This window comes from Pseudomonas sp. MBLB4123, assembly GCF_051904775.1.
In the GTDB taxonomy this organism is placed as follows: domain Bacteria; phylum Pseudomonadota; class Gammaproteobacteria; order Pseudomonadales; family Pseudomonadaceae; genus Aquipseudomonas; species Aquipseudomonas benzenivorans_B.
Map to the genome: position 1 here is coordinate 3,213,007 of NZ_CP196711.1, position 56,561 is coordinate 3,269,567.

48 protein-coding genes and 3 pseudogenes (2 of these 51 only partly in view) are annotated in these 56,561 nt (G+C 66.3%); 35 read left to right on the plus strand and 16 right to left on the minus strand.

The window, feature by feature from the left end; all coding sequences use genetic code 11:
• The 4 genes from ACSX1C_RS14875 to ACSX1C_RS14890 all read right to left on the minus strand — a co-directional run.
• A protein-coding gene (locus ACSX1C_RS14875) for a cyclodeaminase (RefSeq protein ID WP_439886771.1) crosses the window boundary here: on the minus strand, positions 1 to 449 show its 5' end (the start). Its footprint begins 496 nt before the window's first position; the window shows 449 of its 945 coding nt (coding positions 1–449); the start codon lies at positions 447 to 449; its stop codon lies off the left edge, out of view.
• Positions 436 to 1,431, minus strand: a complete 996-nt coding sequence (eutB, locus tag ACSX1C_RS14880) for a hydroxyectoine utilization dehydratase EutB (RefSeq protein ID WP_439886772.1) — start codon at positions 1,429 to 1,431, stop codon at positions 436 to 438. The genes ACSX1C_RS14875 and eutB overlap by 14 nt, the downstream gene beginning before the upstream one ends.
• Before the next feature lie 69 nt (positions 1,432 to 1,500).
• Positions 1,501 to 2,907 (minus strand): aspartate aminotransferase family protein, encoded by a 1,407-nt coding sequence (locus ACSX1C_RS14885; RefSeq protein ID WP_439886773.1) that lies wholly within the window; start codon positions 2,905 to 2,907, stop codon positions 1,501 to 1,503.
• A gap of 54 nt (positions 2,908 to 2,961) precedes the next feature.
• Positions 2,962 to 4,434: an NAD-dependent succinate-semialdehyde dehydrogenase gene (locus ACSX1C_RS14890; protein WP_439886774.1), complete on the minus strand. Its 1,473-nt coding sequence runs from the start codon at positions 4,432 to 4,434 to the stop codon at positions 2,962 to 2,964.
• A gap of 424 nt (positions 4,435 to 4,858) precedes the next feature.
• On the opposite strand from ACSX1C_RS14890, the gene ACSX1C_RS14895 reads away from it, so the two are divergent.
• The gene (locus ACSX1C_RS14895) at positions 4,859 to 6,001 is read left to right on the plus strand and encodes a BCCT family transporter (RefSeq protein WP_439886775.1); all 1,143 of its coding nucleotides are present in this window, start codon (positions 4,859 to 4,861) and stop codon (positions 5,999 to 6,001) included.
• Positions 6,002 to 6,037: 36 nt separating this feature from the next.
• Here ACSX1C_RS14895 and ACSX1C_RS14900 read toward each other — a convergent pair whose 3' ends face one another.
• The 4 genes from ACSX1C_RS14900 to doeA form a co-directional block, all read right to left on the minus strand.
• Positions 6,038 to 6,517, minus strand: a complete 480-nt coding sequence (locus tag ACSX1C_RS14900; RefSeq protein WP_439886776.1) for an Lrp/AsnC family transcriptional regulator — start codon at positions 6,515 to 6,517, stop codon at positions 6,038 to 6,040.
• An 89-nt stretch (positions 6,518 to 6,606) separates the two neighbouring features.
• On the minus strand, positions 6,607 to 7,647 hold the full coding sequence (locus ACSX1C_RS14905; protein ID WP_439886777.1) for a TRAP transporter substrate-binding protein: 1,041 nt from the start codon (positions 7,645 to 7,647) through the stop codon (positions 6,607 to 6,609).
• A gap of 56 nt (positions 7,648 to 7,703) precedes the next feature.
• Entirely contained in the window at positions 7,704 to 8,714 is a 1,011-nt protein-coding gene (doeB, locus tag ACSX1C_RS14910; RefSeq protein ID WP_439889425.1) for a N(2)-acetyl-L-2,4-diaminobutanoate deacetylase DoeB, read from the minus strand.
• A 64-nt stretch (positions 8,715 to 8,778) separates the two neighbouring features.
• A complete protein-coding gene (doeA, locus tag ACSX1C_RS14915; protein WP_439886778.1) occupies positions 8,779 to 9,966 on the minus strand; it encodes an ectoine hydrolase DoeA in 1,188 nt (395 codons plus the stop codon).
• Positions 9,967 to 10,233: 267 nt separating this feature from the next.
• Between doeA and ACSX1C_RS14920 the strand changes: the two genes are divergently transcribed.
• From ACSX1C_RS14920 to ACSX1C_RS14930, 3 genes are all read left to right on the plus strand, one after another.
• The gene (locus tag ACSX1C_RS14920; RefSeq protein ID WP_439886779.1) at positions 10,234 to 11,634 is read left to right on the plus strand and encodes a PLP-dependent aminotransferase family protein; all 1,401 of its coding nucleotides are present in this window, start codon (positions 10,234 to 10,236) and stop codon (positions 11,632 to 11,634) included.
• Positions 11,635 to 11,780: 146 nt separating this feature from the next.
• Complete coding sequence (locus ACSX1C_RS14925) at positions 11,781 to 12,317, plus strand: TRAP transporter small permease (protein WP_439886780.1); 537 nt, start codon at positions 11,781 to 11,783, stop codon at positions 12,315 to 12,317.
• Positions 12,318 to 12,334: 17 nt separating this feature from the next.
• Positions 12,335 to 13,612, plus strand: coding sequence for a TRAP transporter large permease (locus ACSX1C_RS14930; protein WP_439889426.1), 1,278 nt, complete (start codon positions 12,335 to 12,337; stop codon positions 13,610 to 13,612).
• A gap of 60 nt (positions 13,613 to 13,672) precedes the next feature.
• Here the strand turns inward: ACSX1C_RS14930 and ACSX1C_RS14935 are convergent, their stop codons facing one another.
• The 7 genes from ACSX1C_RS14935 to ACSX1C_RS14965 form a co-directional block, all read right to left on the minus strand.
• Positions 13,673 to 14,569 carry a peptidoglycan DD-metalloendopeptidase family protein gene (locus ACSX1C_RS14935; RefSeq protein WP_439886781.1) on the minus strand — a complete coding sequence of 299 codons (897 nt, stop codon included), beginning with the start codon at positions 14,567 to 14,569 and terminating at the stop codon, positions 13,673 to 13,675.
• A gap of 131 nt (positions 14,570 to 14,700) precedes the next feature.
• Complete coding sequence (locus ACSX1C_RS14940) at positions 14,701 to 15,600, minus strand: response regulator (protein WP_439886782.1); 900 nt, start codon at positions 15,598 to 15,600, stop codon at positions 14,701 to 14,703.
• A 101-nt stretch (positions 15,601 to 15,701) separates the two neighbouring features.
• Positions 15,702 to 16,433, minus strand: coding sequence for a phosphate signaling complex protein PhoU (phoU, locus tag ACSX1C_RS14945; RefSeq protein ID WP_318644469.1), 732 nt, complete (start codon positions 16,431 to 16,433; stop codon positions 15,702 to 15,704).
• 142 nt (positions 16,434 to 16,575) lie between these two features.
• Positions 16,576 to 17,403: a phosphate ABC transporter ATP-binding protein PstB gene (gene pstB / locus ACSX1C_RS14950; RefSeq protein ID WP_439886783.1), complete on the minus strand. Its 828-nt coding sequence runs from the start codon at positions 17,401 to 17,403 to the stop codon at positions 16,576 to 16,578.
• A 69-nt stretch (positions 17,404 to 17,472) separates the two neighbouring features.
• Positions 17,473 to 19,155 (minus strand): phosphate ABC transporter permease PstA, encoded by a 1,683-nt coding sequence (gene pstA / locus ACSX1C_RS14955; protein ID WP_439886784.1) that lies wholly within the window; start codon positions 19,153 to 19,155, stop codon positions 17,473 to 17,475.
• Positions 19,156 to 19,170: 15 nt separating this feature from the next.
• Positions 19,171 to 21,456 carry an ABC transporter permease subunit gene (locus ACSX1C_RS14960; protein WP_439886785.1) on the minus strand — a complete coding sequence of 762 codons (2,286 nt, stop codon included), beginning with the start codon at positions 21,454 to 21,456 and terminating at the stop codon, positions 19,171 to 19,173.
• 181 nt (positions 21,457 to 21,637) lie between these two features.
• Positions 21,638 to 22,606, minus strand: a complete 969-nt coding sequence (locus ACSX1C_RS14965) for a PstS family phosphate ABC transporter substrate-binding protein (protein ID WP_439886786.1) — start codon at positions 22,604 to 22,606, stop codon at positions 21,638 to 21,640.
• A gap of 252 nt (positions 22,607 to 22,858) precedes the next feature.
• On the opposite strand from ACSX1C_RS14965, the gene ACSX1C_RS14970 reads away from it, so the two are divergent.
• The 3 genes from ACSX1C_RS14970 (at position 22,859) to arsH (ending at position 24,444) form a co-directional block, all read left to right on the plus strand.
• A complete protein-coding gene (locus tag ACSX1C_RS14970; RefSeq protein ID WP_208707788.1) occupies positions 22,859 to 23,260 on the plus strand; it encodes an acyl-CoA thioesterase in 402 nt (133 codons plus the stop codon).
• A gap of 195 nt (positions 23,261 to 23,455) precedes the next feature.
• On the plus strand, positions 23,456 to 23,791 hold the full coding sequence (locus tag ACSX1C_RS14975; RefSeq protein WP_439886787.1) for an ArsR/SmtB family transcription factor: 336 nt from the start codon (positions 23,456 to 23,458) through the stop codon (positions 23,789 to 23,791).
• Positions 23,782 to 24,444, plus strand: coding sequence for an arsenical resistance protein ArsH (gene arsH, locus ACSX1C_RS14980; RefSeq protein ID WP_439886788.1), 663 nt, complete (start codon positions 23,782 to 23,784; stop codon positions 24,442 to 24,444). Before ACSX1C_RS14975 ends, arsH begins: the two co-directional genes overlap by 10 nt.
• A 57-nt stretch (positions 24,445 to 24,501) precedes the next feature.
• Here arsH and ACSX1C_RS14985 read toward each other — a convergent pair whose 3' ends face one another.
• A complete protein-coding gene (locus tag ACSX1C_RS14985) occupies positions 24,502 to 25,602 on the minus strand; it encodes a TRAP transporter substrate-binding protein (RefSeq protein ID WP_439886789.1) in 1,101 nt (366 codons plus the stop codon).
• A gap of 193 nt (positions 25,603 to 25,795) precedes the next feature.
• Here ACSX1C_RS14985 and ACSX1C_RS14990 point away from each other — a divergent pair, with 193 nt between their 5' ends.
• The 28 genes and pseudogenes from ACSX1C_RS14990 to ACSX1C_RS15125 form a co-directional block, all read left to right on the plus strand.
• On the plus strand, positions 25,796 to 26,338 hold the full coding sequence (locus ACSX1C_RS14990) for a TRAP transporter small permease subunit (RefSeq protein WP_439886790.1): 543 nt from the start codon (positions 25,796 to 25,798) through the stop codon (positions 26,336 to 26,338).
• Positions 26,331 to 27,707 (plus strand): TRAP transporter large permease, encoded by a 1,377-nt coding sequence (locus ACSX1C_RS14995; protein WP_439886791.1) that lies wholly within the window; start codon positions 26,331 to 26,333, stop codon positions 27,705 to 27,707. Before ACSX1C_RS14990 ends, ACSX1C_RS14995 begins: the two co-directional genes overlap by 8 nt.
• A 119-nt stretch (positions 27,708 to 27,826) precedes the next feature.
• The gene (locus ACSX1C_RS15000; protein WP_439886792.1) at positions 27,827 to 28,732 is read left to right on the plus strand and encodes a D-hexose-6-phosphate mutarotase; all 906 of its coding nucleotides are present in this window, start codon (positions 27,827 to 27,829) and stop codon (positions 28,730 to 28,732) included.
• Between the two features lie 464 nt (positions 28,733 to 29,196).
• Positions 29,197 to 30,759 (plus strand): type VI secretion system protein TssA, encoded by a 1,563-nt coding sequence (gene tssA, locus ACSX1C_RS15005; protein WP_439886793.1) that lies wholly within the window; start codon positions 29,197 to 29,199, stop codon positions 30,757 to 30,759.
• Positions 30,760 to 30,792: 33 nt separating this feature from the next.
• Positions 30,793 to 31,299, plus strand: coding sequence for a type VI secretion system contractile sheath small subunit (gene tssB, locus ACSX1C_RS15010; RefSeq protein ID WP_439886794.1), 507 nt, complete (start codon positions 30,793 to 30,795; stop codon positions 31,297 to 31,299).
• A gap of 25 nt (positions 31,300 to 31,324) precedes the next feature.
• Positions 31,325 to 32,800, plus strand: coding sequence for a type VI secretion system contractile sheath large subunit (tssC, locus tag ACSX1C_RS15015; protein ID WP_318644458.1), 1,476 nt, complete (start codon positions 31,325 to 31,327; stop codon positions 32,798 to 32,800).
• 6 nt (positions 32,801 to 32,806) lie between these two features.
• Positions 32,807 to 33,214, plus strand: coding sequence for a type VI secretion system baseplate subunit TssE (gene tssE, locus ACSX1C_RS15020; protein ID WP_439886795.1), 408 nt, complete (start codon positions 32,807 to 32,809; stop codon positions 33,212 to 33,214).
• Between the two features lie 10 nt (positions 33,215 to 33,224).
• Positions 33,225 to 33,494 (plus strand): annotated as a pseudogene (locus tag ACSX1C_RS15025) (PAAR domain-containing protein); the annotation flags it as partial.
• A 37-nt stretch (positions 33,495 to 33,531) separates the two neighbouring features.
• Positions 33,532 to 35,325 (plus strand): type VI secretion system baseplate subunit TssF, encoded by a 1,794-nt coding sequence (gene tssF / locus ACSX1C_RS15030; protein WP_439886796.1) that lies wholly within the window; start codon positions 33,532 to 33,534, stop codon positions 35,323 to 35,325.
• A pseudogene (gene tssG, locus ACSX1C_RS15035) lies at positions 35,289 to 36,287 on the plus strand (type VI secretion system baseplate subunit TssG); the annotation flags it as partial. The gene tssF and the pseudogene tssG, both read left to right, overlap by 37 nt.
• Positions 36,288 to 36,574: 287 nt before the next feature.
• A complete protein-coding gene (tssH, locus tag ACSX1C_RS15040; RefSeq protein ID WP_439886797.1) occupies positions 36,575 to 39,193 on the plus strand; it encodes a type VI secretion system ATPase TssH in 2,619 nt (872 codons plus the stop codon).
• Positions 39,194 to 39,203: 10 nt separating this feature from the next.
• Positions 39,204 to 40,715 carry a sigma-54 interaction domain-containing protein gene (locus ACSX1C_RS15045; protein ID WP_439889427.1) on the plus strand — a complete coding sequence of 504 codons (1,512 nt, stop codon included), beginning with the start codon at positions 39,204 to 39,206 and terminating at the stop codon, positions 40,713 to 40,715.
• 103 nt (positions 40,716 to 40,818) lie between these two features.
• Positions 40,819 to 41,277, plus strand: a pseudogene (locus tag ACSX1C_RS15050) (putative adhesin); the annotation flags it as partial.
• A gap of 165 nt (positions 41,278 to 41,442) precedes the next feature.
• Complete coding sequence (locus tag ACSX1C_RS15055) at positions 41,443 to 43,533, plus strand: type VI secretion system Vgr family protein (RefSeq protein WP_439889428.1); 2,091 nt, start codon at positions 41,443 to 41,445, stop codon at positions 43,531 to 43,533.
• Positions 43,530 to 44,384, plus strand: a complete 855-nt coding sequence (locus ACSX1C_RS15060) for a DUF4123 domain-containing protein (RefSeq protein ID WP_439886798.1) — start codon at positions 43,530 to 43,532, stop codon at positions 44,382 to 44,384. The genes ACSX1C_RS15055 and ACSX1C_RS15060 overlap by 4 nt, the downstream gene beginning before the upstream one ends.
• A 34-nt stretch (positions 44,385 to 44,418) precedes the next feature.
• Positions 44,419 to 45,048: a DUF2931 family protein gene (locus tag ACSX1C_RS15065; protein ID WP_439886799.1), complete on the plus strand. Its 630-nt coding sequence runs from the start codon at positions 44,419 to 44,421 to the stop codon at positions 45,046 to 45,048.
• Positions 45,049 to 45,059: 11 nt separating this feature from the next.
• Complete coding sequence (locus tag ACSX1C_RS15070; RefSeq protein WP_439886800.1) at positions 45,060 to 45,689, plus strand: DUF2931 family protein; 630 nt, start codon at positions 45,060 to 45,062, stop codon at positions 45,687 to 45,689.
• Positions 45,690 to 45,692: 3 nt separating this feature from the next.
• Positions 45,693 to 45,875: a hypothetical protein gene (locus tag ACSX1C_RS15075; RefSeq protein WP_439886801.1), complete on the plus strand. Its 183-nt coding sequence runs from the start codon at positions 45,693 to 45,695 to the stop codon at positions 45,873 to 45,875.
• A gap of 77 nt (positions 45,876 to 45,952) precedes the next feature.
• Complete coding sequence (locus ACSX1C_RS15080; protein WP_439886802.1) at positions 45,953 to 46,495, plus strand: DUF2931 family protein; 543 nt, start codon at positions 45,953 to 45,955, stop codon at positions 46,493 to 46,495.
• Complete coding sequence (locus tag ACSX1C_RS15085; protein WP_439886803.1) at positions 46,492 to 47,853, plus strand: T6SS phospholipase effector Tle1-like catalytic domain-containing protein; 1,362 nt, start codon at positions 46,492 to 46,494, stop codon at positions 47,851 to 47,853. Before ACSX1C_RS15080 ends, ACSX1C_RS15085 begins: the two co-directional genes overlap by 4 nt.
• Before the next feature lie 53 nt (positions 47,854 to 47,906).
• Entirely contained in the window at positions 47,907 to 48,041 is a 135-nt protein-coding gene (locus tag ACSX1C_RS15090; RefSeq protein ID WP_439886804.1) for a type VI secretion protein, read from the plus strand.
• 19 nt (positions 48,042 to 48,060) lie between these two features.
• The gene (tagH, locus tag ACSX1C_RS15095; protein ID WP_439886805.1) at positions 48,061 to 49,257 is read left to right on the plus strand and encodes a type VI secretion system-associated FHA domain protein TagH; all 1,197 of its coding nucleotides are present in this window, start codon (positions 48,061 to 48,063) and stop codon (positions 49,255 to 49,257) included.
• Positions 49,258 to 49,262: 5 nt separating this feature from the next.
• On the plus strand, positions 49,263 to 49,742 hold the full coding sequence (gene tssJ / locus ACSX1C_RS15100) for a type VI secretion system lipoprotein TssJ (protein ID WP_439886806.1): 480 nt from the start codon (positions 49,263 to 49,265) through the stop codon (positions 49,740 to 49,742).
• Between the two features lie 3 nt (positions 49,743 to 49,745).
• The gene (gene tssK / locus ACSX1C_RS15105) at positions 49,746 to 51,077 is read left to right on the plus strand and encodes a type VI secretion system baseplate subunit TssK (RefSeq protein ID WP_439886807.1); all 1,332 of its coding nucleotides are present in this window, start codon (positions 49,746 to 49,748) and stop codon (positions 51,075 to 51,077) included.
• A gap of 1 nt (position 51,078) precedes the next feature.
• Positions 51,079 to 51,960: a type IVB secretion system protein IcmH/DotU gene (icmH, locus tag ACSX1C_RS15110; RefSeq protein ID WP_439886808.1), complete on the plus strand. Its 882-nt coding sequence runs from the start codon at positions 51,079 to 51,081 to the stop codon at positions 51,958 to 51,960.
• Positions 51,957 to 55,496: a type VI secretion system membrane subunit TssM gene (gene tssM, locus ACSX1C_RS15115; protein ID WP_439886809.1), complete on the plus strand. Its 3,540-nt coding sequence runs from the start codon at positions 51,957 to 51,959 to the stop codon at positions 55,494 to 55,496. The genes icmH and tssM overlap by 4 nt, the downstream gene beginning before the upstream one ends.
• The gene (locus ACSX1C_RS15120; protein WP_439886810.1) at positions 55,496 to 56,230 is read left to right on the plus strand and encodes a PP2C family protein-serine/threonine phosphatase; all 735 of its coding nucleotides are present in this window, start codon (positions 55,496 to 55,498) and stop codon (positions 56,228 to 56,230) included. Before tssM ends, ACSX1C_RS15120 begins: the two co-directional genes overlap by 1 nt.
• A 10-nt stretch (positions 56,231 to 56,240) precedes the next feature.
• Positions 56,241 to 56,561, plus strand: the beginning of a protein-coding gene (locus ACSX1C_RS15125; protein WP_439886811.1) for a serine/threonine-protein kinase. It continues 684 nt past the right edge of the window; only the first 321 of its 1,005 coding nucleotides appear in the window; it begins with the start codon at positions 56,241 to 56,243; the stop codon falls past the right edge of the window.

The window sequence follows — 56,561 nt, forward strand, 5'->3', positions numbered from 1 at the left end:
AGGCGCAGCGCCGCGACCTGCAGCTCGGCCTGCAGGCCGGCGCCGATCACCGCGACGCGCCGGGCGTCCTCGCGGGCCAGGTGCTTGGCGGCGATGGCGCCGGCCAGGGCGGTGCGGATGTCGGTCAGGTAGCCCTCGTCGAACAGCACCGCCTCGACCAGCCCGGTCTTGGCCGAAAACAGCAGCATCAGGCCGTTGAGGCTGGGCAGGCCGAGCTTGGGGTTGTCGAAGAAGCCGGGACTGATCTTCACCGCGAAACGCGGCCAGCCGCGGATGTGCGCGGTCTTCACGTCGACCTCGCCGTTGCTCTCGGCGATGTTCATGCTGAGGATCGGCGGCATCGCCACCTCGTCGCGGCCGAGGGCGGCGAAACCGGCCTCGACGGCCTCCAGGGCGGCCGGGTCGAGCGTGACCCGCTCGGCGATCTGCTGGCGGTTATAGATTTTCATAGGGACGCTCTCCGGCCAGGCGGCAGGCCTCGGCAAAGGTGGCGGTGGACAGGTTCTGGCCGCTGACCACGAACGCCACGCGGCGCCCGCTCAGGTCCAGTTGGTGCTGCTCGACGGCGGCCACGCCGACCGCGGCGGCGCCCTCGACCAGGAGTTTCTCCTCGCGCAGGAAATGCAGCATGGCGCGGGCGATCTGCGCCTCGTCGACCTTGTAGCCGCGGTCCATATAGCGCTGGGTCATGGCGAAGCTCCAGGCGTTGTCCAGGCCGATGCCGCCACCCAGGCTGTCGGCCAGCGACGCCACCTCGGGCACCTGCAGCGGGTGGCCGGCGGCCAGGCTCTCGAGCATCGCCGCGCCCTGGTTCATGCTCACGCCTATGACCTCGGCTTGGGGGTTGATGCTCTTGACCGCCAGGCCCAGGCCGGCGATCAGGCCGCCGCCGGACAGGCCGGCGAACAGCATGTCGATGTCCGGCTGCTCCTCCATGATCTCCAGGCCGCAGGTGCCCTGGCCGGCGATCACCAGCGGATCGTCGAACGGCGAGACATAGGCCAGGCCCTGCTCGTCGCGCAGACGCCGCGCCTCGACGTCGGCCTCGTCCTGAGCCTGGCCGTGGATCACCAGCTCGGCGCCGCTCTGACGCAGGGCCTCGACCTTGTTGGCCGGCACCAGGCGCGAGATGCACACCCTGACCGGAATGCCCAGGTGCTGGCCGGCATAGGCCAGGGCGCGGCCGAAGTTGCCGGTGGACATGGTCACCACGCCGCGCCGGCGCTGCGCCGCATCCAGGCCGAGCAGGGCGTTGACCGCGCCGCGCAGCTTGAAGGCGCCGGTGGGCTGCAGGCAGTCGAGCTTGAGCCAGGCCTCGCAGTCCCAGCGCCGCGACAGCGATTCGGAACGCACCAGCGGGGTGCGCAGGGCCAGGCCGGCGATGCGCTGGCGGGCCCGGTAGATGTCTTGCAGGGTCAGTTGTTGGTTCATGTGCAGAGTCCAACCTGTGAACGCAAGCGGGGGCCACCGTCTCGATGCCCCCCGCGTTGACCTGGCGAGTTACTTGGCCTGCCAGGCGCCGCTGCTGATCAGCTTGTCGGTGACCTTGTTCACCGCCCGCTCGGCGCGGCCGACTATGTCGTCGACCTCGCCACGGGTGACCACCAGCGGCGGGGCGAAGCCGAGGATGTCGCCGTGGGGCATGGCCCGGGCGATCAGGCCCTCTTCCAGGCAGGCCGCGGAAATCTGCGCGCCGACCTTGAGGTTGGGGTCGAAGTGCTGGCGCTTGCTGCGGTCGGCGGAGAACTCCAGGGCCGCCAGCAGGCCGATGCCGCGCGCCTCGCCGACCAGCGGGTGCTGGCCGAAGGTCTCCTGCATGCGCTGCTGCAGGTAGGCGCCGGTGTCGCGGGCGTTACCGGTGAGGTTCTCGCGCTCGATGATGTCCAGGTTGGCGATGGCCGAGGCGATGCCCATGGGGTGGCCGGAGTAGGTGTAGCCGTGGCCGATGGCGCCATAGCTGTCGGTGCCCTGCTCCAGCACCTGCCACACGCGCTCGCCGACTATGACCCCGGACAGCGGCTGGTAGGCCGAGGTCAGGCCCTTGGCCACGGTGATCAGGTCCGGCTTCATCTCGTAGTACTGCGAGCCGAAGTCCACGCCCAGGCGGCCGAAACCGCAGACCACCTCGTCGGCGATCAAGAGGATGTCGTACTTGTCCAGCACCTTGCGGATCTCCGCCCAGTAGCCCTGCGGCGGCGGCACGATGCCGCCGGTGCCGAGCACCGGCTCGCCGATCATCGCCGCGACCGTGTCCGGGCCTTCGGCGAGGATCATCTCCTCGAGCCTCTGCGCGCAGTAGCGGGAGAACTCCAGCTCGCTCATGCCGTCGTCGGGGCGACGGTAGTAGACCGGCGCCACGGTGTGCTTGATGCGCTCCAGCGGCAGGTCGAAGTGGGCGTGGAACACCGGCAGGCCGGTCATGGAGCCGGAGGCGATGCTCGAGCCGTGATAGCCGCGGTCGCGGGAGATGACCTTCTTCTTCTCCTTACGGCCGAGGATGTTGTTGTAGTACCAGACCAGCTTGAGCTGGGTCTCGTTGGCGTCCGAACCGGACATGCCGTAGTAGACCTTGCTCATGCCCTGGCCGGCGAGCCTGACGATGCGCTCGGACAGGCTGGCCATGCCCTCGGTGGTGTGGCCGACATAGGTGTGGTAGTAGGCCAGCTGCTTGGCCTGCGCGTAGATCGCCTCGGCCATCTCGCTGCGGCCGTAGCCGATGTTCACGCAGTACAGGCCGGCGAAGCCGTCGATGAACTCGTTGCCCAGGGAATCCTGGATGCGGATGCCCTGGGCGCCGGTGACGATGCGCGCCGGGCTCTCGCCGTGGGCGTGCTGCTTGAGGTGGGTGGAGGCGTGGAAGACGTTCTGGCGGTCGATCTCGATGATCTTCTGGGTGTCGATGGTCATGGCATTGCCCTCGTTCGATTCGGTTTCGGGTGGCGTTCAGGCGGCTGAGCGCGATTAACTTCCGCTGGCGCTGGGCAGGTTGCCCAGGCAGTAGTACTTGATCTGGCTGTATTCATCGAGGCCGTGGCGCGAGCCCTCGCGGCCGAGGCCGGACTGCTTGACGCCGCCGAACGGCACGGGCGGGCCGGTCATCTTCACCGAGTTGACGCTGACCATGCCGAACTCCAGGCCGCGCAACAGGCGCCACACCGGGCGCATGTCGTAACCATAGACATAGGCGGCCAGGCCGTACTCGGTGTCGTTGGCCTGGGCGATCAGCTGCTCCAGGTCGTCCCAGGCCAGCACGCCGGCCACCGGGGCGAAGTTCTCCTCGCGGTAGACGCGCATGTCCGCGGTCACGTCGGCCAGCAGGGTCGGCATGAAGTAGTTGCGCCCCGGGGCCTGCTCCTGGTCGCCGACCAGCAGGCGGGCGCCCTTGACCACGGCGTCGTCCACCAGCTCCTGGGCCTTGGCCACCGCCTTGGCGTTGATCAGCGGGCCCTGGTTGACCCCGCGGATCAGGCCGTTGCCCACGGTCAGTTCGCCCATGCGCCGGGCGAAGGCGGCCAGGAAGGGCTCGTACAGCGAGCGATGCACGAAGATGCGGTTGGCCGCCAGGCAGTCCTGGCCGGTGGTCTGGAACTTGGCGTCGATGGCCGCCTGGGCGGCCTGTTCCACGTCCATGTCCGGCAGCACGATGAAGGGCGCGTTGCCGCCCAGCTCCATCGAGCACTTCTTCACCGTGGCCGCGGCCTGCTGCAGCAGCAGGCGGCCGACCCGGGTCGAGCCGGTGAAGGACAGCGCCTTGACCTTGTCGCTGGCGCAGAGCACCTGGGAAACCATTTCCGCCTCGCCGGTGACGACGTTGAACACCCCGGCGGGGAAGCCGGCGCGCTCGGCCAGCTCGGCCAGGGCCAGGGCGGAGAACGGCGTCTCGCCGGCCGGCTTGACCAGCACGGTGCAGCCCACGGCCAGGGCCGCGGCGGCCTTGCGGGTGATCATCGCGCAGGGGAAGTTCCACGGGGTGATCAGCGCGGCGACGCCGATCGGCTCGCGCAGGCTGCCCAGCTGGGCGTTGCGGATGTGGCTGGGGATGGTCTCGCCGTAGGCGCGGCGCGCCTCCTCGGCGAACCAGCGGATAAAGGAGGCGGCGTAGTCGATCTCGCCCCGGGCCTCATCGAGCGGCTTGCCCTGCTCGAGGGTCATCAGCCGGGCGAGGTCTTCCTTGTGCTCCAGCAGCAGGTCGTGCCACTTGCCGAGGATGGCGCCGCGCTCGTCCACCGAGCGGGCGCGCCAGGCCGGAAAGGCGGCGTCGGCGGCATCGATGGCGGCGGCGACCTGGCCCTGGTCGAGCAGGGTGCAGCGGCCGATGGTTTCTTCGCTGGCCGGATCGATGACCGCCTCGTCGCGGCCGTCGTTGCCGGCGACCCATTTGCCGTTGACGTAGGCCAGCTGGCGAACCAGGCGTGGATCTTTCAGTGTGTGCATGGACGGCGTCCCCTCTGCGGGCCCTGGTGCAGCGAGTGCATGCTGCAGGGCGTGGTGCGTGTTTACGGCTTCCACTCTAGGGGGGATGGGCGCGCGGTTTTTTCTCTTAGCCGGGGCCGCGCGCCCGGTTTTTTTTCTTTGCGCGGCCTTCTGCACGGTTTTTTTCGGCGACGCCGCGCGGCTGCGGCGCTGGCCGATTCGGCGGACGAAATGGCCGACACGCGGCCTGGCCGCCCGGGGCCGGCCGGGATCGCGACGCCCGGCGACGCCCTCGGGCATGCGACAGCCGATTCGACCGGCCAGGATGGTGCCGGCAGCGGCCCCGCCGACAGGGCCGCCTGCGCCGTATCACTCCAACAAGAACATGACCGTCGAGCCGGGTGCAGGCCGCACGCAGCGCTCGCTCAGGACGGACGGGGACTCTATGAACCTGATTCTATCGGGGGCGATCATCGCCCTGCTCGCCGCCACCCTGCTGGTCCTGCTGCGCTGGGGCAACCTGCGCTGCAGCGGCCCGGAGCCGGTGGGCCTGTTCACCTTCCTGGCGATCCTCTTCACCTCCGGCCTGGACATGGGCCTGATCATCTTCCCGCTGACCGAGTTCCCGACCTACGCCGAGGAAGCCCAGTACCAGTTCTCCAACCCCCTGGCGGTGGAGTTCGGCTTCTGGGGCTTCCTGATCTGGGCCTTCTATTTCATCACCACCTTCTACTTCTGCGTGGTCGAACCGCGGGTCAAGCTGTTCGAGCTGCGCCCGGTGAAGCTGATCAACAACCTGGTGATCATCTCCACCTGCGCCTTCACCGCCTACCTGTTCCTGGTCAACATCGCCTGGTACGCGCCTGAGCTGGGCGACGGCCTGGCCTATCTGGTGGTGGTGGGCATCATTCTGGCGGCGGTCTATTCCAGCACCGACATCCGCTACCTGAAGATCCTCAGCGTCGGCTCGACCTGGCTGTTCTTCGCCCTGATCCTCGGCATGTGGTGGGCGGGCGACCTCGGCGCGGGCTACTTCGCCGAGGCGGCCGGGAAGATCGGCAGCGGCTACTTCGCCGAGTTGCCCGGCTTCATCCTGCCGCTGGGGGATTACCACGCCTTCTACCTGTTCTGGTGGTTCGCCTGGAGCGTGATGATCGGCCAGTTCGTTTCGCGCTTCGTCGGCGGCCTGCGCACCTGGCAGCTGCTGTTGGCGTTGCTGGTGATTCCGTCGATTCCCCTGGCGATCTGGTTTGCCGTGCTGTACGGCTACTTCGACCTGGGCCTCGAGGTCAGTCAGTTCTGGAAGCTGGCCATGCTCGGCGTCGGGGTGATCTTCGTGATCAACTCGGTCGACTCCCTGGTGCGCCTGTACACCGACAACCTCGGCATCACCGTGGCGAAACTCGGCCATGGGCGCTTCATCGCCCTGAACGTCGTCCTGCTGACGAGCCTGGTGCTGCTGTTCAAGTTCACCCCGTTCGAGATCCAGTGGGTGGGCCTGGTGGTGATCGGCCTCTACGCGGTGACCCTGGTGCTGCTCATGGCGCGCCACCGCCCGGCCCTGAAGGGCATCGACGCCAGTCGCTAAGCGCAGCGGGCCGCTATCCGGCCCGCCTTGCCGCCCCTAGTCGGCGTCGCCGGAGCCCAGCTCCAGCGGCGGCTCGACCTGTTTGATGGTCTTGGTGACGATGTAGGTGAAGTAGCGCTCGATGCCCAGGTCGGCCATCAGCCAGCGGTCGACCAGGCGCTGGTACTGGTCGATGTCCTCGGCCATGACCTTGACGATGTAGTCGACGCCGCCGCCGGTGGCGTAGCACTCGGTCACCTGCGGGCAGTCCAGCATGGCCTTCTCGAAACGCGCGAAGGCCTCGCGGTTGTGCTGCTTGAGGGTGATCTCGATCAGCACCGCGGCACGCTTGAGCAGCACCTCGGTGTTCAGCTGGGCGCCGTAGCCGCGGATGATGCCGGCCTCCTCCAGGCGCTTGACCCGCTCCCAGCACGGGCTGACCGACAGGTTGATGGCCTCGGCCAGGCTGGATTTGGTGATGCGCCCGTTATGCTGGAGGATGCGCAGAATCTTCAGGTCGTAACTGTCCAGACGCATAGAACCGCTCCGGCGCGGGACGGGCCCGCGCACCAGATGTGACAAAGCCGGCGGAGCAACCCCGCCGGCTCACGCATGACACTCGCCGCTTAGTATTTCTGTTCCAGCTCGGCGATCTCCGCCTCCAGCGCCTCGAGGGCGGTGCCGGCTTCCGGACCGGCCAGCTCCACCAGCTTGTCGCGCAGCGGCTCGCTGGCCTTGCGGAAGGCGGCCTGCTCCTGCTCGTTCAGGTGCACCACCTGGATGCCCGGCTTGGCCTGCTGGATCTTCTCCAGACGCTCCTGGTTATAGGTGGCCTGAGTCTCGAAGATGTAGGGCGCCAGCTCGTCAATGGTCTCGTCGATGATCTTGCGCTGCTCGGCCGGCAGGCCCTGGTACCAGGACTCGCTGGACAGCACGGCGACGGTGAACTGCTGATGGCCGGACCAGGTCAGCACGTCGGTGACCTCGTAGAACTTCATCTCCTCGATGGCGAAGATCGGGTTCTCCTGACCGTCGATCATCTTCAGCTGCAGGGCGCCGTACACCTCGGAATAGGGCAGCGGGGTGGGCACCGCGCCGAACGACTTGTAGGTCTCCACCAGCATCGGCGAGGCCATCACGCGCATCTTCACGTTGTCGAAGTCGGCCGGCTTGCGCACCACCTTGTTGGTGGTCCAGACCATCTCGCCTTCCGGGTACATGCTGAGCAGGCGCAGGTTGCGGGTCTTCAGCTTGTCGGCCATGGGCCCGTAGATGGTCGGGCTGCCGGTCAGCAGCTCGAGGTTGACCTTGTTGTTCTGCGACAGCAGGTAGGGCATGGAGAACACCTGCATCGACGGCGCGGTGGAGCCGAGGATGCCGGTGGAGCCATGGGTGAACTGCAGCACGCCGTTGGCCACCAGCTCGGTGAGGTCTTCCGACTCGCCCAGGGCGCCATAGGGGTAGACGGTGACGGTGATGTCGCCGCCGCTCTTCTCTTCCACCAGCTGCTTGAACTTCTGCGCGTAGGCGTCCTGCACGCTGCCGCTGATCTCCTCCAGGGCGAACTTCCACTCCTCGGCCGCCGCTGCCAGGCTCGCCTGCCCCGCCAGGGCCAGGCCCATTGCCGCGGCCAGGGCCGCCTTCTTCACTGTGCTGAACTTGCTCATGCTGAGGTCTCCGCTTGTTTTTATATTCAGGAAAATGCGACTGAGCCTGCCTGTCTTCAGCCTCCGACTACGTCGGCGATCACCGCCAGGGTGTCGCCTATGTCCACCAGCGCCGGGAAGCGCCGCGCCACCAGCATCCCGTCGCGCTCGGCGCGGTATTCCACCGCCGGCGTGCCGGTGCGCTCGAAGGCATGCACCCGCGCCACCAGGTCGCCGCGCCGCACCCGGTCGCCCAGGCTCAGGGCCAGCTCGAGAATGCCGCGGTGCAGGCTCTGCACGTAGCAGCTGGCATCGGGCATATCCAGCTGCAGCGGCGGCTCGTCCGCCGGCTCCGGCTCGCCCTCGATGATCCCGGCGAACTTGAGGAAGTTGCGCACGCCGCGATCGGCCAGGGCCATGGTCTGCGGCGTGCTGGTGCCGCCGCCGCGCAGTTCGGTGGTGACGAACACCTTGCCCTGGGCTTCCACCGCGGTGTCGTACAGCGAGGCCGCATCCAGCTCGAAGAGGATCATGCTGGCGGCGGTGCCGAACAGCCGGGCGCCCTCGATGCACTTGGCTTCCTGCTCGGGGTCGGGCAGCCGGTGGGCCGCGGCGAAGGGCAGGATGTCCAGGGTCTTGCCACCGCTGTGGATATCCAGAGCGTAGTCGCACAGCGGGATCAGGTAGCGCTGGAAGTAGTCGGCGATGCGCTCGGTCATGGCCCCGTGGGGGTTGCCGGGGAACGAGCGGTTCATGTTGCCCTTGTCGATCGGCGAGGTGCGGCTGCCGTTCTGCACCGCCGGGTAGTTCATCGCCGGCACTATGATCACCCGGCCCTGGACGTCCTCGGCCCGCAGCTCGCCGGCCAGCTTGAGCAGCGCGGTGATGCCCTCGTACTCGTCGCCGTGGTTGCCGCCGGTGAGCAGCGCGGTGGGGCCCGCGCCGTTCTTCACCACGCTGACGGGGATCATGATGCAGCCCCAGGCCGACTGGTCGTGGGAATACGGCAGCTTGAGGAAGCCGTGCTGCACGCCGTCGCGCGCGAAGTCGACGGTGCTGCTGATGGTGCTTTCGCCGACCTCGGCAATAGTCGAGAGACTGGTCGCCTGCAGGTCGGATTCGGGGGAAATATTCATTTCTGCTGCGCTCATCTCAGGCCTTCACGAACAGTTGGCGGGGGTAATCGCAGAGGGTTTCCACGCCGCTGTCGGTGATCAGGATGCTTTCGGTGGTTTCCAGCCCCCAGTCGTCCAGCCACAGGCCCGGCATGAAGTGGAAGGTCATGCCCGGCTGCAACACCGTGGTGTCGCTCTCGCGCAGGCTCATGGTGCGCTCGCCCCAATCCGGCGGATAGCTCAGCCCGATCGGGTAGCCGCAGCGGTTGTCGCCGCGGTCGTAGCCGTAGCGGCGCAGGGTGCTGTTCAGTTCGCGGGCGATGTCGCCGCAGGTGTTGCCCGGCTTGGCCACCGCCAGACCGGCCTCCAGGCCGGCGTTGATCGCCTCCTCGGCCTTGCGGAACGCCGCCGAGGGCTCGCCCAGGTAGAGGGTGCGCGACAGCGGGCAGTGGTAGCGCTTGTGGCAGCCGGCGATCTCGAAGAAGGTGCCTTCGCCCTGCTTGAACGGCCGGTCGTCCCAGGTCAGGTGCGGCGCCGAGGCGTCCTTGCCCGACGGCAGCATGGGCACGATGGCCGGGTAGTCGCCGAACTTGCCGTCGTGGCCGGCGCAGGCGACCCGGTAGATCTCGCCGACCAGCAGGTTCTTCGGCAGGCCCGGCTCGACCATCTCGACGATGGCCCGGTGCATGTTCTCGACGATGCGCGCGGCGACGCGCATGTACTCGACTTCCTGGGCCGACTTGATCGCCCGGCACCAGTTAACCAGGCCGGTGGCGTCCACCAGCTGGGCCTTCGGCAGGCCACGCAGCAGTGCCTGGTGCGAGGTGGCGCTGTAGTAGTAGTTGTCCATCTCCACGCCGATCACCCCGGCGGTCCAGCCCCGGGCCGGCAGCACCTGCTCGCACAGGTAGTCGAGGGCATGGTGCGGCGGGTTCATCACATAGCGGTCGCTGTAGGAGGAGATGTTCTCCTCCGCCAGGTAGACGGTGCGGCGCGCGCCGTTGGCGTCGATGCCGCGGCCGTACCACAGCGGCTCGCCGTCCTGGCCGACCACCACGCATTGCGGCGTATAGAAGGACCAGCCGTCATAGCCGGTGAGCCAGGCCATGTTCGACGGGTCGTGGACGATCAGCGTGGCGATCCCCCGCTCGGCCATGGCGGCGCGCACCTTGGCCAGTCGCTGGGCGTACTCTGCACGGCTGAAATTCAACGCGATTTCACTCATGACAGCATCTCGATAACGAACGCCTCGGCGCTCAGGTCCCAATCGGCCCGCCGGGCACCCGGCGGACGACATCGCAGCGGCGCATGGACTCAGGCGACACGCCATCCATCCGCCCTCCAGGCCGCTTGCCGCTCGACATTGCGGACGGCTGTCCGCCTGGAGAAATTGTACTGAAAGCTGCTAAAGTGACCGCAACAAATGCAGGTCAATCGCCTTCGAGAGCCATATTATGATCATTACAATTATCGTCAAGGAATTTATTGTTCTATGACAATTGATCTGAAGCCCTTCATCCGTTCCGGCCAACCCAAGTACCTGGCCATCGGCAATGCCCTGACCGAGGCGATCAACAGCGGCGCGCTGCTGCCCGGCAGCAAGCTGCCGACCCACCGCGAGCTGGCCGAGACCCTGGGCGTCAGCGTGCAGACGGTGAGCAACGCCTATGCCCATGCGGAGAAGCAGGGCGCCATCTACGCCCAAGTCGGCAGCGGCACCTTCGTGCGCAGCCGCCACGTCAGCCACGAGTCGGACTACCTGTCCACCGACGAGCACGAGGACCCGCACCGCGGCATCGACCTGTCCACCGCCCACCCGGTGTGCACCCAGCGCCACGTCAAGCTCTACCGCGAGGGCCTGGAACGCCTGGCCCGGGAAGGCCGCGACGACTTCATCACCTCCTTCCACCCGACCCAGGGCCTGACCCAGCACCGCGAGGTGGTCTGCGCCTGGCTGGCGCAGCAGAAGATGCCGGCCAACCCCGACCACATGCTGTTCTGCAACGGCGCCGCCCATGCCCTGACCATCGCCATGGCCACCGTGCTCAAGCCCGGCGACACGGTGCTGTGCGAACGGGAGACCTGCATGCTGCTGCTGGCCCTGGCGCAGACCCTGCACTTCAACCTCAAGGGAATCGCCACCGACGACCAGGGCCTGCTGCCCGAAGCCCTGGAGGCGGCCTGCAAGCAGGGCGGCGCGCGGGTGCTGTTCTGCACCCCGACCATGAACAACCCGACCACCGACACCATGGGCCTGGAGCGCCGCCAGGCGATCGCCGAGCTGGCCCGGCGTTACGACCTGACGGTGGTCGAGGACGACGTCTACGGCGCCCTGCAGCCGGACCGCCACCCGCCGCTGTCGGCGCTGATCCCGGAGCGCAGCTTCTACGCCACCAGCCTGACCAAGATCAGCCTGCCGGGCATGCGCGCCGGCTACCTGATCACCCCGCCACACCTGGTGCAGCAGGCCATCGGCCGCCTGCGCAGCACCACCTGGATGGCCACCCTGATGCCGTTCGAGATCGCCAGCTGGTGGATGCAGGACGGCACCCTGGAGCGCATGGTCGCCTTCCAGCAGCAGGAGTTCGCGGCGCGCCAGCAGATCGCCCGCGAACTGCTGGCCGACTGCAGCTTCAGGGCCCATCCCAACGGCATGCACATCTGGGCCGAACTGCCGTCCCACTGGCAACCGGAGAAGTTCGCCCGCCGCGCGCGCCAGGAAGGGGTGATGATCTTTCCCGCCGAGCCCTTCCTGGCCAGCGCCGACCGCAGCAACCAGCACGTGCGCATCAGCCTGGGCGCCGAGCAGAGCCGTACGCGCCTGCAGGCGGGGCTGGCTACGCTCAATGGGCTGTTCGGCGAAGCGCCGCCGCCCATGCATTTCGTGTTCTGAAACAGAGCAAAATCATTACATTTGCACCAATACGGCACACATGTACTGATTCAAATATCAATTGACATGATTTTTGCTCGCGGATAAGGTCAGGCTTCCACAACAAGAACAATGTCCGTCGACTCGACGACGGAGCGGAGGTGGCGATGTCTTGGTTGCGCAAGTTGGATTGGCTGCTGGAGAAGCTCGAGGCCTTCATCCTCGCCAGCGCCATCCTGCTGATGGCGTTGAACTCGGTCGGCAACGTGTTCGGCCGCTACCTGCTGAACCAGAGCCTCTACTTCTCCGAGGAGCTCAACCAGTTCCTCATCATCTTCGTCACCTTCGTCGGCTGCAGCTATGCCGCCCGGCATAGCCGGCACATCAGCATGAGCGCCTTCATCGAACAGCTGACCGGCAAGCCGGCCGCCGCCGGCCTGTTGCTGATCAACCTGCTCACCGCCGGGCTCATCCTCTGGCTGACCTGGGCGGCGATCGGCTACGTGGAGTCGGCCGCCCGCGTCGGCCGCGCCTCCTCGGCGCTGCAGCTGCCGCTGCACTACATCTACCTGGTGATCCCCCTGGGCCTGGGCATGACCGGCCTGCAGTTCCTGCGCCATGCGTTCACCCAGCTGCTGGTCCTGCTCGGCCGGCGCGAGGCGCCGCCGCGCCACGTCGACACTCCTCTTCCGCCGCAACCCTGAGTGCTGCCGCCATGGATATGACCACCGCCCTGCTGCTCATCATGCTGGTTCTGCTGCTGGCCGGCTTCCCGATGATGACCACACTGCTGGCCGCCGCCGCCGCCGGCTTCACGTTCTTCTTCACCATGGGCCCGGAGTTCATCATCCAGCAGATGATCGCCGGCATCCGCCCGGCCGCCCTGGTGGCGGTGCCGATGTTCATTCTCGCCGCCGACATCATCACCCGCGGCGCCACCGCCAACCGCCTGCTCGACGTGGCCATGGCCTTCGTCGGCCACGTGCGCGGCGGCATGGCGGTGACCACGGCGCTGAGCTGCGCCCTGTTCGGCGCCCTGTCCGGCTCGACCCAGGCCACGGTGGTGGGGGTCGGCAGCATCATGCGGCCGAAGATGCTGCAGCAGGGCTACAAGGACAGCTTCGCCATCTCGCTGATCATCAACGCCTCGGACATCGCCCTGCTGATCCCGCCGAGCATCGGCATGATCATCTACGGCGTGGTCTCCGGCACCTCGGTGGCCGAGCTGTTCATCGCCGGCATCGGCCCGGGCCTGCTGCTGATGCTGCTGCTGGCCGGCTACTGCTACGTCTATGCACGGCTCACCGGCATTCCCCGAGGCGAGAAATTCGGCTGGATGGAACGCCTGGTCACCTGCCGCCGCGCCATCCTGCCGCTGCTGCTGCCGGTGCTGACCATCGGCGGCATCTACTCCGGGGTGTTCAGCCCCACCGAGGCGGCCGCGGTGTCGGTGCTCTATGCGCTGATCCTGGAGATGCTGATCTTCCGCCGGGTGAAATTCGGCGAGCTGCCGTCCATCGCCCTGTCCACCGGCCTGATCACCGCCGTGGTGTTCATCCTGGTGGCGGCCGGCGCGGCGTTCTCCTGGGTGATCTCCTTTGCCCAGATCCCGCAGCAGATCCTCAGCGGCATCGGCATCCTGAGCGCCTCGCCCACCGAGCTGCTGATCATCATCTCGATCGCCTTCTTCCTCGGCTGCATGTTCGTCGACCCGATCGTGGTCATGCTGATCCTGGTGCCGATCTTCGCCCCGGCGGTGCGCCTGTCCGGTCTCGACCCGGTGCTGGTCGGCATCATCATCACCCTGCAGGCGGCCATCGGCTCGGCGACGCCGCCCTTCGGCTGCGACATCTTCACCGCCATCGCGGTGTTCCGCCGACCCTACGTGGACGTGGTGCGCGGCAGCCTGCCGTTCTTCGTCATCCTGCTGCTGATGTCGGTGCTGCTGATCCTGTTCCCGCCCATCACCCTGTTCCTGCGCGACCTGGCGTTCCGCTGAGGATCACGTCAAATCAAGCCCCGCTGCCGGCGCGATCATGATCGCGCCGGCAGCGGTTTTTCATTCGCCGCCGATGGCGAAATTGGGCAGGCTGTCGACCGGCTGGGAGAAGCTGAAGGGGATGGACTCCAGGGCCAGGCCGACGTTGCGCTGCACCACGAAGTGCAGGTGCGGGCCGGTGCTGTTGCCGGTGTTGCCGGAGCGGGCGATCTGCTGGCCGGCCTCCACCCGGCGGCCTTCGCGGACCTGCACCGAGCCCTTCATCAGGTGCAGGTAGACGCCCATGGTGCCGTCGTCGTGGAGGATGCGCACATAGTTGCCGGAGGGGTTGGTGCCGCGCCCGCTCTGCTGGTTCTCGGTCTTCACCACCACGCCGCCGCGGGCCGCGACTATGGGCGTGCCCTCGGGCATGGCGATGTCCATGGCGTAGCGGCCCTTGGGGGTGAAGTGGCTGTACTTGCCGTTGGCGCCCTGGGTCAGGCGAAACGGCCCGCCGCGCCAGGGCAAGGGATAACGCTGCCGGGTCGGCAGCAGACGCGGATCGCCCAAGGCATAGCGCAGCTTGGGCGTGTAGCGCAGCGGCCGGCCGGCATCGCGCGGCGCCAGGGTGGCCAGGCGCATGCTGCTGCGCGGCGGCAGCACCCAGTCGATCGGCCCGTCCGGGGCGCCGACGGCGTTGTCGACCTCCACCAGCTTCAGCTCGACCTGCACCGGGGCATAGAGATCGTTGCGTACCAGCAGGGTCTCGCCGGCCGCGTGCTTCTTGGTTTCCAGCTTCACCTGGTTGTCCAGGCGCTCGACCATGCGGTCGCGGAACACGAACACCTGGGCGCCGGGCGCGGCCTGGTCGGAATAGGTGACCACACCATTGGCATCGGTGTACTTGTAGATGGTCAGGGCCACAGCCTGGCTGGCTGCGGCCCACAGGCTGCAGAGAAGAATCAGACGCCCTAGCATATCGACTCGGATCTTATGGCTATTGGATATCCGGACTAGGGAGACTAGCAGCCCCGCGGACGCTGCGCGAGACGGCGCGGCCCAGGTTGTGAGCCAGCTCGCGCGGCGCCGGAGGCGCCACGACCCGCGGCTCAGGCGCCGGGGGTGAAATGCTTCTGCACGGTGCCGCGGGCGATCAGCCGCGACAGGTAGTCGAGCTTCTGCGGGTCGCGGTCGACGAAGCGCAGGGTCAGTTGCAACCATTCGCTGTCGGCCTTCGGCTCGAAGGCGGCCACGGCGTGCAGATAACCGTTCAGGCGCGCCACCTCGCCGCCCTCGCCCTGCTCCAGGTCGAGCACCGCGCTTTCCAGCACCTGGGGCAGCACCTCGCCGCGCTTGACCAGCAGCAGCGCCTCCTTGAGGCTGAGCGCCTTGATCACGCAGGCCATGCCGCCCCCCGGCAATCGCAACTGGCCCTGGCCACGGCCGGCGGTCGCCGCCCTCGCCGCCGGCTTCGGTGGCGCCGGCTGGGCACTGGCAACAGGCCGGGATTCGTTGGTCTCGGCAGGCTTGATCACCTCGGCCTTGCCGCCGGTCAGGGCGGCCAGCGAGTCATTGCCGAAGCCGCTGCTCAGGGCCCTTGGCGAGCCGGCCTGGAGGGCCTGCAGCTTGCCGGCGCGACTCAGGGCCTTCTTCACCTTGGTCACCAGCTGCTCGTTGGAGAAGGGCTTGCCGATGAAATCCGAGACCCCGGCCTGGATCGCCTGGACCACGTTGTCCTTATCGCCGCGGCTGGTGACCATGATGAAGGGGATGGCCTTCAGGGCCTCCTCTTCGCGGCACCAGCCGAGCAGCTCGAGCCCGGACATCTCGGGCATTTCCCAGTCGCAGAGGATCAGGTCGATGGCGACCCGGCCCAACAGTTGCTGGGCCTTGCGCCCGTTGACGGCTTCATGGATCTGCACGCCCGGAAAGTGATCGCGCAGCCCCTTCTTCACCAAGTCGCGGATAAAGGTCGCATCGTCCACCACCAGCACGTTGACTTTACTCATCGGCCACTCCCAATTCGAATGGCCCCTAGCATAGTCGCGGCGGCTTGCCGCTGGCTAACCCTAAAGCGGCGAACGGCGACCCAGGTCCGCCAGCGGCGGCCTCAATCGCCCTTGCCGCCGCCCTGCACTTCTTCCTGCATGCGGGTCAGGCCGATGTGCTTCACGTCGGTGCCGCGCACCAGGTAGATCACCAGTTCGGCGATGTTGCGCGCGTGGTCGCCGATGCGCTCCAGCGAGCGCAGCGCCCAGATCACGTTGAGCACCCGGGAGATCGAGCGCGGATCTTCCATCATGTAGGTGACCAGCTCGCGCAGGGCGGTCTTGTACTCGCGGTCGACGGTCTTGTCGAACTGCGCCACCGACAACGCCAGCTCGGCGTCGAAGCGGGCGAAGGCGTCCAGCGCCTGCTGCACCATCTTGCGCACCTGGTCGCCGATATGGCGGATCTCCACGTAGCCGCGCGGCGACTCGCCTTCCTCGCACAGGAGGATGGCGCGCTTGGCGATCTTGGTCGACTCGTCGCCGATGCGCTCCAGGTCGATCACCGACTTGGACACGCTGATGATCAGCCGCAGGTCGGAGGCCGCCGGCTGGCGACGGGCGAGGATGCGCACGCACTCCTCGTCGATGTTGCGCTCCATCTGGTTGATCTGGTCGTCGACCTCGCGCACCTGCTCGGCCAGGCCGGAGTCGGCCTCGATCAGCGCGGTGACCGCGTCGTTGACCTGCTTCTCGACCAGGCCGCCCATGGCCAGGAAGTGGCTGCGCACCTCCTCCAGTTCGGCGTTGAACTGCTGGGAGATGTGATGGGTAAGGCTGTCTTTGTTGATCATGTGCGACCCCTTGATTTAACCGGATGCGTTTACAGGTGAAATGGGCTTTGGCAGAGGGTGCTGGGCAAGGAGGCGGAACGCAGGCAGTACAGGTAGTACGGCAAGTTCCGCCGACGCAGTCCAGCGCACTCTGACATGGCCATCAGCCGTAGCGGCCGGTGATGTAGTCTTCCGTCTGCTTCTTCGCCGGGTTGGTGAACAGGGTATCGGTGTCGCCGTACTCGATCAGCTTGCCCATGTACATGAACGCCGTGTAGTCCGACACCCGCGCGGCCTGCTGCATGTTGTGGGTGACGATGACGATGGTGTACTTGGATTTCAGTTCGTAGATCAGCTCTTCGACCTTCAGGGTGGAGATCGGGTCCAGCGCCGAGCAGGGCTCGTCGAGCAGCAGCACTTCCGGCTGCACCGCCACGGTACGGGCGATCACCAGGCGCTGCTGCTGGCCGCCGGACAGGCCCAGGGCCGAGTCGTGCAGGCGGTCCTTGACCTCGTCCCACAGCGCCGCGCTCTTCAGCGCCCACTCCACGGTCTCGTCGAGCACGCGCTTCTGGTTCACGCCCTGGATGCGCAGGCCGTAGACCACGTTCTCGTAGATGCTCTTGGGAAAGGGGTTGGGCTTCTGGAACACCATGCCGACCCGGCGGCGCAGCTCGGCCACGTCCTCGCCCTTGCGGTAGATGTTGCGCCCGTCGAGGTTGATCTCGCCGTCCACGCGGCAACCGTCGACCAGATCGTTCATGCGGTTGAAGGTGCGCAGCAGGGTCGACTTGCCGCAACCGGACGGGCCGATAAAGGCGGTAACCCGTTGTTTCGGGATGTTCAGTTTCACATCGAACAGGGCCTGCTTGTCGCCGTAGAACAGGTTGAGACCGGGCACTTCGATGGCCACGGCCTCTTGGTTCAGGTCGAGGCTCTGCTTGTCGCGGCCCAGGGCGGAGATGTCGATACCGTGTGCTTGGTGCTGCATGGGAGGCTCCCTACGCTAACAATTCGTGGGCCGCGCCCGCGGCGGGGCGGGCGGCGGCGATAATCGGGTTTAGTGATCCAGCGCCTTGTACTTCTCGCGCAGGTGGTTGCGGATATACACCGCACTGAGGTTGAGCAGGGCGATCACCAGCACCAGCAGCAGCGCGGTGGCGTATACCAGCGGCCGCGCGGCCTCGACGTTGGGGCTCTGGAAGCCTACGTCGTAGATGTGGAAGCCCAGGTGCATGATCTTCTGGTCCAGGTGCAGGTAGGGGTAGTTGCCGTCCAGCGGCAGGGCCGGGGCCAGCTTGACCACGCCCACCAGCATCAGCGGCGCCACCTCGCCGGCGGCGCGGGCCACGGCGAGGATCAGGCCGGTCATCATCGCCGGGCTGGCCATCGGCAGCACCACCTTCCACAGGGTCTCGGCCTTGGTCGCGCCGAGGGCCAGGGAGCCTTCGCGCAGGGCCCGCGGCACGCGCGCCAGGCCCTCCTCGGTGGCGACGATGACCACCGGCACGGCGAGGATCGCCAGGGTCAGCGAGGCCCACATCAGCCCCGGGGTGCCGAAGGTCGGCGCCGGCGCAGCCTCGGCGAAGAACAGGCTGTCGATCGAGCCGCCCAGCACGTAGACGAAGAAGCCCAGGCCGAACACGCCGTAGACGATAGACGGTACGCCGGCCAGGTTGTTCACCGCGATGCGGATGATCCGGGTCAGCGCCCCCTGCTTGGCATACTCGCGCAGGTAGATGGCCGCCAGCACGCCGACCGGGGTGACGATCACCGCCATGATCAGGGTCATCATCACGGTGCCGAAGATGGCCGGGAAGATGCCGCCCTCGGTGTTCGCCTCGCGCGGGTCGTCGCTGACGAACTCCCACACCTTGGCGAAATAGAAGCCGAGCTTGTCCAGGGTCCCCATGGCGTTGGGCTGGAAGGCACGCACCACCTTGCCCAGGCCGATCTCTAGTTCGCGGCCGTCGACCGTCTTGACCGTGACGCTGTCGCGGTTGAAGGCGGTGTTGAGCTCGATCAGCTGCGCCTCCAGGACCTTGTATTCGGCGTCCCACTGGGCCCGCTCGGCATCCAGGTCGGCCTGGGCGGCGGCGTCGAGACGGTCCTCCAGCTCCAGGCGGCGGGTCTTCAGGCGCAGCGCCTCCAGACCGTGGTTGATGCGGCCGATGTCCTTCTTCTCCAGCCGGGTGATCTGCCCATGCAGCTCGTCGATGCGGGCGAGACGCTGCTGCAGCTCGCCCCAGGCGGCATCGCCCTCGGCGACCAGCTGGCCGCCCTGCTTGACGTTGACCAGGTAGCCATAGAAGTTGCCCCACTCGCGGCGCTCCATCACCAGCAGCTCGGCCGGTGTGTGGGACCCACTCAGCCATTCGGCGACCACCCAGCTGAAGTCGGCGCCGAACACCTCGCGGTTGCCCACCTTGAGCAGCTGACGGGTCATGAACTCGCCGCCCTCGGTGTCCACCGGCAGCCCTGCAGCCTTCAGACGGGCGCGGGGCACCTCTTCGGACTGCACCAGCTCACCGGCCAGCACGCGCGGACTCTCGCCCGGCACCTGGTAGGTCGATTCGATCACGTCGGCCGGCCAGAAGTGCGCCAGGCCACGGGTGGCGATCACCGCCAGCAGGCCGAGGGTCATGATCACCGCGATGGCGACGCCGCCGGCGGTCATCCACACCCAGGGGGCCCCGCTCTTGAACCAGGACTTGAGGTTTTGCTCTTTGGTTTTCACGGACATCTACCTTCCCAATTCTCAGAGCGACGCATATTTCTTGCGCAGGCGGGTACGAATCAGCTCCGCCAGGGTGTTCATCACGAAGGTGAAGGACAGCAGCACCAGCGCGGCGAGGAACAGCACGCGGTAGTGGGTGCTGCCGACTTCCGACTCCGGCATCTCCACCGCCACGTTGGCGGCCAGGGTGCGCAGGCCCTCGAAGATGTTCATCTCCATGATCGGCGTGTTGCCGGTGGCCATCAGCACGATCATGGTCTCGCCCACGGCGCGGCCCATGCCGATCATCAGCGCCGAGAAGATGCCCGGGCTGGCGGTGAGGATCACCACCCGGGTCAGGGTCTGCCAGGGCGTCGCGCCGAGGGCCAGGGAGCCGAAGGTCAGGCTCTTGGGCACGCTGAACACGGCGTCCTCGGCGATCGAGTAGATGTTCGGGATCACCGCGAAGCCCATGGCCAGGCCCACCACCAGGGCGTTGCGCTGGTCGAAGGGAATGCCCAGGTCGTTGCTCAGCCACAGGCGCATGTCGCCATCGAACAGCCAGTTCTCCAGGTGCCCGCTCATGCTCAGGGCGAAGGTCGCCACCAGCAGGATCACCGGAATCAGCAGGGCGGCTTCCCAACCGTCCGGCACCAGCAGGCGGATGCGCTCGGGCAGGCGGCTCCAGCCATAGGCGGCGAGCAGGATGCCGAGCGGGGTGAGCAGCAGCAGGCTGAAGATGCCCGGCAGGTGTCCCTCCACATAGGGGGCGAGGAACAGGCCGGCGAAGAAGCCGAGGATCACCGTCGGCAGCGCCTCCATCAGCTCGATCACCGGCTTGACCTTGCCGCGCATGGCCGGGGCCATGAAGTAGGCGGTGTAGATCGCCGCGCAGATGGCCAGCGGAGCGGCCAGCAACATGGCGTAGAAGGCCGCCTTGAGGGTGCCGAAGGTCAGCGGCGAGAGGCTCAGCTTGGGCTCGAAGTCGCTGTTGGCCGAGGTCGACTGCCAGACGTACTTGGGCTCGTCATAGCTCTCGTACCAGACCTTGCCCCACAGCGAACTCCAGGACACCTCCGGGTGCGGGTTGTCGACCACGATCGGCTGGATCTGCCCCTTGGACTCCACCAGCACGCGACTGGCCCGCGGCGACAGGGTGGCGACGGCGGCGCCCTCGGCGACCTGCTCGACCAGCAGGGTGCGGTGCGCGGTGCTGTGGAAGATGCCCAGCTTGCCGTCGGCATCCAGGGCCATGAAACCCTTGCGCCGCTCTTCCGGGAGGAACTGGGTGATGGCGCTGTCGCCGAGCTGGAAATCACGGATGCGGGTCAGTGCCGACTGGCCGTCCTCGTCACGCACCATGAACCACTGGCGGATGCCGCCCTTGCTGTCGCCGACCAGCAGCGAGATGCCACCGAGCAGCGGGCTCACGGCACTCACCCGCGCCTCGCCCTCGAGCAGCCTGTAGCGGCCATTGAGGCTGTTGCTGCGCAGGTCGAAGACATCGGCGGTGGCACGGCCGTTGAACACGTAGAGCCACTGATGGCGCGGATCGATCAGCAGGGCGTTGATCGGCTCGGCGATCTGCGGCAGGACGATGCGGCGCTCCTCCTGGGTCACCTCGCCGGTGAAGTCGTTCTCTTCACGACTCATCGCCAGCACATGCAACTCGGCGCCGGTGGAGGCGCTGAGCAGCAGGGTGTCGCCGTTCTGACTGATCGCCACGTGCTCGAGCGGCCGGCCCTGAGGGTCCAGGTTGAGCGGCGCCTCGCCGAAGGGATACTCCAGGGTCGGGGTGATGGTCTTAACGTTGTCCGGGTAGGTCACCCGGTAGTTCTGCTTGAACACCAGCACCTGACCGTTGGACAGGCCCAGGGCCACGCGGCGGCTGCCCGGCTGGTCCTCGCTGAAGGACACGATGCCGGCGCCGGCCGGCAACGGCAGCTGGACGCTGCTCAGCGCCGCGCCGTCCTTGGTGGCGAAGAACTGCACCCGACCGGCGCGATTGAGGCGCATGGCCACCTTGTTCTGCTCTTCCACCGCCAGCAGCAGGGCCTCGCCCTGCTCGGCCAGCCAGGCAGGCTGCTGCGCCTCGCGCGCCTCCAGCTCGGCGCCGGAGAAGATCGGCAGCACCACATGGGCCAGGTAGAAGAAGATCAGGGTGATCGCAGCCAGCACGACCAGACCGCCGATGGACACGTACCAGTGCGCCAGACGGTCCTTGAGGGCCCGGATGCGGCGCTTGCGCTGCAGGGCCGGGGTGTTGAAGTCCAGCCGTTGGCTGCTGTTCAGAGGTGCGGTCATGGTATCGGTGGCCAAATCGGTCATACGAAAATCTCTGGGCAGTTGCGCACGCGCGCCGCCGGTTGAGCGGACCGTCAATCTAACCGCCTTGTGTGACAGAAAGATTACAGCGCGGTGACGCGACGACGCCCGCCGTTCCGGGAGGAGCGGCGGGCGCGTCTAGCGCGTGCCGCGGCGCAGGGCCGCGGCGTGGTCGGCGGCCCGCTTAGAGGCCGAGTTCCTTCATGGTCTTCTCGGCGACCTTGGCCGGCAGCGGGATGTAGCCATCCTTGACCACCACTTCCTGCCCCTGCTTGGACATCACCAGCTTGACGAACTCGGCTTCCAGCGGGCTCAGGGCCTTGTTCGGCGCCTTGTTCACGTAGACGTAGAGGAAGCGCGACAGCGGGAACTTGCCGGCCAGGGCGTTCGCTTCGGTGGCATCGAAGGCTTCGCCGCCCTTCTTCGACAGCGGCACGGCGCGGACGCTGGAGGTCTTGTAGCCGATGCCCGAGTAACCGATGGCGTTCAGGGTGCTGGAGATCGACTGCACCACGGAAGCCGAACCCGGCTGCTCGTTGACGTTGGGCTTGAAGTCGCCCTTGCACAGGGCCTCTTCCTTGAAGTAGCCGTAGGTGCCGGATACCGAGTTACGGCCGAACAGCTGGATCGGCTTGGCCGCCCAGTCGCCGGTCAGGCCGAGGTCGCCCCAGGTCTTGGCGTTCTGCGCCCCACCGCACAGGCGGGTGCTGGAGAAGATGGCATCGACCTGAGCCATGTCCAGGCTCTTGATCGGATTGTCCTTGTGCACGAACACCGCCAGGGCGTCGATGGCGACCGGGATGGCGGTCGGCTTGTAGCCGTACTTCTCTTCGAAGGCCTGCAGCTCGGCGTCCTTCATCTTGCGGCTCATCGGGCCGAGGTTGGAGGTGCCCTCGGTCAGCGCGGGCGGCGCAGTGGAGGAGCCGGCCGCCTGGATCTGGATGTTCACGTTCGGGTAGAGCTTCTTGTAGTCCTCGGCCCACAGGGTCATCAGGTTGGCCAGGGTGTCGGAACCTACGCTCGACAGGTTGCCGGATACGCCCGAGGTCTTCTCATAAGTCGGCAGAGCCGGATCGACGGCAGCAACCGCGGTGGCGGTGGCAGCACCAGCGGCAACGAACGTCATGGCCGCCATCAAACGCGTAAGTTTCATGCCTTGCTCCTAATTGGAAGGGGTGTGGATCGAGGCCAAGTATCTGCAGGCCGTGCGACCAATCTATGAAACCAATGTGACAGTTAAATGACCGCCGCCGATTTTGCGCACGACGTCTGAAAATACAGGGGCGCCCTGCGCGTGTCGGCCAGCATGGTCGCCCGGCGACCGTTCAGTCGGTATACTCGCGGAACCCGCAATGCTGCGGGCTCCGCGCCCACAACAACAACCGCGCCGCGAGCCGTACCCGAGATGAACGAATTCGAACAGGATGATCCGATTCCGCAAGGCGACCTGGCCCTGCAGATCACCGCGCTGCCACGCGAGACCAACGGTTTCGGCGATATCTTCGGCGGCTGGCTGGTGGCGCAGATGGACCTGGCCGGTACCGCCATGGCCAGCAAGGTCGCCGGTGGCCGCGTCGCCACGGTGGCCATCGACCGCATGGCCTTCCTGGTGCCGGTGGCCGTCGGCGCCCAGCTGTCGTTCTACACCCAGACCCTGGAAGTCGGCCGCAGCTCGATCCAGATGCTGGTCGAGGTCTGGAGCGACGACCCGCTCTCCAGCGAATGGCGCAAGGTCACCGAGGCGGTGTTCGTCTTCGTCGCCATCGACGGCAGCGGCCGCACCCGCCCGGTGCCGCCGCGCCGCTAGCGCTTTGTGCCGCAAGCTTAATCGCCATGCCGGCAGCTGAGCGCCTGAAACGCAATTGCCGCTCCGCGCCATAGCCCGGCGCCTCGCTTCATGGCCCCAGCCGGCTGCCCTCGCGCTCACCCCGCCTCATCCCGGACTTGACTCCGGGACAGGCTTCGGCAATTATTTGTATAATTGCGCAAATATGGAAAATACATGTCCGAGTCCATGCTCCTTGCTCTGGCCGCCCTCGCCCAGACCACGCGGCTACAGGCCTTTCGCCTGCTGGTCAAAAGCGGCCCGCAGGGCCTATCGGTCGGCGATCTGGCCGAACGACTGAGCGTGCCGTTGTCGACCCTGTCCCGCCACCTCAACCAACTGCAGCAAGGCCGGCTGATCAAGACCTGGCGCACAGGCCGTCACGTGTTCTACGCCACCGACTGGGCCGGCACCGGCGCCCTGCTGAACTACCTGACCGAGGACTGCTGCCAAGGCCGCGCAAACTTCAATAGCGTCTGTGACAACTCCGGAGATGGCCAGCCATGCCCCTGACTCACCCCCCACGCATCCTGTTTCTCTACGGCTCCCTGCGGGAGCGCTCGTTCAGTCGCCTGGCCGCCGAAGAGGCCGCGCGGCACTTGGCGGCGATGGGCGCCGAGGTGCGCCTGTTCAACCCGAGCGGGCTGCCGTTGCCGCACAGCACCGACGAACGCCACCCGAAAGTCGCCGAACTGCGCGGCCTGGTCGAGTGGTCGGAGGGCATGGTGTGGTCCAGTCCGGAAATCCACGGCAACCTCAGCGGCCTGATGAAAATGCAGATCGACTGGATTCCCTTGAACAACGGCGCGGTACGCCCCACCCAGGGTAAGACCCTGGCGGTGATGCAGGTCTCCGGCGGCTCACAGTCGTTCAACGCGGTGAACAGCCTGCGCGTGCTGGGGCGCTGGATGCGCATGTTCACCATCCCCAATCAGTCCTCTGTGGCCAAGGCCTATGAGCAATTCGAGGCCGATGGACGGATGAAGGACTCCAGCTACCGCGACCGCATCATCGACGTGATGGAAGAGTTGTATAAGTTCACCCTGCTGCTGCGCGAACAGAAGGATCACCTGACCGACCGCTATAGCGAGCGCAAGGCGCAAGACCCGCAGGCCACCTACGCGATCCTGCGCGGCAGTGGCGCCGTCGCAACGGCCAACACCTGAGATCGCGCCCAACGAAAACGCCGGCTCGAGGCCGGCGTCTGCGTTGGACGGTACGGCTCAGCCGCGGATGTTGTAGATGAGTTTCTCGTTGAACTCCGCGTACTCGGCCAGGCGCTGCAGGTAGGCCTTCTGCTGCGCCCACACCTTGACAGCGGCCGGGTCGGCTGCGGCGCTGGCCTCGACCACTTCGGCCGCCACTTCCTTGAGCTTGGCCAGCACCTCGTCCGGCAGGCTGCGCACGTCCACACCCTCGGCCTTGAGTTGCTCCATGGCCTCCATGTTGCGCGCGTTGTAGGCGTCGAGCATGTCGCCATTCACGTCGCGGGCTGCGGCCCGCACTATGGCCTTGAGGTCGGCCGGCAGGGTTTCCCAGGCCTTGAGGTTGATGTCCAGCTCGAAGGTGACGTTCGGCTCCTGCCAGCCCGGGGTGTAGTAGTACTTGGCCGCCTTGTGCAGGCCCAGGGCCTGGTCGTTGTACGGGCCGATCCACTCGGTGGCGTCGATGGCGCCGGTCTGCAGGGCGGTGAAGATCTCACCGGCCGGCATGTTGACCACGGTGCCGCCCATCTTGGTCAGCACCTCGCCGCCCAGACCCGGGGTGCGCATCTTCAGACCCTTGAAATCCTCGACCGAGTTGATTTCCTTGTTGAACCACCCGGCGGTCTGCACGCCCGTGGCGCCGCAGGCCATGGGCAGCACGCCGAACGGCTTGTACACCTCTTCCCACAGCTCGATGCCGCCGCCCTTGTGCAGCCAGGCGTTCATCTCCTGGGCATTGGGGCCGAACGGCAGAGCGCAGAAGAACTGCGCCGCCGGCACCTTGCCCTTCCAGTAGTAGGGCGCGCCATGGCCCATCTCGGCGGTGCCGCGGGAGACCGCATCGAACACCTCGAGCGCCGGCACCAGCTCGCCGGCGGCATAGACCTTGACCTTCAGCCGGCCATTGCTCATTTCCTCGACCAGGGTGGCGAAGCGCTCGGCACCCACGCCCACGCCGGGGAAGTTCTTCGGCCAGGAGGTGACCATCTTCCAGTTGAAGGTCTCCCCACCCCCACCCTCTTGGGGCTTGGCGGCGGTCTCGGCCTCCTTGTTGCAGCCAGCCAATGCGCCGGCGGCCAGGCCTACGCCCGCTGCCGCGAGAATCTGACGACGTTTCATTCAATGCTCCTTCTTGTTGTATTGGTCTGACCACGGGATCGCCGCTGCCGGACTATGCCTCGATACCATAGGGGCTGGTGATCCTCAAGCCTAGTAGATACGACTAAAGTTGTAGTGGCATTGCTGCGCCAACCTGGGCCAGCCTAGAATTCCCGGCTGCCCGCTCCCTCACCCATAACGATAAGGACTACCAATGTCCGACACGCCCCCGCTTTTACGCCTCGCGCGCCTGATCGACACGCTCAATACCCGCTTCGGCCAGGGTTGTGCCTGGCTGACCCTGTTTTTGGTCATCGGCACCGCCATAGTCGTGGTGCTGCGTTACGGTTTCGGCATCGGCGCCATCGCCTTGCAGGAGGCCGTGCTCTACGCCCACGCCCTGGTGTTCATGGGTGCCGCCGCCTGGACCCTGATCCGCGGCGCCCACGTGCGCGTGGACATCTTCTACCAGAAATTCAGCGGCCGCCGCCAAGCCCTGGTGGAGGTCTGCGGCAACCTGTTGTTGCTGCTGCCGCTGTGCCTGTACCTCGGCTGGGCCAGCTGGGACTACGTCGCCAACTCCTGGTCGACTCTGGAAGCCTCCAGCGAGTCCGGTGGCCTGAAGTTCGTCTACCTGCAGAAGAGCATCATCCTGGTGCTGGTCTTCAGCCTGGCCCTGCAGGGCCTCGCCGACCTGATCAAGGCCGCCTATCTGCTGGCGGGCCGCCTGCCCGAGCCCGAGGTGAAACATGATTGAATTGATGGCGATCCTGCTGTTCGTCACCATCTGCCTGGCCCTGATGGCCGGCTTCCCCGTAGCCTTCACCCTCGGCGGCGTGTCCCTGCTGTTCGCCGGCATCGGCGCCCTCACCGGCACCTTCGATTCCGGCTACCTGAGCGCCCTGCCCAATCGCCTGTTCGGCATCATGAACAACCAGACCATGCTGGCGGTGCCGCTGTTCGTGTTCATGGGCGTGATGCTGGAGAAGTCGCGGGTCGCCGAGGACCTGCTGGAGTCCATGTCGCGGCTGTTCGGCACCCTGCGCGGCGGCCTGGCCATCTCGGTGTGCGTGGTCGGCGCGCTGCTCGCCGCCAGCACCGGCATAGTCGGCGCCACCGTGGTGACCATGGGCCTGATGGCGCTGCCGACCATGCTGCGCCGCGGTTACGACCCGGCCATTGCCACCGGCACCCTGGCCGCCACCGGCACCCTCGGGCAGATCATCCCGCCGTCCATCGTGCTGGTGCTGCTGGGCGACGTGATGTCCAGCGCCTATCAGCAGGCCCAGCTGAAGATGGGCATCTTCTCGCCCAAGACGGTATCGGTCGGCGACCTGTTCGTCGGCGCCTTCATCCCCGGCCTGTTGCTGGTCGGCCTGTACATCCTCTACATCGTCGGCACGGCGATCTTCCAGCCGAAGAAGCTGCCGGCGCTGCCCAAGGACGAACTCGGCCCGATCGAGTGGGGCAAGCTCATCGGCGCCCTGCTGCCGCCGCTGGCGCTGATCGCCGCGGTGCTCGGCTCGATCCTCGCCGGCTACGCCACCCCCACCGAAGCCGCCGCCCTCGGCGCGTTCGGCGCCATGATCCTGGCATTCGGCAAGGGCAAGCTGAACTTCAACCAGCTGCGCGAGGTGGCCTACGGCACCACCGAGATCAGCGCCATGGTGTTCATGATCCTGATCGGCGCCTCGCTGTTCTCCCTGGTGTTCCGCGGCTTCGGCGGCGAGGTGCTGATCGAGGACGTGTTCGCCCAGCTGCCGGGCGGCGTGCTCGGCGCCTTCTTCGTGGTGATGCTGGTGATCTTCCTGCTCGGCTTCATCCTCGACTTCATCGAGATCACCTTCGTGGTGGTGCCGATCGTCGGCCCGGTTCTGCTGGCCATGGGCCTGGACCCGATCTGGCTGGGGGTGATGATCGCCCTGAACCTGCAGACCTCCTTCCTCACCCCGCCGTTCGGCTTCGCCCTGTTCTACCTGCGCGGCGTCACTCCGCCGTCGGTGGCGACCAGCACCATCTACCGCGGCGTCATCCCCTTCATCCTGATCCAGCTGATCCTGCTGATCATCGCCTACCAGTTCCCCGGGCTGATCACCTGGCTGCCGGAGCAGGTCTACGGCAAGTAGCCACGGCGCACCGCAAGGCAACGCCCGTCACCACGACGGGCGTTTTGCTTTCTGCCCCTTGGACTGCCGGCCAAGCTGCGTTCCAATAGGGCTATCCCCACCGGCGACAGGGCATGCAGATGGCTACTTCCAATGTTGAACGGGTCGAACTCGGCGCCTTGACCTGCTGGCGCATCCGCCACGCCGACGCCGAACTGCTGGTGGCCCAGCAGGGCGCCCAGTTGCTGAGCTACCAGCGCGACGGCGAGCGACCGTTGATCTGGCTGAGCGAACAGGCGGTCTATGAAAGCGGACGCAGCGTGCGCGGCGGCGTGCCGGTGTGCTGGCCCTGGTTCGGCGACCTGCGGCGCAACCCGCAAGCGGTGCAGGCCATGTACCAGGGCGGCAACCTGGTGCCGTCCCACGGCCTGGTGCGCGACCTGGAGTGGAACCTGCTGGGCATCGACCGGCAAGGCGACGGGGTCAACCTCGAGTTCGCCTACAACAGCGCCGAGCAGCCGCTGCCGGGCTGGCCCCAGGCGGCCGAGCTGCAGCTGCGCATCCGCCTCGATCAGCACCTGCACCTGCACCTCGACAGCCACAACCTCGGCGACCAGCCCCTGGCACTGAGCCAGGCGCTGCACAGCTACTTCGCCGTCGGCGACATTCGCCAGGCCCAGGTCGAAGGCCTGCAGGGCTGCCGCTATATCGACACCCTGGACGACTGGAACGAACGCCAGCAGCTCGACGCCCTGCGCTTTACCGGCGAGACCGACCGCATCTACCTGGACTCCCCGAGCCGCCTGAGCATCCTCGATCCGGTCTGGCAGCGGCGCATCCAGCTGCGCAGCAGCGGCTCGCGCTCGGCGGTGCTGTGGAACCCCTGGACCGACAAGGCCCAGCGCCTCTCGCAGTTCGCCGGCGACGCCTGGCAAGGCATGCTGTGCATCGAACACGCCAATGTCCTGGAGGATTTCCTGGTGCTCGCGCCCGACGCACGACACCGCCTCAGCGTGAGCCTGTGGAGCGAAGCCTTGGCCGACTGACAGGACGCCCCGGAACGGGCCGCCTCGACAAACCGCACGAGATGGCGATTGGCCATTTCACAACTCGCCCAAATAAACCTAGGCGACGATCACAAACCGAGAAGCCCTCGCGCGCACTTTTGTGATGCGCCACTAATTTGCCAGTAAGCGATCTCTTACAAATGCAAACTTCTATTTCCTACACCCTCTGCCAGCCTTAATACTTGTGCGGCAATTCGCAAAAATATTGGGAACTATCGTACCAATTAATAATCGGCTAATCGCTTCCATTGCTACGGGCTTCACACTTTAAATAGTTGCCCGCCCCACCCCCATGCCGCTAGGATGCCCACCCCACTAGGGCTCTGCGCAACTTGTTGCACATTGACGTGCGCAAAAAGCTGCACAACTCGGGAACTTTATAAGTTCGCCCCGCAATAGAAAGGGCCTTCCCGAGTTGCCTGGATATATAGTCGAGTCATGGAATGACCTATTCGAACACGCTCACCACTCGTTATTTGGAGCTGGCCAAACTCCCCATTAATCCAGGGGACTTCGCCGGTGCGGATATGCGTTATTCCAGCGAGTACGAAGTGCTGGAAAACGAGCTGAGCAAGGCCAGCTCACTGCATGAAACCGCCGCCATCGACTGGCAGAAGGTCCGCGAGAACAGCGAGGCCTTGCTCAGCGCCCACTCCAAGGATCTGCGGGTCGCCGCCTGGCTGATCTGGGGCCTCTATCAGCGCGAATCCTTCGCCGGCCTGCAGGCCGGCCTGGGCCTGCTGCACTACCTGTGCCTGAATCACTGGGCCGAACTGCATCCGCGCAAGCCACGCACCCGCGCCGCCGCCATCGGCTGGCTGCTGCCGCGTCTGGAGCAGGCCCTGGCCGAACATGTGCCGATCGGCGAACAGCTGGCACTGTTCCGCAGCCTCGCCGAACAGCTGCGCGCCCTCGAGACCTGCCTGTCCGGGCACCTGGGCGCGGACGCGCCGCTGCTGCTGCCGCTGTGCCGCCGCCTGGACGAGCTGGTCAGCCGCGCCAGCCAGGGCCAACCGGAACCGGGCAGCGTCGGGGCGGCCATTGCCCAGGTCAAGCAGGTCGCCACCCAGCTGCTCACCCCCGGTGCGCCGGTGGAGAACGAAAAAGAAGCCCACAAGAGCCTGCGCAGCCTGCAGGACCAGGCCCGCCCCCTGTGCGCCTACTGGCTCAAGCAGAAGGCCAGCGACCTGCGCGCCCTGCGCCTGGCGCGCACCCTGCTGTGGTTGCCGATCGACAGCCTGCCGGAGCGCAACGCCGAGCAGGTCACCGCCCTGCGCGGCCTGCCGGCTGACAAGCTGGCCAGCTATCAGGAACGCTACCAGCAGGGGCAGTACGCCGACCTGCTGGTCGATCTGGAGGCCAGCATCGCCCGCGCGCCCTTCTGGCTCGACGGCCAGCACCTAGTCTGGCAGTGCCTGCAAGGCCTGGACGCCGAACAGGCGATGCGCGAGGTGGAGATCCAGCTGGCGCTGTTCCTGCAGCGCATGCATGGTCTGGAGGAGCTGCGCTTCCACGACGGCAGCGCCTTCGCCGACGCCCAGACCCGCGCCTGGCTCAGCTCCCACGTCATGCCGCACCTGCAGGCACCGGTGACCCAGAGCGCGCCGCAGGTGGACGAAAGCGGCAGCCAGCCGGCCTGGGAACTGGCCCTGCAGGAGACCCTGCCGAAACTGCGCAAGGACGGCCTGAAAAGCGCCGTGCAACAACTCAAGCAGGGCCTGGCCAAGGCCCGCGGCGGCCGCGAACGCTTCTACTGGCAATTGACCCTGGCGCGCCTGTGCTTCGCCGCCAAGAAATACGAACTGGCCAAGACCCAGCTCGACTCGCTCGACCAACTGCTGCAGGCCTCGGGCCTGGGCGACTGGGAACCCGATCTCGCCCTCGAGGTACTGCGCCTGCTGCACAGCTGCTGCGAGCTGCTGCCGCAGAACCACGCCGTACGCGAATACAAGGAAGAGATCTACCGCAGGTTGTGCCACCTCGACCTCGAAGTGGTACTGGACTAGGCCCTCGGGCCATAACCGCAACGGAGAATGACCATGGCCAAAGAAGGCTCGGTAGCCCCCAAGGAACGCATCAACGTCACCTTCAAACCCGCCACCGGCGGCGCCCAGGAAGAGATCGAACTGCCATTGAAGCTGATGGTGCTGGGCGATTTCACCCAGCGCGCCGACGAGCGCAAGATCGAAGACCGCAAGCCGATCAGCATCGACAAGAACAGCTTCGACGAGGTGCTGGCCAAGCAGGAACTCAACCTGACCTTCGCCGTGCCGAACCGTCTGCAGGACGAGCAGACCGACGACGAGCTGGCCGTGCAGCTGAAGATCAACTCGATGAAGGACTTCAACCCGGCCAACCTGGTCGAGCAGGTCCCGGAGCTGAAGAAGCTGATGGAGCTGCGCGACGCCCTGGTCGCCCTGAAGGGCCCGCTGGGCAACGCCCCGGCCTTCCGCAAGGCGATCGAGAGCGTACTCAGCGACGACGATTCCCGCGACCGCGTGCTCGGCGAACTCGGCCTGGCCGCCAAAGACACCCTGGACTCCTGATTCCCACTGACAAGGACGCTGATCAATGAGCACTAGCGCAGCAGTAGAGAGCGGCCACAGCGCCGCCGAACTCGGCATTCTCGACCGCATCATCGCCGAGACCAAGCTGACCCCGGACGACGAAGCCTACGACATCGCCAAGCGCGGCGTGTCGGCCTTCATCGAAGAATTGCTGAAGCCGCAGAACGAAAACGAGCCGGTGAAGAAGGCCATGGTCGACCGCATGATCGCGGAGATCGACGCCAAGCTCAGCCGGCAGATGGACGAGATCCTGCACAACGCCGAGTTCCAGGCCCTGGAATCCTCCTGGCGCGGCCTCAAGTTGCTGGTGGACCGCACCAACTTCCGCGAGAACATCAAGCTGGAGATCCTCAACGCCTCCAAGCAGGACCTGCTCGATGACTTCGAGGACAGCCCGGAGATCGTCCAGTCCGGCCTGTACAAGCACATCTACACCGCCGAGTACGGCCAGTTCGGCGGCCAGCCGGTCGGCGCCCTGATCGCCAACTACTTCTTCGACCCCAGCGCCCCGGACGTCAAGACCCTGCAGTACGTCGCCAGCGTCGCCAGCATGTCCCACGCGCCCTTCATCGCCGCCGCCGGTCCGAAGTTCTTCGGCCTGGAAAGCTTCACCGGCCTGCCGGACCTGAAGGACCTGAAGGACCACTTCGAAGGCCCGCAGTTCACCAAGTGGCAGAGCTTCCGCGAGCAGGAAGACGCCCGCTACGTCGGCCTTACCGTGCCGCGCTTCCTGCTGCGCAACCCCTACGACCCGGAAGACAACCCGGTGAAGACCTTCGTCTACAAGGAAAACGTCGCCGGCAGCCACGAGCACTACCTGTGGGGCAACACCGCCTACACCTTCGCCAGCCGCCTGACCGACAGCTTCGCCAAGTTCCGCTGGTGCCCGAACATCATCGGCCCGCAGAGCGGCGGCGCGGTGGAAGACCTGCCGCTGCACCACTTCGAGAGCATGGGCGAGATCGAGACCAAGATCCCCACCGAGGTGCTGGTCTCCGACCGTCGCGAATACGAACTGGCCGAAGAAGGCTTCATCGCCCTGACCATGCGCAAGGGCAGCGACAACGCCGCGTTCTTCTCCGCCAACTCGGCGCAGAAGCCGAAGTTCTTCGGCATCAGCGAAGAAGGCAAGACCGCCGAGTTGAACTACAAGCTCGGCACCCAGTTGCCCTACATGTTCATCATCAACCGCCTGGCCCACTACCTGAAGGTGCTGCAGCGCGAGCAGATCGGTGCCTGGAAAGAGCGCACCGACCTGGAACTGGAACTCAACAAGTGGATCCGCCAGTTCGTCGCCGACCAGGAGAACCCCAGCTCCGAAGTCCGCAGCCGCCGTCCGCTGCGCGCCGCCCAGGTGATCGTCAGCGATGTCGAAGGCGAGCCGGGCTGGTACCGCGTCAGCCTCAACGTGCGCCCGCACTTCAAGTACATGGGGGCCGATTTCACCCTGTCCCTGGTTGGCAAGCTGGACAAGGAGTAAGCAGCCATGACCGGGTACGGCAGCCTGTTCGAACGCCTCGGTGGCGAGGCCGGCCAACGCGCCGGCTGGGACCGCGAGGTCGCCGCCATGGCATCGGTGGCTGCCCACCTGGCCAAGATGCTCAGCACCCGGGCGGGCAGCGTGCAAACGCTGCCCGACTACGGGTTGCCCGATCTCAACGATATGCGCCTGTCGCTGCACGATTCGCTGCAGCAGGCGCGTATCGCCATCGAACGCTTTATCGAAGCGTACGAACCGCGTTTGCGCCAGGTGCGGGTGATCTCCCTGCCGCGCGTCCACGACCCGCTGAGCCTGTCCTTCGCCATCGAAGGCCTGCTGCAGGTCGAGGGCATCAAACGCCACGTGAGTTTCTCCGCGAGCCTGGATGGCAGCGGACAGGTCAAGGTCCAGTAAGGAGAGCCCCATGTCCGGCAAACCCGCCGCCCGCTTGAACGATCCCACCGCCTGCCCGATCCCCGGCCACGGCACTAACCCGATCGCCGCCGGCTCGCCCGACGTGCTGTTCGACAGCCTGCCCGCCGCCCGCATGGGCGACCCCTCCGCCTGCGGCGGCGCCCTGGCCAGCGCGGTCATCCCGACCGTGCTGATCAACGGCAAGCCGGCGACCGTCGTCGGCACCGTGGGCAGCCATGGCAATGTGGTAACGGCGGGGTCGGGAACAGTACTAATCGGCGGCTAAACCCATTCAGCCATAGGGATGACCCGCTGAGATGTCTTTTAACCATTACTACCAGAGCGAACTCACCGCCCTGCGCCAACTGGGCAAGCGCTTCGCCGAGCGCAGCCCGGCGCTGGCGCCGTTTCTCGGCCAGAGCGGGCGCGACCCGGATGTCGAGCGGCTGCTGGAGGGTTTCGCCTTTCTCACCGGGCGCCTGCGGCAGAAGCTCGACGACGAGCTGCCGGAGCTGACCCACTCGCTGATGCACCTGCTGTGGCCGAACTACATGCGCCCGCTGCCGGCCTTCAGCATGCTTCAGTTCGACCCGCTCAAGCGTCCCGGCCCGGCCCTGCCGGTGCCGCGCCATACACCGGTGGAGTCCAAGCCGATCCAGGGCGTGACCTGTCGCTTTCGCACCGCCTTCGCCACCGAGGTACTGCCCCTGGCGCTGAAGGGCCTGGACTATTCGGTGAAGGGCGACGGCGCGCTGCTCAGCCTGCGCCTGGCGATGAGCGCCGACGGCCACCTCGGCGAGCTCGAACTGAAGCAACTGCGCCTGCACCTGGCCGGCGAACGTTATATCAGCCAGCTGCTCTACCTCGGCCTGTTGCGCCATCTCGGCGGCATCCAGCTGGTGCTGCTGGGCGAGGACGGCCAGGCCCTGGTCAAGGACACGGCCGGCCAGGCCGTGGCCAACCTGAACCTGGATGCCGAGCAGTTGCAGCCGGTGGGCTTCGCCGAGGACGAGGCGCTGATCCCCTATCCGCTGAACACCTTCCGCGGCTACCGCTATCTGCAGGAATATTTCGCCTTTCAGGAGAAGTTCCTGTTCGTCGACCTCAAGGGCCTGGACGGCCTCAAGCGCCTGCCGCCGGAGTTGCTCGAACGGGCCCGCGGCATGGAACTGCGCTTCGATATCCGCAAGGCCGGGGTGCAGCGTATCCGCCCGACCCTGGAGAACGTGCGCCTGTACTGCACGCCGGTGGTCAACCTGTTCGCCCACGACGCCATCCCGATCCGCCTGGACGGCAAGCAGGACCAGTACCTGCTGCTGCCGGCCGAGTTCGACGCCCAGCATTGCGGGGTGTTCTCGGTGGACCGGGTCACCGGTTGGAAACCCGGCGGCCAGGGCTACGAGGAGTACGTGCCGTTCGAGTCCTTCGAGCACGACCCGAGCTTCGACGTGCCCCTGGCTCGCCCGCACTACAGCGTGCGTCAGCAACCCTCGCTGCTCGGCGACGGCCTGGAGACCTACCTGAGCTTCGGCCTGCGCAACCTCGACCAGCACGAGACGCTGTCGATCGAGCTGACCTGCACCAACCAGAACCTGCCGCGCCAGCTCGGCCTGGGCGACATCTGCCTGCCCAGCGAGGACACCCCGGAGTTCCTGACCTTCCGCAACATCAGCGCGGTGACGCCGAGCTACGCGCCGCCGCTGCACCGCGATTTCTTGTGGAAGCTGATTTCCAACATGTCGCTGAACTACCTGTCGCTGGCCAACGTCGAGGCCCTCAAGGTGATCCTCGAGACCTACGACCTGCCGCGCTACTACGACCAGCATGCGGAGAAGGTCAGCAAGCGCCTGCTCGACGGCCTCAAGAGCATCGGCCATCGCCACGTCGACCGCCTGCACCGCGGCCTGCCGGTACGCGGGGTGCGCACCGAGCTGACAATCGACCCCGAAGGCTACCTGGGCGAGGGCGATCTGTTCCTCTTCGCCTCGGTGCTCAATGAATTTTTCGCCCTGTACGCCAGCCTCAACTCGTACCACGAGCTGCGCGTGCAGAGCACACAGGGAGAGGTGTACCAATGGACGCCGCGCATGGGGCAACAGCCCCTGCTCTAAGCCGCTTGAGCCGGGGCATCCGCGAGTACAGCCTGTTCCAGGGTGTGCAGCTGGTGCTCGAACGCCTGCGCGAGGCCCATCCGCACCTGGATGAGGAGGCCCTGCAGCAGCGCCTGGAACTGCAGGCCAACCCGAGCCTGGGCTTCCCCGGCAGCGACATCGATCGCGTGCAGTTCTTCGAGGAGCACGGCGAGCTGCGCGCGCGCCTGCGCATCAACCTGGTCAGCCTGTTCGGCGCCGGCTCGCCGCTGCCGGCCTTCTATGGCGAGCAGGCCCTGGGCGACAGCGAGGACGGCAACCCGACCCGGGACTTCCTCGACCTGTTCAACAACCGCCTGCAGCGCCTGCTGCTGCCGATCTGGCAGAAGTACCGCTACCACGCGCGCTTCCAGAGCGGCGCCCTGGACCCCTTCTCCGAGCAGCTGTTCGCCCTGATCGGCCTGGGCGGCGCGCAGATCCGCGCCGCTTCGGAGCTGAACTGGAAGCGCCTGCTGCCCTACCTCGGCCTGCTCAGCCTGCGTGCCCACTCGGCGGCGCTGATCGAGTCGGTGCTGCGTTACTACTTCAAGCACGCCGAGCTGCATATCGAGCAGTGCCTGGAGCGTCAGGTGGAGATCCTCGGCGAGCAACGCAACCGCCTCGGCCTGGGCAACAGCCGCCTCGGCGAGGACCTGGTGCTGGGCGAATGGGTCCGCGACCGCGGCGGCAAGTTCCGCATCCACATCCGCCAGCTCGGCTGGCAGCGTTTCCACGAATTCCTGCCGATCGGCACGGGCTACCAGCCGCTCTGCGCGCTGGTGCGTTTCACCCTGCGCGACCCGCTGGACTACGACATCCGCCTGCAACTGCGCCAGGACGAAATCCGCGATCTGCGCATCGGCGAAGGCAACCCCTGCCGCCTCGGCTGGACCAGCTGGCTCGGCCGCGAACGCGCCGACGGTCTGGTCACCCTCGGCAGTCAGCGGGCGAGCGCCGGGGTTAATGACGGCCGCGGCGTCGCGCCGCAGGCCGCAAGCCAAGGCATGAGGAGAGAAGTTTGGTGATTCCAAATGAGCGACGAATAACGCCGGATTGTGGTCTGCGGGGCACGCCCCTACGGGTGGCTTCTGTGAGCGCGCCATGCCGCGTTGTGGGACTTGCCGAGGGAATGGCCATCGCCTGCGTCCCACGCCTTGCCTGGCACGCTCACAGAAGCAACGCGGCTCGCCATTAACCCAGGCGCTCGCCCCCCCATTAAGGAAGATGAGAAATGATCAACGTCGACTTGCAACAACTGGTACAGGCCCTGGACGCCGCTACCAAACGCGATCTGGAAGCCGCCGCCGAGCGCTGCGTGGTGCGCGGCGGCAGCAAGATTCTGGTCGAGGACCTGCTGCTCGGCCTGCTCGAGCGCCCCGACGGTCTGCTCGGCCGTGCCCTGCAGGATGCCGAGGTGGATGCCGGCGAGCTGGCCAGCGCCCTGCAGCCGCGCGGCGAGCACAGCGAGTCGCGCAACCCGGTGTTCTCCGCCGAGCTGGTGCAGTGGCTGCAGGATGCCCTGCTGGTGGCCAACCTGGAGCTGGGCCAGAGCCAGGTCGAGCAGGCCGCACTGATCCTCGCCCTGCTGCGCAACCCCCTGCGTTATGCCGGCAGCCACTACCAGGCGCTGTTGGCCAAGCTCAACGCCGAGCGCCTGCGCGAGTTCGCCCTGGCCCAGCAGCCCGAGGCGGCCACGGGCAAGGCGACGGCAGGCGGCGAGTCGAATCTGGCGCGCTTCACCCACAACTTCACCCAGCAGGCCCGCGACGGCAAGCTCGACCCGGTGCTGTGCCGCGACGGGGCGATCCGCCAGATGATCGACATCCTCGCCCGCCGGCGTAAGAGCAATCCGATCGTGGTCGGCGAGGCCGGCGTCGGCAAGACCGCCATAGTCGAAGGCCTGGCCCTGCGCATCGCCGCCGGCGAGGTGCCGGATGCGCTCAAGGGCGTCGAGCTGCTGTGCCTCGACCTCGGCCTGCTGCAGGCCGGCGCCAGCGTCAAAGGCGAGTTCGAGCGGCGCCTGCAGGGGGTGATCGACGAGGTCAAGGCGTCGCCCAAGCCGATCATCCTGTTCATCGACGAGGCGCACACCTTGATCGGCGCCGGCGGCCAAGCCGGCAGCGGCGATGCCGCCAACCTGCTCAAGCCGGCCCTGGCCCGGGGCGAGCTGCGCACCATCGCCGCCACCACCTGGAGCGAGTACAAGAAGTACTTCGAGAAGGACCCGGCCCTGACCCGGCGCTTCCAGCCGGTGCAGCTGCACGAGCCGAGCGTCGAGAAGGCGGTGACCATCCTCCGCGGCCTGGCCCCGGTGTACGAGAAGAGCCACGGCATCTACCTGCGCGACGACGCCGTGGTCGCCGCCGCCGAACTCTCCGCCCGCTACCTGGCCGGCCGCCAGCTGCCGGACAAGGCCGTGGACGTGCTGGATACCGCCTGCGCCCGGGTGCGCATCAGCCTGGCCGCCGCACCTGAGGCGCTGGAGCGCCTGCGCGGCGAGATCGCCGAGGGCGAGCGCCAGGGCGAGGCCCTGCGCCGCGACCTGGACGCCGGCCTGCCGATCGATGCGGACGGCCTGGCGGCGCTGGAGAGTCGCCTGGGCGAGGCCCGCGCCGAACTGGAGCAGATCGAGGCCCGCTGGGCCGCGCAACGCCAGCTGGCCGAACGCCTGCTCGACCTGCGCAAGCAGTGCGCCCACGCGCGCCAAGCGCCTAGCGCTACCGGCGAACCGCAAGACCCGGCGGAGGGCGAAGCGCCGCCGGCGCTGGAGCAGCTGGAAGCCCAGCTGCGCGAGGTCCAGCTCGAGTTGGCCGCGGCCCAGAGCAGCGAGCGCCTGGTCAGCTTCGAGGTCTGCCCGCGCCTGGTCGCCGAGGTGATCAGCCACTGGACCGGCGTGCCACTGAGCCAGCTGGCCCGCGAGCACAACAGCAAGGTGCTGAGCTTCGCCGACGACCTGCGTCGGCGCCTGCGGGGCCAAGAGCAAGCCATCGAAGCCCTGGACCGCTCCATGCGCGCCACCGCCGCCGGCCTCAACCGCGCCGACGCCCCGGTCGGGGTGTTCCTGCTGGTCGGCCCCAGTGGCGTCGGCAAGACCGAGACCGCCCTGGCCCTGGCCGACCTGCTGTACGGCGGCGAGCGCTTCCTCACCACCATCAACATGTCCGAGTTCCAGGAGAAGCACACGGTATCGCGGCTGATCGGCGCACCGCCCGGCTACGTCGGCTACGGCGAGGGCGGCATGCTCACCGAGGCGGTACGCCAGAAGCCCTACTCGGTGGTGCTGCTCGACGAGGTGGAGAAGGCCGACCCCGAGGTGATGAACGTCTTCTACCAGATCTTCGACAAGGGCGTGGCCAACGACGGCGAGGGCCGTGAGATCAACTTCCGCAACTGCCTGATCCTGATGACCAGCAACCTGGCCAGCGAGCGCATCGCCGGCCTCTGCCAGGGCGGCCAGCGCCCGGCCGCCGAGGACCTGGAGCAGGCCATCCGCCCGACCCTGAGCCAGCACTTCAAGCCGGCGCTGCTCGGGCGCATGCGCGTCGTGCCCTACTACCCGGTGGCGGGCGAGGTGCTCGGCGAGCTGGTCGAACTCAAGCTGGCCCGTTTCGCCGAACGCCTGGCCCGTCGTCAGTTGCAGTTCAGCCACTGCGCCGCCCTGGTCACCCACCTGGCCGAGCGCTGCAGCCACGGCGACAGCGGCGCGCGGCTGATCGACCACCTGATCGACCAGCACCTGCAACCGCAGGTGGTCGACCGCCTGCTCGACGCCATGGCCCGCGGCGAGCAACTGCAACGCGTGCACGCCACCCTGGATGGCGAAGGAGCGGTGGTCTGTGAATTCGCTTAAGGCACCGCCCCTGTTCGACCAGGTGCCGCAGCCGCTGCGCTATGCCGAGGCGCTGCTGCAACGCTTCGCCGACCTGGCCCGGGCGGCGGACGCCGAGCGCCTGCTCGGCGGCCTGGTCGAGGCCGCCGCGCAACTGGCCAGCTGCGAGCTGAGCCAGCTGTACCTGCTGGACGCGACCCATACCCGCCTGACCCTGAGCGCCGAGTGGCAGGACGGCCTGCTGCAGCCGCGCGAACGCGACAGCCTGCCGAGCGACTACGACGGCGAGCAGCTGCTGCAGTTCTGCCTGTGCCAGAACCAGGTCCTCAGCCTGCACGAGCTGGACCGCAGCCTGCACCAGACCGGCTTCCTGCCGGATGCCGCCCAGCCCTGGCGCAGCCTGCTGTGCCTGCCGCTGCTGGATGAACACCGGCGGGTCAGCGGCCTGCTACTCTGCGCCAGCCAGCTGTCGCGCGACCTGCAGGGCTTCGCCGGCTCCCTCGGCCAGCTCGGCGCCTTCGTCATCGCCCAGCTGCACCTGCTGCAACGCCTGCGCGCGCCCAGCGGCGAGAAGCCGCTGGCCAGCCCGCCCACGCCCTGCGCCAGCGGCTACGGCCTGATCGGCGACAGCCCGCGCATGCGCGGCGTCTACCAGCTGATCGGCAAGGTGCTGCACAACCCGGTCAGCGTGCTGCTGACCGGCGAGACCGGCACCGGCAAGGAGCTGGTGGCCCGCGCCATCCACGACTGCGGCCTGCGCCGCAGCCAGGCCTTCGTCGTGCAGAACTGCGCCTCGCTGCCGGAGAACCTGCTGGAGAGCGAGCTGTTCGGCTACCGCAAGGGCGCCTTCACCGGCGCCGAGCGCGACCGCAAGGGCCTGTTCGATGCGGCCGACGGCGGCACCCTGTTCCTCGACGAGATCGGCGACATGCCCCTGGCCCTGCAGGCCAAGCTGCTGCGCGTGTTGCAGGAAGGCGAGGTACGGCCGCTGGGCTCGACCTCGACGCACAAGGTCGACGTGCGCATCGTCGCCGCCACCCACCGCGACCTGCGTGCCCTGGTCGAGGAGGGGCGCTTTCGCGAAGACCTGTTCTATCGCCTGTCGCACTTCCCCATCGAACTGCCGCCGCTGCGCGAGCGCGACCAGGACATCCTGCGCCTGGCCCGACACTTCGCCGACCAGGCCAGCGCCTTCCTCCAGCGCGAGACCTGCCGCTGGGCCGACACCACCCTGGAGCAGCTGGCCGGCTACGCCTTCCCCGGCAACGTGCGCGAGCTCAAGGGCCTGGTCGAGCGCGCGGTGCTGCTGTGCGAAGGCGGCGAACTGCTGCCCGAGCACTTCAACCTGCGCCAGGACGACGACAACGTCGACAACACCCTGAACCTGCGCGAGCGCCTGGAACGGGTCGAGCGCAACCTGCTGCTCGACTGCCTGCGCAAGAACCGCGGCAACCAGAGCCAGGCCGCCCGCGAGCTGGGCCTGCCCCGGCGCACCCTGCTGTACCGCATGGACCGGCTGAGTATCAGCCCTGCGGACGTTTAAGGCTTAAGGAGACGAGCATGTTCGATGCAGCCCAGCAGACCCATTGCCGCCGCGCAGACGCAGCGGCGGCTCAGCACGCCCCCAACCGAGCAGGAGTTCGCCCATGAAGCCCACACCGGCCAACGCGACGGCACTCGGCGAACACTTCTACCTGTTCCAGAAAACGCCCGGGCAACCCAGCAGGAAACTGATCATCACCAGCCACGGCGCCTTCGTGCCGGGCATGCACCTGGACGTACCGGCCGATACCGCGCTGGTGTTCTACGGCCCGGACGGCAAGACCCTGAGCGACCCCGGCTTGGGCAACGTCATGCGCGGCGAAGTGCAGCCTTACGAGCGTAAGGAAGCCGGCAACCAAACCCGCAACTATCTGCTCTCCAAGTACAGCGATGACCAGTATGGTTCGATCGCCTACGGGGCGAAGCTGGAGGGGGTCGACGTGCTGACGGTGCGCAACCGCAAGACCCCGGCGCTGTTCCTGGCTAACAGCAAGATCGCCCTGAGCGATGCCCTCAGTGAGCTGTCCAAGCACGGGCTGCAGTACGACGAGGTCCACTGCGTCTTCTGCCGCAACTTCCTGCTGCACCCCAAGCCTGCGACCCACGTTGCCGCCACCGCGCTGCAACCCCAGGCCGCCCTCGTGACCCCGGCCCCGCCCAAGAGCGCCGTGTCGGCTGGCGCGGTCACCACCGCCCTGATCGGCCGGGCGGCCGGCGCCGCGGCCAGCCTGTGGTCGCACCGTTTCAGCCTGGACGTCAGCGGCGCCGCCCAGGATTTGCAGGTGCTCGAGTTCAGCGGCCGCGAGGCCATCAGCCAGCCCTTCGCCTTCGAGGTGGAGCTGGTCAGCGAACGCCCCGACCTCGACCTGGAAGCCCTGCTGCATCGGCCGGCCTTCCTCGCCCTGTCGACAGCCGGCAACGGCATCCACGGGCACATCTACCGCTTCGCCCAGGGCGAGTCCGGCAAACGCCTGACCCGCTACCACCTGAGCCTGAGGCCGCAGCTGGCCTACCTGGCGCACCGCGTCAACCAGCGCATCTTCCAGCACCTGACGGTGGAGAAGATTATCGGCCAGGTGCTCGAGGAGCACGGCATCCAGGCCAACGCCTACCGCTTCCAGCTCGGCTCGGTGTACCCCGAGCGCGAGTACTGCGTGCAATACGACGAGAGCGACCTGCACTTCATCCAGCGCCTGTGCGAGGAAGAAGGCATCCACTACCACTTCCAACACAGCGCAGACGGCCATGTGCTGGTATTCGGCGACGATCAGACGGTATTCCCCAAGCTGGCCCCCACCGCTTACCAGCAAGACAGCGGCCTGGTGGCCGACGACCCGGTGATCAAGCGCTTCGGCCTGCGCCTGGAAACCCGCACCAGCCGGGTGACCCGCCGTGACTACGACTTCGAGAAGCCGCGCCTGCTGATGGAGGCCGCCTTCACCAGCGAATTCAGCCCGGACCTGGAGGACTACGACTACCCCGGCCGCTTCGTCGAGCGCGAACGCGGCAGGCACCTGAGCCAGCGCGCCCTGGAGCGTCACCGCCACGACTACGAGCAGGCCCAGGGCGAAGGCGATCAGCCGCTGCTGGTCAGCGGCCACTTCCTCGAGCTCGGCGACCATCCGCGCCAGGACTGGAACCAGCTGTGGCTGCTCACCGAGATCCATCACGAGGGCAAGCAGCCCCAGGTGCTGGAAGAGTCGGTGACCAGCGACGTCGAGTCCCGTGACGGCTTTACCCAGGGCTACCGCAACCGCTTCAGCGCCACCCCCTGGGACGTGGCCTTCCGCCCGGCCCTGCGCCATCCCAAGCCCCAGGTGCTGGGCAGCCAAACCGCCGTGGTCACCGGCCCGGCCGGCGAGGAAATCCACTGCGACCGGTACGGCCGGGTCAAGGTGCAGTTCCACTGGGACAGGCACGGCCAGGCCGACGACAAGACCAGCTGCTGGCTGCGCGTGTCCAGCAGCTGGGCGGGCGACCGCTACGGCGCCATCGCCATCCCGCGCATCGGCATGGAAGTGCTGGTGACCTTCCTCGAAGGCGACCCCGACCAGCCACTGGTCACCGGCTGCCTGTACCACGCCGAGCACCTGGTGCCCTACGACCTGCCCGCGAACAAGACCCGCAGCCTGTTCAAGACCCTGAGCAGCCCCGGCGGTGGCGGCTACAACGAACTGCGCATCGAGGACCGCAAGGGCCAGGAACAGATCTACCTGCACGCCCAGAAGGACTGGGACGAAAACATCGAACACGACCAGAAGATCCGCGTCGGCCACCAGCGCCACGACAGCGTCGAGGCCAACAGCCACAGCGAGTTCAAGGCCGAGGAACACCGCACCACCCACCTCGATCGCAAGGTCGAGGCCCGCAGCGACGACCACCTGAGCGTCGGCCAGAAGCAGCACGTGAAGGTCGGCAGCGGCCAGTACGTCGAGGCCGGCAACGAGATCCACTACTACGCCGGCAGCAAGGTGGTGATCGACGCCGGCATGGAACTCACCGCAGCCGGCGGCGGCAGCTTCCTCAAGCTCGACCCCGGCGGCGTCACCCTGAGCGGCGCGACTATCAAGCTGAACTCCGGCGGCGGCCCGGGCACAGGCTCGGGCATCAAGATCAAGCCGCCGGTCATCCCCAATGCGGCGGACAAGGACAAGGCCGGCGAGCTGACCCAGCAGGCCCTGCTCAACAGCGTACCGCCCGTGCCGAAGCGCACCAGCCTGACCCCGCTACGCCTGGTCACCGCCGCCGAGCAGGCCGTGCCCTTCTGCAAGGAGTGTGCGGAAAAACGCGCCCAGGCCATGGCAGGTAATGCGCCATGAAGCGGTTTCACAACTGGTTGAGCGACTGGCAGCAACGCGCGGCGGACGAGCAGCAGGCAGTCTATGCCCTGCTCGACGGCGCCCAGGACAGCAAGCTGCTGCAACACATCTGGACCGCGCACCCCGACCCTCAAGCCGAGAGCCTGTTCCTGCAAACCCCGCGCGCCGAACTGAGCGAACAGGGCCCCTGGCTGCTGCGCCTGGATGGCGAACCGGTGCTGTGGCAGAAATTGCTGGCCCAGCTGGAGCAGCGCCCGCTGGGCATCCTGATCGCCAGCCCGGCCCCGCTGGCAGAGCTGGCCAAACATCTGCGCCACCTGCTCGACGCCCGCCTGGCCGATGGCGAGCTGGCGCTGATGCGCTACTACGACCCGCAGGTGATGGTCGGCCTGCAAGACCCGGCCTGCGCCTACTGGCGCGCCCATGCCATCCGCGCCGGCGAAGCCTGGGCCGCCTGGCCGCCGCTGGAGGCCCGCGACTGCCACCTGCCAGGCCCCGCCAGCGACGTAGCACCGCTGCCCTTGGCGCCCGCGGAAATCGCCATAGACACGGACATGCAACATGCCCTGGCCCGCGCCAGCGCCGTGCCGCGCCTGCTCGGCCAACTGCACCAGCACTACCCCGAGCCCCTGGCGCAGTGGACCGCTCAGGATCAATACCAGTGGGCAGTGCAACTGGATAAGCGTCTGCAGCAACACGGCATCAGCGACCGCCAGGACAGGTTGTTTCTCGCGGTACTGGCGCTTGAGCAGGGTGAGCAATTTTGGCAGGAACCACAGGTACAAGCGGCACTGGAGCGTAAGCAATCAAATCCAGATATAGCGTTAAGCGAACTGTTGTTGGCGCAATGATCGATTAGAGCAATAAACTCAAGAGAATCACCAGATGAATACACTAATAGTCAAGTACCACCCAACACGCTTATTCATTGCATTTCTTGCACTACTTGCAATCAATGGTTGCCACAGCAGCACCGCCAAAGTAGAGATGGCCGATTATGGTTACGCAATTGGTTCCAGTGGCCCAGTGGAAGGTATAGAAGTCGTATTCAAGAGTGGGGATATTGATTTCCTCCCCGGTAACGGGGGCTATCTAGGCAAAGGTTGGAGCAATCCCAACGATCCTAGTAGCCTACCTGAGGCTGGTGCGATTTATGGAAGAACCGGCCAAGATATTTTGCCGAAAATAATTTACGCCCGCTGGTTCTCTTACAAGAATCAAAAATTCTATGCAGCCAACATTGATGTCACCACATCGCTCCCAAGACTATTTAGTGAGTTCTCACAGGCTTATGGAGAGAACACCTCAGAACCGACAATTATTTTGGGTCTTGGCGTTGACGGTGAGATAGCCGCAACTCTCAAAACATCCTGCAGCTATATCTATGTTTGCGGAAAAAATCGCAAATTAGTAAAAATTGCATCAGGCGTCGGCCAGGAGGTTGAAGGCGACTCAAACGCCTACATGCCAATAACTAAGCAATTAATCCGCAGGGGCGACATTGAGCCAATCTAAGGGATAACACCATGAGCCCCATAAGACTTCTATCGACCATAATTTTTATCTTGACAATTGCTGGCTGCACAAGCCATGCGAACAGCAATTCTTCAGTCCGGGCGGACTATGGCCTAGGCTTTAGCTCGAATGCTCCTGTTGATACGAAAGAGCTTGTTTTGAGCAATGGACATGAGGAACTGATCAGCTCTGGAGGTGGCTTTCTCGGTGGAGGATTCTGGAACCCTGATGACCCAGACAGCATGCCGGACGGAGGTAAGTTTCACATTCTAATCGGAGAAAACATCGTTCCTACTAGCGCTCGGGCAGTGTGGTTTTCCTACCGCAACCAGAAATTCTATGAAGCAGACATAAAATTTATACCCAACCTCCCAGAGCTCTTCGAAGAGTACAAAACAGCATTTGGTAAAAACACTTACAGGCCAACCATCATTTTTGGTTTTGGACAAAACGGCGAGATAAAATCCGTTCTCTCCACCTCATGCTCATACCAATATGAATGTGGTAAAAGCGAGAAAAAAGTAACCATCGCATCCGGAAAAGGCAGCGAAATACCGGGCGACACAAAGGTCTACCTGCCAATCACCAAACAACTTGTCAAACAAGGAAGACTCAAGCCAATTCCCGGCATCGAGGAGTAACTTATGGATAAGCTTACAACGAATTTTGCCATGGATATCAGCAAGAAAACATCATTTGGCGCTAATGATGGCTCCCTGCGTCACAAGTGGCTACCGGTATTTTCGATGAGATCGACAATAACAGCAACACACTACAAAAATAGCGAAAGCCTCCACGCGGACGAGGGACAGGAAGCATGTATCTAATTAAACTTCTGGCCACACTATTTTTAATATCATCAATCACTAGTTGCGCCAGTCACTCGTCCAGCAACAATCAGAAAATGGCAGAGTATGATTTGGTTTTCGGATCAAGTGCATATGTACATGTTCAAGAGGTGCTACTCAAGAGTGGCGATCAACAGATGCATAGCTCAGGAGGCGGGGTCCTCGGTGGCGGATGGAAAAACCCAAATGACCCCCGTAGCCTACCTACTGGTGGAAAAATACATATTCTAGCCGGGGAACAGATTGTCCCACGAAGCGCATACGCACGATGGTTCTCATATGAAGAACAGAAATACTATCAAGCGGAAATCATTTTCCCAGAAAATCTCTTTGAAACAATTTCGGAATTCGCGACGGCATTCGGGGAAAACACATCAGAGCCTGCCATTATATTTGGCTTTTCACCAGACGGGAAGATTAAGGTCTCAATCGAAAGCTCTTGCAGCTACATCTATGAGTGCGGGAAAAACAATAAATCCAGAGAAATTGCATCAGGCCAGGGCGCGCCTGTTAGCGGCGATCCTAATATATACCTCCCGATAACCAAGCAATTGATACGCAGGGGCGACATTGCACCAATAAAAGGGATAATGCCATGAGCCTTTCAGCTATTAACAACGCCTTTGAAACAAGCAAGAAAATTTCAGCAGGCCAAGACGACGGAGCGCTTTGCTGCGAAATCCCGCAAATAATTGTCGGTATATTTTTCGACGGAACTGGCAACAACAAAGAGAATGACAGAAAAAGCTCGACGCGCGCGCTTACGAATATTGCAAAGCTTTCAGATTTATATGATCAAGATAACGAAACCAAGTTCCTCATTTACACACAAGGAATCGGCACTCTTGAATCGAAAGATGACAGTTTACTGGGTCTTGGCTTTGGCATTGGGTCAACAGGTGGAGAAGCCCGGTTACACGAAGCCAGGACCAGACTACATGATTTAGTCTTAAAGAAACTCCCACAGAGCGTCGGCGAAATTGTATTCGACGTATTCGGCTTTAGTCGAGGCGCTGCTCTAGCGCGGCACTTCGTCAATATGATCAGGCATGGCCTGCCTGATTTTAACGGCAAGAAAGAAACCGTTTCGCTCTGGGACGTCAAGCTCAACCCCAATCTATTGATGGCCCGCAAGCCCTATAGCCAACACCAGGGCGGCCGCAAAGGCCCGCCACGCCGTGTGGTGGATGTGTACCCGCGCAGCACGGTGAAGACTCGGGTGCGCTTCGTTGGCCTGTACGACAGCGTCGGCTCCTTCTACTGGCCGGGCAACGACGATGAGGGCAACTTCAACCTCAACCTGAAGGCCGAGTCCGCCCAATATGTCTATCACCTGGTCGCCGGCCAGGAGGTGCGCGAGAAGTTCCCACTGACCTCGGTGAAGAATGGCGCTGCCGCACCCTCGCACTTCGTCGAACTGACGGGCGTGGGCGTGCATTCGGATATCGGCGGCGGCTACGCCGACCCCGCCCGGGACTCGGCGAATATCGAGCGCGTGGTTCGCGAGCGCTACAGCCTCAGCGGCTTCGACCCCAAGGAGCGGGCGCAGAAGCATGCGTTTATCGCCCAAGCCCGCGCCAAGGCGGCGGCCAATGGCTGGACGTGCGAGGTGCGCGGCAACACCGTCTATCTGATCGACGAACGCCACACCCGCCCCCAGCTGGCTCACCTGGGCCTGCACCGCATGCACCAGGAGGCGCTGTCGCGTCAGGTGCCGCTTCTCGAGCTGCCGGACGACGAGCTGCACCGCATCCCCGACGACCTCAAGCCCTATGCCGAGCTGTCCTTCGACACGGCGGGGCATGCCAGTGCCTTGGCGGCTATCGAGGCGCTCGACCCGCCCTATATCCACACCTCGGCCTTCCGCTACCCGCTGGGTGTCGAGCAACTGCCGCACACCCCGGAAAAGTCCGGCACGCGGCGCATCTTCCCCAACCTGCCGGAGCAGGCCAGCTGATGCCGCGCCTGACCTCCGACCCGACCCCATTCGAACCGCAAGGAGCCTCTTCGATGCTGCACCGTTACTACCCCGCCGCCCTGCTCGCCCTGGCCCTGTGCCTCGCCGGCTGCAGCGGCAACTACAAGTTCAGCGACGACGACTACCGCCCCCTGGGCGACCCGCAAGCCGAAACCCGCGGCAACTGACCGCTAGGAGCAATACACCATGGAACTGGTCTTCGATGTGGTCAGTGCACAGCAGTTCGTGCCAGGTCTAATGACCACCAAAACCTTCAAGCAGGCCGGCGGCGTCATCGGCCGGGCGGAGGACTGCGACTGGGTGATCCCCGATCGCAAGCGCGTGCTCTCCGGCCGTCATGCCGAGGTGAGCTACCGTGACGGCGCCTTCTACCTGACCGACACCAGCAGCAACGGCGTGCAGCTCAAGGACAGCGGCGCCAGCCTGCGCAAGGGCGAGCCGCAGCGCGTCGAGCACGGCAGCGTGTACTGCCTGGGCGACTTCGAGATTCGCGCGCGGCTGATCCGCGACCCGGCGCTGTTCGAGGGCGATATCGGCCGCCCGCAGCCGGCCGGCAGCATCATTCCCGACGATGCCTTCCTCGACCTCGACCCGCTCACCGCCCTGGAGCAGCAGGAACGGGTGTACGCCGAGGCCGACGACCTCACCGCGATCATCCGCCCGCACACGGTGCAGGCGCAGCAGCGCGACTACGCGCAGATCGACGAGGAGAACCTGCGGGTGCCCGAGTTGGTGATGCCCACCCCGGCGCCGCAGCCCAAACCCGCCCCCGAGCCGCAGCGCCTGCCGCCGAGTTTCTGGGAGCAGTTCGGCGAGGCCCTCGGGGTGCGCCTCGACGACCTCGACGAAGACGCCCGCGAGGCCCTGGCGCTGAACGCCGCCAAGCTGCTCAAGCAGAGCGTCGGCAGCCTGCAGCAGAGCCTGCGCACCCGCAGCGAGCTGAAGAACGAGATGCGCCTGGCCCTGACCACGGTGCAGAGCGCCGGCAACAACCCGCTCAAGCACAGCGGCGATGCCAGCGAAGCGCTGCACGCCCTGCTGCGCGGCGGCAAGGCCGGCCAGCTGCCTGCCGAGCAGGCGATCAACCGCGGCTTCCGCGACCTGCAGGCACACCAGGTGGCGCTGCTGGCCGCCAGCCGCGCGGCGGTCAAGGGCCTGTTCGAGCAGCTGTCGCCGGAGCAACTGGCGCTACGCTTCGAGCGCGAGGGGCGCAAGCCGCTGATCGCCACCGCCGGCAGCCGCTGGCGCGCCTATCGCCGCCTGCACGGTGCCCTGCAACAGAACGACGACTGGAGCGAGCGCCTGTTCGCCCGCGATTTCGCCCAGGCCTACGAAGAACAGGTGCGCCTGATCGCCACCCTCAACACCGACGCTCAAGGATGACCCCCATGCTCCGCTTACCCCTTTTCGCCCTGCTCGCCAGCCTGCTGGCCCTGGCCGGCTGCTCGGCGCTGTCGCCCTACTCGACGATGACCAAGCTCGACCTCGAGCTCAGCGGCAGCGACCAGCTCAACCCGGACCTCAATGGCCGGCCCTCGCCCATCGTCCTGCGCCTGATCGAACTCAAGCACCCGGTGGCCTTCGCGAACGCCGATTTCTTCTCCCTCTACCAGCGGCCGAAGAAGGCCCTGGCGCCGGATCTGGTGACCCAGGAGGAGCTGGAACTGCGCCCCGGCGAGACCCGTCGGCTGAAGCTGTTCGTGCAGGAGGGCAGCCGCTACGTCGGCGTGCTCGCGGCCTACCGCGACCTGCCGGAGACCAGCTGGCGCTACGTCATCCCGCTGCAGGCGCAGGCGCGCAACCAGGTCGCCCTGACCCTGGATGCCCAGGGCATCCAGACGCCCGACGACGCCAAGGACGAGGAATAAGCCATGACCATGCACAAGGTGGTCTGGCAGGAAGGCATGCTGCTGCGCCCGCAGCACTTCCAGCAAAGCGACCGTTACTACGAGCATCAACTGAAGACCCGCACCCAGAAGCTGGCCAGCTACGCCTGGGGCTTCTTCGAGCTGGAGATCGACCGCCAGTTCCTCAACATGGGCAAGCTGGTGGTGAGCAAGGCCAGCGGCGTGCTGCCCGACGGCAGCCTGTTCGACATCGGCGCCGAGCGCGAGCCGCTGGCCCTGGACGTGCCGCCGAACACCAGCAACGTGCCGGTGTACCTGGCGCTGCCGCTGGTCACCGGCAACCACATCGAGAGCCGCCGCCCCGAGCAGCAGGACGTGCTGGCGCGCTACACCGCCTTCGACGAGGAAGTGGCCGACTCCAACGCCGGCGACAACGCCTCCAGCCAGGTCAGCTGCGGCCGCCCGGATTTCCGCCTGCTGCTCGGCGAGCAGCAGAGCGACCAGGCCTACGTCAAGCTCAAGCTGTGCGACGTGCTCGACACCACCCCGGACGGGGTGATCAGCCTCGATCCGGAGTTCATCCCCACCTACGTCAACTTCCAGGCCTCCGGCTACCTGCTCTCCTGCCTCAAGGAGGTGATCAGCATGCTCGGCCACCGCGGCGACATCCTCGCCGAGCGCATCCGCGCCACCGGCAAGGTCGGCGGCGCCGAGGTCGGCGACTTCATGATGCTGCAGTTGATCAACCGCTTCGAGCCGGTACTGCGTCACTACCTGGGCATCGAGCAGGTGCACCCGGAGCAGATCTACCGCGAGCTGCTGGGCCTGCTCGGCGAGCTGGCGACCTTCTCCAGCGAGACCAAGCGCCCGCGCCTGGACAGCCGCTACCAGCACAGCGACCAGGGCTTGAGCTTCCGCAAGCTGATGGACGCGATCCGCCAGGTGCTGTCGATGGTGCTGGAACAGCACGCCATCGAGCTGCTGCTGCAACAGCGCCAGTACGGCATCCAGGTGTCGCCGCTGCACGACCACAAGCTGCTCGGCACCTCCGCCTTCGTCCTCGCCGCCAGCGCCCAGTGCGACTCCGAAGAACTGCGCCAGCGCCTGCCGGCGCACCTCAAGGTCGGCCCGGTGGAGCGCATCCGCCAGCTGGTCAACCTGCACCTGCCGGGGATCAAGGTCAAACCGCTGCCGGTGGCGCCACGGCAGATTCCCTTCCACTCCGGCAAGACCTACTTCGCCTTGGAGCTCGGCTCCGAGGACCTGGCGCAGCTGGAAAGCTCCGGCGGCTTCGCCTTCCACGTGTCCGGCGAGTTCTCCGGGCTTGAGCTGAAATTCTGGGCGATCAGGAACTGATATGACGACCAAGGACATGGAATACGGCCAGGACGACAAGACCGTCATCCTCAATCGCCAGGGCGATGCCCCGGCACACAGCCCGCTGACCGACTTCGCCGCGGCGCCGAAATTCGAGCAGCTGGAGGAGCGGATGATCTACGCCGCGCGCCTGCGCCCGGCGGAGAGCTTCAACATCAGCCTCAACCCCCTGGTGGCCGCGGCCTCCGCGCTGCTCTCGGAGGTGGTGCGGCTCAAGCACAGCTTCGAGACCGAGGAGCTGCACGGCCTGCACCAGCGCCTGTCGGGCGCGATCAAGCTGTTCGAACACCGCGCCCTGCACGACGGCGCCGAGAGCAGCCAGGTGATGGCCGCGCGCTACGTGCTGTGCACCGTGGTCGACGAGGCGGTGGTGACCACGCCCTGGGGCAACGAGAGCGAGTGGTCGCAGATGAGCCTGCTGTCCTCCTTCCACAACGAGACCTTCGGCGGCGAGAAGTTCTTCCAGCTGCTCGAACGCCTGTCGCGCAACCCGGTCAAGCACCTGCCGATGCTCGAACTCATGTACCTGTGCCTGTCGCTCGGGTTCGAGGGCAAGTACCGCGTGCTGCCGCGCGGCATGCTCGAGCTGGAGGCGGTGCGCGACAGCCTGTACCGGCAGATCCGCCAGATGCGCGGCGACGTGCCGCGGGAGATCTCGCCGCACTGGCAGGGCCTCAAGGACACCCGCCGACGCCTGGTGCGCATCGTCCCCTGGTGGCTGGTGGCGCTGTTCACCCTGGCCTGCCTGGGGGTGACCTATGCCGGCTTCGCCTGGGTCCTGGGCGAGCAGCGCGCGACCGTTCTGCAGCCGTACGAGCAACTCGACCCGTCCGCGGGTGCACTCATGGATGACCTGAAATGAAGAGTTTTTTCGGCAAATTAGCCGCATTTTTCCGCAAGACCTGGGTCTGGAGCCTGTGCCTGGTGCTGCTCCTGGCCCTGCTGGTGTGGTTCGTCGGTCCGCTGCTGGCGGTCGATGACTACAGGTTCTGGGAATCGGCCAGCAGCCGCCTGCTGAGCATCAGCCTGCTGTTCCTGCTGTGGGGCCTGGCCATGGTCTTCGCCAGCTGGAAGGCCACGGCGCGCAAGAAGGCCGAGGAGGACGACGCCGAGGCCCAGGAGCGCCTACGCCGCGAGGGCCTGATCGACGAGGAGCAGCTCGAGCTGCGCAACCGTTTCAAGGACGCCCTGCGCACCCTCAAGCGCTCCAGCCTGTACCGCGGACGCAGCGAGAAGTGGCGCAACGAACTGCCCTGGTACCTGCTGCTCGGCCCCCAGGGCAGCGGCAAGACCAGCCTGCTGGACTTCTCCGGCCTGGACTTCCCGCTCAACCGCGGTGAGAACCAGCGCCTGACCAAGGACGTCTCCGGCACCCGCTACGCCGACTGGTACTTCGCCGACCACGCGGTGCTGATCGACACCTGCGGCCGCTACCTGAGCCAGCCCGACCCGCAGGTCGACGGGCGCGCCTGGGACTGCCTGCTCGGCCTGCTGCGCAAGCGCCGCGCACGGCCGCTCAACGGCGTGCTGGTGAACATCCCGGTCGAGCAACTGCAGGGCGGCAGCGAAGTCGAGCTGGAGAACCTGGCGCGGCAGACCCGCCAGCGCCTGCACGAGATCCACCAGCGCCTGGGCGCCAACGTGCCGGTCTACCTGGTGCTGAGCAAGGCCGACAAGGTGCTCGGCTTCGACGAGTTCTTCGACCAGCTGTCGCGCGAGGAGAGCGAGCAGGTGCTCGGCGCCAGCTTCCGCAAGGAGCAGGACGCCACCGACGTCGCCGTGGTGCGCCAGGAGTTCGAAGAACTGCTGCGCCGCCTCAACAGCCAGGTCATTCTGCGCATGCACCAGGAGCGCGACACCCAGCGCCGCGGGCGCATCCTCGACTTCCCCCACCAGCTCGGGCAGATCGGCGAGCGCCTGTGCCTGTTCGTCGAGCTGGCCTTCAGCGGCAACCGCTACCAGCGCGCCAGCCAGCTGCGCGGCTTCTACCTGACCAGCGCGCCGCAACTGAGCGACGCGCTCGACCCGAGCACCAGCGGCATCGGCCGCAACCTGGGCCTGGCCAGCAGCGCCCTGCCGACCTTCCGCAGCGGCCGCGCGCGCTTCATCCACCAGCTGCTCGACCGGGTGATCTTCCCCGAGGCCGAGCTGGCCGGCCTGGACCAGAAGGAGGTGCGCCGCATCGACTGGGGCCAGCGCGCCATGTACGCCTGCGCCTTCGCCGTGCTGGCGCTGTTCGGCGTGCTCTGGGCCAGCGGTTTCTCCAGCAACCACGGGCGCCTGGAACAGCTGCGCGAAATCGCCCAGCAGCTGACCCGTCAGCACGGCGCCGTCGCCGCCCAGGACGACGCCCTGCGCACCCTCGAGGCGCTGGACAGCAGCCACGCCGCCACTCGGGTGTTCCCGCCGCGCGACGAGCTGTCCCTCCTGCAACGCGGCGGCCTGTACCAGGGCGAAGCGGTCGAGCCGACCCTGCAGCGCGCCTACCGCGGCGAGCTGGAGACCCTGCTGCTGCCCCGGGTCGCCCGCCAGCTGGAGGCGCAGATCCGCGCCAACCTGAACGACCGCGAACGCCTGCTCAACAGCCTGCGCGCCTACCTGATGCTCAACCTGGAAGAACGCCGCGATGCCGCCTTTCTGCAGGAGTGGCTGGCGGCCGACTGGTCGCTGCGCTACGCCGGCAACAGCGCCGCCCAGCAGGGCCTCAGCCAGCACTTCGAGCGCCTGCTGGCCGAACCCTTCGCCCCCTACGCGCTGAACGCGCCGCTGGTGGCCCAGGCGCGCCAGGTGCTGCGCAGCGAGTCGCTGGCGGCGGTGGTCTACCGCATGCTCCGCGAGCAGGCCCGCATCCTGCCGGACTACCGCCTGAGCCAGAAGCTCGGGCCCCAGGCCGGACTGTTCGTCGGCAGCGACTATGCCATCCCCGGCTTCTACACCCAGGCCGGCTACCAGAAACTGTTCGTCGCCCAGGGCGGCGACCTGGTGCGCGACATCCTGCGCGACAACTGGGTACTCGGCGAGGGCGACAGCCTGAGCAGCAACGACCTCGGCCGCCTGCTGGTGGAGATGGAGCAGCTGTACTTCCGCGACTACGCCAACTACTGGGGCGAAGCCCTGGCCCAGCTGAGTCTGGAGCCGCTGGCCAGCGCCAACCAGGGCGCCCTGCAGCTGGCCGGGCTGACCGCCGCCAACTCGCCGCTGCTGCAACTGCTGGTGGAGGTGCGCGACAACACCCGCTTCAAGGGCCTGGCCGAAGCCGCCAACGATGCCGGCGCGGCCGCCGAAGGGCTCAAGGGTGCCAAGGGCAAGCTGGGCAAGGCCGCCAAGCTGGCCAGCGCCGCCGCGCAGAAGACCCAGGAGGCCCTGGTCAAGAACCTGCCGGACACCGCGCGCAAGACCCTGGAGCGGCGCTTCGAGCCGCTGCACCGCCTGCTCGACGACAACGGCGGCGCCGGCGCCGAACTGGCCGGCAGCCTGCAGGCCCTGGACGCCTTGCAGCTGCAGCTGGCCGGCCTGGCCCACTCCAGCGCGCCGGAACAGGCCGCCTTCGAGCTGGCCAAGGCGCGCATGAGCGGCCGCCGCGACGCCATCAACCAGCTGCGCAGCAGCGCCGCCCGGCTGCCGCAGCCGATCGGCAACTGGCTGGCCCTGCTCGCCGAGGACAGCTGGATGCTGGTGCTCAATGACGCCTACCACTACCTCAACCAGCGCTACCAGAACGAGCTGTACGCCGCCTACGACGGCTCCCTGAAGCAGCGTTACCCGTTCAGCGCGCACAGCGAGAGCGACGTGGCGATCGCCGATTTCCGCGAGTTCTTCAAGGGCCAGGGCATCGCCCAGCGCTTCTTCGACGGCTACCTCAAGCCCTTCGTCAGCGGCAGCGCCGGCCAGTACCGCCTGCGCCAGGTCGATGGCCGCGGCCTGCCGCTGTCGCGCGAATTCCTGCTGCAGATGAGCCACGCGCAGACCATCCGCCGCAGCTTCTTCGCCGAAGACCCCAACGAGCCCAAGGTGCTGTTCAAGCTCGAGCCCTACTCGCTGGATTCCAGCCTCAGCCGCGCCGACTTCCGCTTCGGCAGCCGCCAGCTGGAATACCGCCACGGGCCCATCGTGCAGACCGCCTTCAGCTGGCCGGCCGAGGCCGACGAAGGCCGCACCAGCCTGGTGGTCGAGGAGCTCGGCGGGCGCCGCGTGGGCATCGAGAAGAACACCGGCCCCTGGTCGCTGTTCCGCCTGCTCGACCTGATGAAGGTGGACTACCACAGCGGTCGCGACGTGCTGATGCTCAAAGCCGATCTGGGCGGCCTGCGCGCCAACTACCTGCTGCACAGCCAGCGCTCGCCGAACCCCTTCGACCTCGGCCTGCTGCGCAGCTTCAAGCTGCCGGCGACGCTCTGATGCCGGCAGTCGCCACGCGCCGCTGGCGCAGCGCCGCGCGCACCGACACCGGCAAGGTGCGCGCGCGCAACGAGGACGCCTTCCTGGCCCTGCCGGAGCAGGGCCTGTGGGCGGTCGCCGACGGCATGGGCGGGCACCAGAACGGCGCCCTGGCCAGCCGCCTGATCGTCGAGCAGCTGGCCGAGTTGCCCGCCGCCGACGATCTGCAGCAGCGCCTGGGGCAGCTGCGCCAGTGCCTGCACGGGCTCAACCGGCACCTCAGCCAGGCGTTGACGGTGACCGCCGAGCGCCCGGATACGGTGATCGGCAGCACCGTGGTCGCCCTGCTGATCGAGGGCGAGCGCGCCGCCTGCGTGTGGGCCGGCGACAGCCGCTGCTATCTATGGCGCGGCAGCCGTCTGTATCAGCTCAGCCGCGACCACTCGCTGCGCCAGCAATTGATCGACGAACAGGGCCTGGCCCCGCAGGACGCCGCCCGGCACCCCGCGGCCCATGCCCTGACCCGCGCCATCGGCGCCAGCGAGGCGTTGCAACTGGAGATCCTCGAACTGGACGTGCTGCCCGGCGATGCCTTCCTGCTGTGCAGCGACGGCCTGTACCAAGGCCTGGCCGCCGACGAGCTGGGCGCCGCCCTCAACCTGCCCTCGCCGCAACTGGCGATGAACCGGCTGTTCCAGCAAGCCCTCGACGGCCCGGCGCGGGACAACCTGAGCGCCGTGGTGGTGCGTCGATGAGGAGGCGAGGATGAACGAGCCCGTGCTGGAGCCGCCCTCGCTGCCTGATGGCGAGGCCAGCGACCTGACCTACTTCGCCCTGGCCGCCACCGCGGCCCAGGCGCAGCCGGACCCCGCCCACGCGCCCGCACGGCTCGGCGAGCTGCCGGAGGTGCTGGGCGGGCGCTACCGCATCGAACGCCTGCTCGGCGTCGGCGGCATGGGTGCGGTGTACCGCGCCCGCGACCTGCTGCGCGAACAGTTCGGCGACCCCGAGCCCTATTTGGCGCTGAAGACCCTGAGCGACGACTTCGCCGAGTACCCGGACGCCAACACCCTGCTGTACAGCGAG

What these genes read in the sequence shown, in the direction of transcription:
- ACSX1C_RS15090 (WP_439886804.1), top strand. Translation starts at nt 47,907, where the DNA reads ATGCTGCACCGTTACTACCCCGCCGCCCTGCTCGCCCTGGCCCTGTGC.
- ACSX1C_RS14900 (WP_439886776.1), bottom strand. Translation starts at nt 6,517, where the DNA reads ATGCGTCTGGACAGTTACGACCTGAAGATTCTGCGCATCCTCCAGCAT.
- ACSX1C_RS15075 (WP_439886801.1), top strand. Translation starts at nt 45,693, where the DNA reads ATGGATAAGCTTACAACGAATTTTGCCATGGATATCAGCAAGAAAACA.
- tssB (WP_439886794.1), top strand. Translation starts at nt 30,793, where the DNA reads ATGGCCAAAGAAGGCTCGGTAGCCCCCAAGGAACGCATCAACGTCACC.
- ACSX1C_RS14960 (WP_439886785.1), bottom strand. Translation starts at nt 21,456, where the DNA reads ATGACCGATTTGGCCACCGATACCATGACCGCACCTCTGAACAGCAGC.
- tssK (WP_439886807.1), top strand. Translation starts at nt 49,746, where the DNA reads ATGACCATGCACAAGGTGGTCTGGCAGGAAGGCATGCTGCTGCGCCCG.
- ACSX1C_RS14905 (WP_439886777.1), bottom strand. Translation starts at nt 7,647, where the DNA reads ATGAGCAAGTTCAGCACAGTGAAGAAGGCGGCCCTGGCCGCGGCAATG.
- ACSX1C_RS14965 (WP_439886786.1), bottom strand. Translation starts at nt 22,606, where the DNA reads ATGAAACTTACGCGTTTGATGGCGGCCATGACGTTCGTTGCCGCTGGT.
- ACSX1C_RS14930 (WP_439889426.1), top strand. Translation starts at nt 12,335, where the DNA reads ATGACCACCGCCCTGCTGCTCATCATGCTGGTTCTGCTGCTGGCCGGC.
- pstB (WP_439886783.1), bottom strand. Translation starts at nt 17,403, where the DNA reads ATGCAGCACCAAGCACACGGTATCGACATCTCCGCCCTGGGCCGCGAC.
- ACSX1C_RS15120 (WP_439886810.1), top strand. Translation starts at nt 55,496, where the DNA reads ATGCCGGCAGTCGCCACGCGCCGCTGGCGCAGCGCCGCGCGCACCGAC.
- tssJ (WP_439886806.1), top strand. Translation starts at nt 49,263, where the DNA reads ATGCTCCGCTTACCCCTTTTCGCCCTGCTCGCCAGCCTGCTGGCCCTG.
- ACSX1C_RS15065 (WP_439886799.1), top strand. Translation starts at nt 44,419, where the DNA reads ATGAATACACTAATAGTCAAGTACCACCCAACACGCTTATTCATTGCA.
- ACSX1C_RS14895 (WP_439886775.1), top strand. Translation starts at nt 4,859, where the DNA reads ATGAACCTGATTCTATCGGGGGCGATCATCGCCCTGCTCGCCGCCACC.
- ACSX1C_RS14970 (WP_208707788.1), top strand. Translation starts at nt 22,859, where the DNA reads ATGAACGAATTCGAACAGGATGATCCGATTCCGCAAGGCGACCTGGCC.
- arsH (WP_439886788.1), top strand. Translation starts at nt 23,782, where the DNA reads ATGCCCCTGACTCACCCCCCACGCATCCTGTTTCTCTACGGCTCCCTG.
- ACSX1C_RS15080 (WP_439886802.1), top strand. Translation starts at nt 45,953, where the DNA reads ATGGCAGAGTATGATTTGGTTTTCGGATCAAGTGCATATGTACATGTT.
- doeA (WP_439886778.1), bottom strand. Translation starts at nt 9,966, where the DNA reads ATGAGTGAAATCGCGTTGAATTTCAGCCGTGCAGAGTACGCCCAGCGA.
- ACSX1C_RS14890 (WP_439886774.1), bottom strand. Translation starts at nt 4,434, where the DNA reads ATGCACACACTGAAAGATCCACGCCTGGTTCGCCAGCTGGCCTACGTC.
- tssF (WP_439886796.1), top strand. Translation starts at nt 33,532, where the DNA reads ATGTCTTTTAACCATTACTACCAGAGCGAACTCACCGCCCTGCGCCAA.
- ACSX1C_RS14935 (WP_439886781.1), bottom strand. Translation starts at nt 14,569, where the DNA reads ATGCTAGGGCGTCTGATTCTTCTCTGCAGCCTGTGGGCCGCAGCCAGC.
- ACSX1C_RS14920 (WP_439886779.1), top strand. Translation starts at nt 10,234, where the DNA reads ATGACAATTGATCTGAAGCCCTTCATCCGTTCCGGCCAACCCAAGTAC.
- pstA (WP_439886784.1), bottom strand. Translation starts at nt 19,155, where the DNA reads ATGTCCGTGAAAACCAAAGAGCAAAACCTCAAGTCCTGGTTCAAGAGC.
- ACSX1C_RS15085 (WP_439886803.1), top strand. Translation starts at nt 46,492, where the DNA reads ATGAGCCTTTCAGCTATTAACAACGCCTTTGAAACAAGCAAGAAAATT.
- eutB (WP_439886772.1), bottom strand. Translation starts at nt 1,431, where the DNA reads ATGAACCAACAACTGACCCTGCAAGACATCTACCGGGCCCGCCAGCGC.
- icmH (WP_439886808.1), top strand. Translation starts at nt 51,079, where the DNA reads ATGACGACCAAGGACATGGAATACGGCCAGGACGACAAGACCGTCATC.
- ACSX1C_RS14885 (WP_439886773.1), bottom strand. Translation starts at nt 2,907, where the DNA reads ATGACCATCGACACCCAGAAGATCATCGAGATCGACCGCCAGAACGTC.
- tssC (WP_318644458.1), top strand. Translation starts at nt 31,325, where the DNA reads ATGAGCACTAGCGCAGCAGTAGAGAGCGGCCACAGCGCCGCCGAACTC.
- ACSX1C_RS14925 (WP_439886780.1), top strand. Translation starts at nt 11,781, where the DNA reads ATGTCTTGGTTGCGCAAGTTGGATTGGCTGCTGGAGAAGCTCGAGGCC.
- tssH (WP_439886797.1), top strand. Translation starts at nt 36,575, where the DNA reads ATGATCAACGTCGACTTGCAACAACTGGTACAGGCCCTGGACGCCGCT.
- ACSX1C_RS14985 (WP_439886789.1), bottom strand. Translation starts at nt 25,602, where the DNA reads ATGAAACGTCGTCAGATTCTCGCGGCAGCGGGCGTAGGCCTGGCCGCC.
- tssE (WP_439886795.1), top strand. Translation starts at nt 32,807, where the DNA reads ATGACCGGGTACGGCAGCCTGTTCGAACGCCTCGGTGGCGAGGCCGGC.
- tagH (WP_439886805.1), top strand. Translation starts at nt 48,061, where the DNA reads ATGGAACTGGTCTTCGATGTGGTCAGTGCACAGCAGTTCGTGCCAGGT.
- ACSX1C_RS15060 (WP_439886798.1), top strand. Translation starts at nt 43,530, where the DNA reads ATGAAGCGGTTTCACAACTGGTTGAGCGACTGGCAGCAACGCGCGGCG.
- ACSX1C_RS14995 (WP_439886791.1), top strand. Translation starts at nt 26,331, where the DNA reads ATGATTGAATTGATGGCGATCCTGCTGTTCGTCACCATCTGCCTGGCC.
- ACSX1C_RS14940 (WP_439886782.1), bottom strand. Translation starts at nt 15,600, where the DNA reads ATGAGTAAAGTCAACGTGCTGGTGGTGGACGATGCGACCTTTATCCGC.
- ACSX1C_RS14990 (WP_439886790.1), top strand. Translation starts at nt 25,796, where the DNA reads ATGTCCGACACGCCCCCGCTTTTACGCCTCGCGCGCCTGATCGACACG.
- ACSX1C_RS14975 (WP_439886787.1), top strand. Translation starts at nt 23,456, where the DNA reads ATGTCCGAGTCCATGCTCCTTGCTCTGGCCGCCCTCGCCCAGACCACG.
- tssM (WP_439886809.1), top strand. Translation starts at nt 51,957, where the DNA reads ATGAAGAGTTTTTTCGGCAAATTAGCCGCATTTTTCCGCAAGACCTGG.
- ACSX1C_RS15070 (WP_439886800.1), top strand. Translation starts at nt 45,060, where the DNA reads ATGAGCCCCATAAGACTTCTATCGACCATAATTTTTATCTTGACAATT.
- ACSX1C_RS15000 (WP_439886792.1), top strand. Translation starts at nt 27,827, where the DNA reads ATGGCTACTTCCAATGTTGAACGGGTCGAACTCGGCGCCTTGACCTGC.
- phoU (WP_318644469.1), bottom strand. Translation starts at nt 16,433, where the DNA reads ATGATCAACAAAGACAGCCTTACCCATCACATCTCCCAGCAGTTCAAC.
- tssA (WP_439886793.1), top strand. Translation starts at nt 29,197, where the DNA reads ATGACCTATTCGAACACGCTCACCACTCGTTATTTGGAGCTGGCCAAA.